The 52,017-nt window shown below is 65.2% G+C and carries 50 protein-coding genes and 1 tRNA gene (1 of these 51 running past the window's edge); 26 read left to right on the forward strand and 25 right to left on the reverse strand.

Annotated elements, in window-relative coordinates; genetic code table 11:
• Window positions 1-2,426, reverse strand: partial view of an aconitate hydratase AcnA gene (gene acnA / locus NJLHNGOC_RS10220; protein ID WP_113596261.1) — the 5' portion only. The gene continues 268 nt to the left of window position 1, outside the view; only the first 2,426 of its 2,694 coding nucleotides appear in the window; it begins with the start codon at window positions 2,424-2,426; its stop codon lies off the left edge, out of view.
• 272 nt (window positions 2,427-2,698) lie between these two features.
• On the opposite strand from acnA, the gene ccmA reads away from it, so the two are divergent.
• Both ccmA and ccmB read left to right on the forward strand, forming a co-directional pair.
• Window positions 2,699-3,343, forward strand: coding sequence for a heme ABC exporter ATP-binding protein CcmA (gene ccmA, locus NJLHNGOC_RS10225; protein WP_110528205.1), 645 nt, complete (start codon window positions 2,699-2,701; stop codon window positions 3,341-3,343).
• Window positions 3,340-4,020 carry a heme exporter protein CcmB gene (ccmB, locus tag NJLHNGOC_RS10230; protein ID WP_110528208.1) on the forward strand — a complete coding sequence of 227 codons (681 nt, stop codon included), beginning with the start codon at window positions 3,340-3,342 and terminating at the stop codon, window positions 4,018-4,020. The genes ccmA and ccmB overlap by 4 nt, the downstream gene beginning before the upstream one ends.
• Before the next feature lie 154 nt (window positions 4,021-4,174).
• Here ccmB and NJLHNGOC_RS10235 read toward each other — a convergent pair whose 3' ends face one another.
• Together NJLHNGOC_RS10235 and NJLHNGOC_RS10240 are read right to left on the reverse strand one after the other, a co-directional pair.
• Window positions 4,175-4,561, reverse strand: a complete 387-nt coding sequence (locus tag NJLHNGOC_RS10235; protein ID WP_113596262.1) for a copper resistance CopC family protein — start codon at window positions 4,559-4,561, stop codon at window positions 4,175-4,177.
• Between the two features lie 122 nt (window positions 4,562-4,683).
• On the reverse strand, window positions 4,684-5,814 hold the full coding sequence (locus NJLHNGOC_RS10240; RefSeq protein WP_113596263.1) for a type III PLP-dependent enzyme: 1,131 nt from the start codon (window positions 5,812-5,814) through the stop codon (window positions 4,684-4,686).
• A gap of 495 nt (window positions 5,815-6,309) precedes the next feature.
• On the opposite strand from NJLHNGOC_RS10240, the gene NJLHNGOC_RS10245 reads away from it, so the two are divergent.
• A complete protein-coding gene (locus NJLHNGOC_RS10245) occupies window positions 6,310-7,302 on the forward strand; it encodes a YihY/virulence factor BrkB family protein (RefSeq protein ID WP_113596264.1) in 993 nt (330 codons plus the stop codon).
• On the opposite strand, the gene NJLHNGOC_RS10250 is transcribed toward NJLHNGOC_RS10245, so the two are convergent.
• Window positions 7,259-7,762 carry a septal ring lytic transglycosylase RlpA family protein gene (locus tag NJLHNGOC_RS10250; protein WP_239021464.1) on the reverse strand — a complete coding sequence of 168 codons (504 nt, stop codon included), beginning with the start codon at window positions 7,760-7,762 and terminating at the stop codon, window positions 7,259-7,261. The two genes, NJLHNGOC_RS10245 and NJLHNGOC_RS10250, sit on opposite strands and share 44 nt — an antisense overlap.
• Window positions 7,763-8,085: 323 nt before the next feature.
• On the opposite strand from NJLHNGOC_RS10250, the gene aroQ reads away from it, so the two are divergent.
• The 3 genes from aroQ to accC are packed head-to-tail and all read left to right on the forward strand — an operon-like array spanning window position 8,086 to window position 10,348.
• A complete protein-coding gene (gene aroQ, locus NJLHNGOC_RS10255) occupies window positions 8,086-8,541 on the forward strand; it encodes a type II 3-dehydroquinate dehydratase (protein WP_110528217.1) in 456 nt (151 codons plus the stop codon).
• Window positions 8,538-8,999 (forward strand): acetyl-CoA carboxylase biotin carboxyl carrier protein, encoded by a 462-nt coding sequence (accB, locus tag NJLHNGOC_RS10260; protein ID WP_113596266.1) that lies wholly within the window; start codon window positions 8,538-8,540, stop codon window positions 8,997-8,999. Before aroQ ends, accB begins: the two co-directional genes overlap by 4 nt.
• A complete protein-coding gene (gene accC, locus NJLHNGOC_RS10265; RefSeq protein WP_113596267.1) occupies window positions 8,999-10,348 on the forward strand; it encodes an acetyl-CoA carboxylase biotin carboxylase subunit in 1,350 nt (449 codons plus the stop codon). Before accB ends, accC begins: the two co-directional genes overlap by 1 nt.
• A 186-nt stretch (window positions 10,349-10,534) precedes the next feature.
• Here accC and NJLHNGOC_RS10270 read toward each other — a convergent pair whose 3' ends face one another.
• From NJLHNGOC_RS10270 to NJLHNGOC_RS10280, 3 genes are all read right to left on the reverse strand, one after another.
• Window positions 10,535-12,769 carry an FUSC family protein gene (locus NJLHNGOC_RS10270; RefSeq protein WP_113596268.1) on the reverse strand — a complete coding sequence of 745 codons (2,235 nt, stop codon included), beginning with the start codon at window positions 12,767-12,769 and terminating at the stop codon, window positions 10,535-10,537.
• A 157-nt stretch (window positions 12,770-12,926) separates the two neighbouring features.
• Window positions 12,927-13,457 carry an adenine phosphoribosyltransferase gene (locus NJLHNGOC_RS10275; protein WP_113596269.1) on the reverse strand — a complete coding sequence of 177 codons (531 nt, stop codon included), beginning with the start codon at window positions 13,455-13,457 and terminating at the stop codon, window positions 12,927-12,929.
• A gap of 183 nt (window positions 13,458-13,640) precedes the next feature.
• On the reverse strand, window positions 13,641-14,951 hold the full coding sequence (locus NJLHNGOC_RS10280; protein ID WP_113596270.1) for a multidrug effflux MFS transporter: 1,311 nt from the start codon (window positions 14,949-14,951) through the stop codon (window positions 13,641-13,643).
• Between NJLHNGOC_RS10280 and NJLHNGOC_RS15980 the strand changes: the two genes are divergently transcribed.
• Window positions 14,950-15,123: a hypothetical protein gene (locus tag NJLHNGOC_RS15980; RefSeq protein ID WP_165837912.1), complete on the forward strand. Its 174-nt coding sequence runs from the start codon at window positions 14,950-14,952 to the stop codon at window positions 15,121-15,123. The genes NJLHNGOC_RS10280 and NJLHNGOC_RS15980 overlap by 2 nt on opposite strands.
• A 9-nt stretch (window positions 15,124-15,132) precedes the next feature.
• Here the strand turns inward: NJLHNGOC_RS15980 and NJLHNGOC_RS10285 are convergent, their stop codons facing one another.
• The gene (locus tag NJLHNGOC_RS10285) at window positions 15,133-15,861 is read right to left on the reverse strand and encodes a TVP38/TMEM64 family protein (protein ID WP_239021465.1); all 729 of its coding nucleotides are present in this window, start codon (window positions 15,859-15,861) and stop codon (window positions 15,133-15,135) included.
• A 127-nt stretch (window positions 15,862-15,988) separates the two neighbouring features.
• On the opposite strand from NJLHNGOC_RS10285, the gene NJLHNGOC_RS10290 reads away from it, so the two are divergent.
• Window positions 15,989-17,089, forward strand: a complete 1,101-nt coding sequence (locus NJLHNGOC_RS10290) for a COX15/CtaA family protein (RefSeq protein WP_113596272.1) — start codon at window positions 15,989-15,991, stop codon at window positions 17,087-17,089.
• Between the two features lie 103 nt (window positions 17,090-17,192).
• On the opposite strand, the gene treF is transcribed toward NJLHNGOC_RS10290, so the two are convergent.
• Window positions 17,193-19,760: an alpha,alpha-trehalase TreF gene (treF, locus tag NJLHNGOC_RS16615; protein WP_113596273.1), complete on the reverse strand. Its 2,568-nt coding sequence runs from the start codon at window positions 19,758-19,760 to the stop codon at window positions 17,193-17,195.
• An 868-nt stretch (window positions 19,761-20,628) separates the two neighbouring features.
• Here treF and tldD point away from each other — a divergent pair.
• The gene (gene tldD / locus NJLHNGOC_RS10300; RefSeq protein WP_110528246.1) at window positions 20,629-22,086 is read left to right on the forward strand and encodes a metalloprotease TldD; all 1,458 of its coding nucleotides are present in this window, start codon (window positions 20,629-20,631) and stop codon (window positions 22,084-22,086) included.
• 104 nt (window positions 22,087-22,190) lie between these two features.
• Here the strand turns inward: tldD and NJLHNGOC_RS10305 are convergent, their stop codons facing one another.
• From NJLHNGOC_RS10305 to NJLHNGOC_RS10315, 3 genes are all read right to left on the reverse strand, one after another.
• Window positions 22,191-22,982: a pyridoxine 5'-phosphate synthase gene (locus NJLHNGOC_RS10305; RefSeq protein WP_113596274.1), complete on the reverse strand. Its 792-nt coding sequence runs from the start codon at window positions 22,980-22,982 to the stop codon at window positions 22,191-22,193.
• The gene (pdxA, locus tag NJLHNGOC_RS10310) at window positions 22,979-23,950 is read right to left on the reverse strand and encodes a 4-hydroxythreonine-4-phosphate dehydrogenase PdxA (RefSeq protein ID WP_206059767.1); all 972 of its coding nucleotides are present in this window, start codon (window positions 23,948-23,950) and stop codon (window positions 22,979-22,981) included. Before pdxA ends, NJLHNGOC_RS10305 begins: the two co-directional genes overlap by 4 nt.
• A 162-nt stretch (window positions 23,951-24,112) precedes the next feature.
• On the reverse strand, window positions 24,113-25,534 hold the full coding sequence (locus tag NJLHNGOC_RS10315; protein WP_113596276.1) for a M20/M25/M40 family metallo-hydrolase: 1,422 nt from the start codon (window positions 25,532-25,534) through the stop codon (window positions 24,113-24,115).
• On the opposite strand from NJLHNGOC_RS10315, the gene NJLHNGOC_RS15700 reads away from it, so the two are divergent.
• Entirely contained in the window at window positions 25,533-25,781 is a 249-nt protein-coding gene (locus NJLHNGOC_RS15700; RefSeq protein ID WP_133258726.1) for a hypothetical protein, read from the forward strand. The two genes, NJLHNGOC_RS10315 and NJLHNGOC_RS15700, sit on opposite strands and share 2 nt — an antisense overlap.
• Before the next feature lie 32 nt (window positions 25,782-25,813).
• On the opposite strand, the gene NJLHNGOC_RS10320 is transcribed toward NJLHNGOC_RS15700, so the two are convergent.
• Window positions 25,814-26,104: a hypothetical protein gene (locus NJLHNGOC_RS10320; RefSeq protein ID WP_110528259.1), complete on the reverse strand. Its 291-nt coding sequence runs from the start codon at window positions 26,102-26,104 to the stop codon at window positions 25,814-25,816.
• A 170-nt stretch (window positions 26,105-26,274) separates the two neighbouring features.
• Here NJLHNGOC_RS10320 and NJLHNGOC_RS10325 point away from each other — a divergent pair, with 170 nt between their 5' ends.
• From NJLHNGOC_RS10325 to NJLHNGOC_RS10335, 3 genes are read left to right on the forward strand one after another with little or no spacing between them, the layout of a single operon-like run.
• Entirely contained in the window at window positions 26,275-26,673 is a 399-nt protein-coding gene (locus NJLHNGOC_RS10325; protein ID WP_113596277.1) for a LapA family protein, read from the forward strand.
• Window positions 26,674-26,681: 8 nt separating this feature from the next.
• Window positions 26,682-27,398 carry an orotidine-5'-phosphate decarboxylase gene (pyrF, locus tag NJLHNGOC_RS10330; RefSeq protein ID WP_113596278.1) on the forward strand — a complete coding sequence of 239 codons (717 nt, stop codon included), beginning with the start codon at window positions 26,682-26,684 and terminating at the stop codon, window positions 27,396-27,398.
• A 2-nt stretch (window positions 27,399-27,400) separates the two neighbouring features.
• On the forward strand, window positions 27,401-28,039 hold the full coding sequence (locus NJLHNGOC_RS10335; RefSeq protein ID WP_113596279.1) for a phosphoribosylanthranilate isomerase: 639 nt from the start codon (window positions 27,401-27,403) through the stop codon (window positions 28,037-28,039).
• On the opposite strand, the gene NJLHNGOC_RS10340 is transcribed toward NJLHNGOC_RS10335, so the two are convergent.
• Together NJLHNGOC_RS10340 and NJLHNGOC_RS10345 are read right to left on the reverse strand one after the other, a co-directional pair.
• A complete protein-coding gene (locus NJLHNGOC_RS10340; RefSeq protein ID WP_165837913.1) occupies window positions 28,030-28,359 on the reverse strand; it encodes a hypothetical protein in 330 nt (109 codons plus the stop codon). The genes NJLHNGOC_RS10335 and NJLHNGOC_RS10340 overlap by 10 nt on opposite strands.
• 257 nt (window positions 28,360-28,616) lie before the next feature.
• A complete protein-coding gene (locus tag NJLHNGOC_RS10345) occupies window positions 28,617-29,150 on the reverse strand; it encodes a DUF721 domain-containing protein (protein WP_113596280.1) in 534 nt (177 codons plus the stop codon).
• Window positions 29,151-29,160: 10 nt separating this feature from the next.
• Between NJLHNGOC_RS10345 and NJLHNGOC_RS10350 the strand changes: the two genes are divergently transcribed.
• From NJLHNGOC_RS10350 to hemH, 3 genes are all read left to right on the forward strand, one after another.
• Window positions 29,161-30,234, forward strand: a complete 1,074-nt coding sequence (locus NJLHNGOC_RS10350; protein WP_113596281.1) for an A/G-specific adenine glycosylase — start codon at window positions 29,161-29,163, stop codon at window positions 30,232-30,234.
• Between the two features lie 101 nt (window positions 30,235-30,335).
• A complete protein-coding gene (locus NJLHNGOC_RS15985) occupies window positions 30,336-30,488 on the forward strand; it encodes a hypothetical protein (RefSeq protein WP_165837914.1) in 153 nt (50 codons plus the stop codon).
• A gap of 76 nt (window positions 30,489-30,564) precedes the next feature.
• Window positions 30,565-31,608, forward strand: coding sequence for a ferrochelatase (gene hemH / locus NJLHNGOC_RS10355; protein ID WP_113596282.1), 1,044 nt, complete (start codon window positions 30,565-30,567; stop codon window positions 31,606-31,608).
• A gap of 242 nt (window positions 31,609-31,850) precedes the next feature.
• On the opposite strand, the gene NJLHNGOC_RS10360 is transcribed toward hemH, so the two are convergent.
• The 5 genes from NJLHNGOC_RS10360 to NJLHNGOC_RS10385 form a co-directional block, all read right to left on the reverse strand.
• On the reverse strand, window positions 31,851-32,216 hold the full coding sequence (locus NJLHNGOC_RS10360; protein WP_239019475.1) for a hypothetical protein: 366 nt from the start codon (window positions 32,214-32,216) through the stop codon (window positions 31,851-31,853).
• A gap of 119 nt (window positions 32,217-32,335) precedes the next feature.
• Complete coding sequence (locus NJLHNGOC_RS10365; protein WP_206059764.1) at window positions 32,336-32,992, reverse strand: hypothetical protein; 657 nt, start codon at window positions 32,990-32,992, stop codon at window positions 32,336-32,338.
• 246 nt (window positions 32,993-33,238) lie between these two features.
• Window positions 33,239-33,315, reverse strand: a tRNA-Pro gene (locus tag NJLHNGOC_RS10375).
• Window positions 33,316-33,370: 55 nt separating this feature from the next.
• Complete coding sequence (locus tag NJLHNGOC_RS10380; RefSeq protein ID WP_113596283.1) at window positions 33,371-33,952, reverse strand: LOG family protein; 582 nt, start codon at window positions 33,950-33,952, stop codon at window positions 33,371-33,373.
• 52 nt (window positions 33,953-34,004) lie between these two features.
• Window positions 34,005-35,201 carry an MFS transporter gene (locus NJLHNGOC_RS10385; protein WP_113596284.1) on the reverse strand — a complete coding sequence of 399 codons (1,197 nt, stop codon included), beginning with the start codon at window positions 35,199-35,201 and terminating at the stop codon, window positions 34,005-34,007.
• Window positions 35,202-35,442: 241 nt separating this feature from the next.
• Here NJLHNGOC_RS10385 and NJLHNGOC_RS10390 point away from each other — a divergent pair, with 241 nt between their 5' ends.
• Window positions 35,443-36,027: an NUDIX domain-containing protein gene (locus NJLHNGOC_RS10390; RefSeq protein WP_113596285.1), complete on the forward strand. Its 585-nt coding sequence runs from the start codon at window positions 35,443-35,445 to the stop codon at window positions 36,025-36,027.
• 16 nt (window positions 36,028-36,043) lie between these two features.
• Here NJLHNGOC_RS10390 and NJLHNGOC_RS10395 read toward each other — a convergent pair whose 3' ends face one another.
• From NJLHNGOC_RS10395 to NJLHNGOC_RS10410, 4 genes are all read right to left on the reverse strand, one after another.
• On the reverse strand, window positions 36,044-36,781 hold the full coding sequence (locus NJLHNGOC_RS10395; RefSeq protein WP_206059768.1) for a methylenetetrahydrofolate reductase: 738 nt from the start codon (window positions 36,779-36,781) through the stop codon (window positions 36,044-36,046).
• A complete protein-coding gene (folD, locus tag NJLHNGOC_RS10400; RefSeq protein ID WP_113596287.1) occupies window positions 36,781-37,719 on the reverse strand; it encodes a bifunctional methylenetetrahydrofolate dehydrogenase/methenyltetrahydrofolate cyclohydrolase FolD in 939 nt (312 codons plus the stop codon). The genes NJLHNGOC_RS10395 and folD overlap by 1 nt, the downstream gene beginning before the upstream one ends.
• Before the next feature lie 309 nt (window positions 37,720-38,028).
• Complete coding sequence (locus NJLHNGOC_RS10405; protein ID WP_206059765.1) at window positions 38,029-39,573, reverse strand: Do family serine endopeptidase; 1,545 nt, start codon at window positions 39,571-39,573, stop codon at window positions 38,029-38,031.
• Between the two features lie 198 nt (window positions 39,574-39,771).
• The gene (locus tag NJLHNGOC_RS10410) at window positions 39,772-40,209 is read right to left on the reverse strand and encodes a nucleoside deaminase (RefSeq protein WP_113596308.1); all 438 of its coding nucleotides are present in this window, start codon (window positions 40,207-40,209) and stop codon (window positions 39,772-39,774) included.
• A 342-nt stretch (window positions 40,210-40,551) separates the two neighbouring features.
• Here NJLHNGOC_RS10410 and NJLHNGOC_RS15990 point away from each other — a divergent pair, with 342 nt between their 5' ends.
• The 9 genes from NJLHNGOC_RS15990 (at window position 40,552) to NJLHNGOC_RS10450 (ending at window position 51,341) form a co-directional block, all read left to right on the forward strand.
• On the forward strand, window positions 40,552-40,698 hold the full coding sequence (locus tag NJLHNGOC_RS15990) for a hypothetical protein (RefSeq protein ID WP_165837915.1): 147 nt from the start codon (window positions 40,552-40,554) through the stop codon (window positions 40,696-40,698).
• Between the two features lie 73 nt (window positions 40,699-40,771).
• Window positions 40,772-41,509: a gamma-glutamyl-gamma-aminobutyrate hydrolase family protein gene (locus NJLHNGOC_RS10415; RefSeq protein WP_113596289.1), complete on the forward strand. Its 738-nt coding sequence runs from the start codon at window positions 40,772-40,774 to the stop codon at window positions 41,507-41,509.
• Window positions 41,506-42,282 (forward strand): pseudouridine synthase, encoded by a 777-nt coding sequence (locus NJLHNGOC_RS10420; protein WP_110560679.1) that lies wholly within the window; start codon window positions 41,506-41,508, stop codon window positions 42,280-42,282. Before NJLHNGOC_RS10415 ends, NJLHNGOC_RS10420 begins: the two co-directional genes overlap by 4 nt.
• 12 nt (window positions 42,283-42,294) lie before the next feature.
• On the forward strand, window positions 42,295-42,870 hold the full coding sequence (rsmD, locus tag NJLHNGOC_RS10425; RefSeq protein ID WP_113596290.1) for a 16S rRNA (guanine(966)-N(2))-methyltransferase RsmD: 576 nt from the start codon (window positions 42,295-42,297) through the stop codon (window positions 42,868-42,870).
• Between the two features lie 177 nt (window positions 42,871-43,047).
• A complete protein-coding gene (locus NJLHNGOC_RS10430; RefSeq protein ID WP_113596291.1) occupies window positions 43,048-45,984 on the forward strand; it encodes a DNA translocase FtsK in 2,937 nt (978 codons plus the stop codon).
• On the forward strand, window positions 45,981-46,799 hold the full coding sequence (locus NJLHNGOC_RS10435; RefSeq protein ID WP_113596292.1) for an RluA family pseudouridine synthase: 819 nt from the start codon (window positions 45,981-45,983) through the stop codon (window positions 46,797-46,799). The genes NJLHNGOC_RS10430 and NJLHNGOC_RS10435 overlap by 4 nt, the downstream gene beginning before the upstream one ends.
• 25 nt (window positions 46,800-46,824) lie before the next feature.
• Window positions 46,825-48,912, forward strand: a complete 2,088-nt coding sequence (locus tag NJLHNGOC_RS10440; protein WP_113596293.1) for a hypothetical protein — start codon at window positions 46,825-46,827, stop codon at window positions 48,910-48,912.
• 44 nt (window positions 48,913-48,956) lie between these two features.
• Window positions 48,957-49,622, forward strand: coding sequence for a histidine phosphatase family protein (locus NJLHNGOC_RS10445; protein ID WP_113596294.1), 666 nt, complete (start codon window positions 48,957-48,959; stop codon window positions 49,620-49,622).
• Between the two features lie 75 nt (window positions 49,623-49,697).
• The gene (locus tag NJLHNGOC_RS10450) at window positions 49,698-51,341 is read left to right on the forward strand and encodes an NAD-dependent malic enzyme (protein WP_113596295.1); all 1,644 of its coding nucleotides are present in this window, start codon (window positions 49,698-49,700) and stop codon (window positions 51,339-51,341) included.
• 137 nt (window positions 51,342-51,478) lie between these two features.
• On the opposite strand, the gene NJLHNGOC_RS10455 is transcribed toward NJLHNGOC_RS10450, so the two are convergent.
• Window positions 51,479-51,784: a YnfA family protein gene (locus NJLHNGOC_RS10455; RefSeq protein WP_110560696.1), complete on the reverse strand. Its 306-nt coding sequence runs from the start codon at window positions 51,782-51,784 to the stop codon at window positions 51,479-51,481.
• Between the last annotated feature and the right edge of the window lie 233 nt (window positions 51,785-52,017).

Below are 52,017 nucleotides of genomic sequence, written 5' to 3' on the forward strand. Positions count from 1 at the left end.
TTGGAACGGTGGATACGCTCGAAGCTTTCAGCGATCACCGCACGCACGCCAAGGAGCAGGGTGCCCTTCGCCGCCCAGTCGCGCGACGAACCCATGCCGTATTCCTTGCCGCCGAAGACAACCAGCGGGGTGCCTTCTTTCTTGTACTCCATCGCCACGTCGTAGATGGCGCCTTCCTTGCCGTCGGGATAGTGCTTGGAGAAACCACCCTCGGTGCCCGGAACCATCTCGTTCTTGATGCGGATGTTGGCGAACGTGCCACGCACCATCACGCGGTCATTGCCACGACGCGAACCGTAGGAGTTGAAGTCCTTCTTCGCGACGCCATGGGCTTCAAGATACTTGCCCGCGGGGGAGCTTTCCTTGATCGCGCCGGCGGGCGAGATGTGGTCGGTCGTGATGTTGTCACCCAGCAGCGCAAGGATGCGCGCGCCGATGATGTCGCCACGCGGCTTGGGCTCGGGCGTGATGTCCTGGAAGTACGGCGGATCCTGCACGTAGGTGGAGGACGGATCCCACGGATAGGTTTCCGAACCCGTCGCGACCTTCAGGTTCTGCCATTCCTTCGTGCCCTGGCTCACATGCTTGTAACGCTTGATGAACTCGTCACGGGTGATGGCCGATCCCATCAGGGCGGCGATTTCGTGGTTGGTCGGCCAGATATCCTTCAGATAGACCGGCTTACCATCCTTGGAGGTGCCCAGCGACGCCGTCGTCAGGTCCTCGCGGATGGTGCCCAGCAGGGAGTAGGCCACCACCAGCGGCGGGCTGGCGAGGTAGTTGGCGCGCACGTTCGGGGAGATGCGTCCCTCAAAGTTACGGTTGCCCGACAGGACGGACACGGCCACCAGCTTGTTGTTCTCGATGGCGTCGACAATGTGATCCTCAAGCGGACCGGAGTTGCCGATACAGGTGGTGCAGCCATACCCGACGGTGTTGAAACCCATCGCGTCCAGCTCTTCCTGAAGACCCGCACGCGTCAGGTAGTCGGTCACGACCTGCGAACCCGGCGCCAGCGACGTCTTGACCCACGGCTTGGGCTTCAGGCCCAGCGCACGCGCCTTTTTCGCCACCAGACCCGCCGCGATCAGCACTGCGGGGTTGGAGGTGTTAGTGCACGACGTGATCGCCGCGATCACGATGTCGCCGTGACCCAGTTCGTAGTTGGTGCCCGCGACGGGCGCCTTCTTGTTCTTGTCGGCTTCGGGGACGCCCAGGCTGCCGGTCAGTTCCGTCTCAAACGCCTTGTCGGCGCCCTTGAGGACCACGCGGTCCTGCGGACGCTTCGGTCCCGCGATCGACGGCACGATGGTCGCAAGGTCGAGTTCCAGCGTGTCGGTAAAGACGGGGTGTTCCGAATGCGCATGACGGAACATGCCCTGCGCCTTGAGGTATTCTTCCGTCAGCTTGATGCGGTGTTCCTCGCGGCCGGTCTGGCGCAGGTAATCCAGCGTCAGGTCATCGACCGGGAAGAAGCCGCAGGTCGCGCCGTATTCCGGGGCCATGTTCGCGATGGTCGCGCGGTCGGCCACCGGCAGGTGGTCAAGGGCGGGGCCGAAGAATTCGACGAACTTGCCGACAACGCCCTTCTTGCGCAGCATCTGCGTGACCGTCAGCACCAGGTCGGTCGCCGTCACGCCTTCGGGCAGCTTGCCGGTCATCTTGAACCCGATGACATCGGGAATCAGCATGGCGATCGGCTGGCCCAGCATCGCGGCCTCGGCCTCGATCCCGCCGACGCCCCAGCCCAGCACGCCCATGCCATTGACCATGGTCGTGTGGCTGTCGGTGCCGAACAGGGTATCGGGATAGGCGTATTCCTTGCCGTCGACCTTTGCCGTCCACACCGCCTGCGCGATGTATTCCAGGTTCACCTGGTGGCAGATGCCGGTGCCCGGCGGCACGACCGAGAAGTTCTCGAACGCTTCCTGGCCCCAGCGCAGGAAGGCGTAACGTTCGCCGTTACGTTCGAATTCGATCGTGACGTTGTCCTGCAGCGCTTCCGGCGAACCCGCGACATCCACCATGACCGAGTGATCGATCACGAGGTTGACGGGAACCAGCGGGTTGACCTTCTGCGGGTCGCCCTTGAGCTTGAGGATGCCATCGCGCATCGCGGCAAGGTCAACCACGGCGGGGACGCCGGTGAAGTCCTGCATCAGGATGCGCGCGGGCTTGAACGGCACTTCCTTGGTCGAGCTGCCCTTGGGCAGCCAGCCGGCGATCGCCTTGGCGTCGTCAGCCGTATAGGAATGTCCGTCCTCGAACCGCAGGACGTTTTCCAGCAGCACCTTCAGGCTGACCGGCAGTCGCGCGACATTGCCGATGGTCTTCTCGGCTTCGGGGATGGAAAAATAGTGGTAGGTCTTGCCGTCCACATTCAGTGTGCGGCCCGTTTTCAGTGAGTCGTGCCCAACCGTCTTCATTGGCTTTGTTTCCTCCGAGGCATCAGCAGCGATCCATCCACCGAAGCTCTCCCGCCACATGAACAGACAGCGGTGACGTGACCTTTCGGTGGATAACCGGCTTGATCTCCCAACGGTGGTAGAACATACCCGGACGCGGGGCCGACACAAGCTGGCCCCGGTAACAAGAACGCGGGATCGGGTTTCCGCCCGGCCCGTCACATCCCCCACGCGACCATGCGGAGGACCCGGCCATCACTGCCTTTGCCCCCAGGAATACCCCCCTGCTGAAAGTGGAAAATATCTCGGTTTTTCGCGGGGAACGCCTTGTTCTGGACCAGGTTGGCTTTGCGCTGGACGCGGGTGACGCGCTGCTGCTGACGGGTCCGAACGGGGCGGGCAAGTCCACGTTGCTGCGCGTGCTTGCCGGGCTGCGCAAACCGGAAGGCGGCCATGTGCTGTGGTCAGGCGTCGATGCGCTGGCGGACCGTTCGCGCCATGCCGAACGCGTGGCCTATCTGGGGCATCAGGACGCGCTGAAACCCGGCCTGACGCTGTTGGAAAACCTGACACTCGCCGCCAGGGCAAGCGGGGCGGATCCGTATTCCTGCATGTCCGCACTCAATATTTCCGGACTGGCGGACCTGCCGGCACGCATGCTTTCGGCGGGGCAGAAACGTCGCGCGGCACTTGCGCGGGTGCTGCTGGCGCGCGCGCCGCTATGGCTGCTTGACGAGCCGAGCCTCGGCCTCGACAGCAACACGATGGGACTGCTGGAAACGCTTTTCCGCGCCCATCGCGATGCTGGCGGAATCGTGATCGCAACCACCCACGTTCCCCTTCCCCTGCCTGATGCGAAATCGCTGGCGCTGCCGGGACTGAACGAATCCGATATCCCCCAGGCGATGGAGGATTTCCCCGAGGACGACCTGTTTTGAAGCTGCAGACCCCTACCCTGATCCTCGCTATCCTTGAACGCGATCTCCGCCTTGCCCTGCGGCATGGGGCGGATACGCTCGGGTCCGTCCTGTTCTTTATCCTGGCGGGCGCACTGTTTCCGCTGGCGCTCGGCCCCTCGCCCGAGCTGCTGCGCCACATGGCGCCGGGAATCGTCTGGGTCTGTGCGCTGCTGGCGGCCCTCCTGCCGCTTGACCGCCTGTTCGGGGCGGAGCTGGAGGACGGGTCGCTGGATCAGCTGATGATGACCGGGCTTCCGCCTTCGCTGATCGCGCTGGCCAAGATGATGGCCCACTGGCTGACCACCGGACTGCCGCTGCTGCTGGCGGCGCCACCGCTGGGCATCATGCTGGGCATGCCCACCGACAGCCTGTCCATCCTGCTGATCGGGCTGCTGCTGGGCACGCTGATCCTGTCGCTGATCGGGGGCATGGCGGCGTCCGTCGTCCTGGGCGCGCGCCGGGGCGGGGTGCTGCTGCCGCTTCTGGTGCTGCCACTGACCACGCCTGCGCTGATTTTCGGGGCGGCGGCGCTGGACGCGGCGCAGACGGGACTGTCATGGGGGCCGGATCTGGAACTGCTGGGCGCGTTCCTCGCGGCGGCGATTCCGCTCTGCCCGCTCGCGGCCGGGGCGGGCCTGCGCGCGGCGGTGGAGTGACGGGAAGACGCCCCCGCCCCGTCAGGACGCGGTGGCATATTTCATTAACCCACTGAAGTCATAAAAGTTTTTTGGTGAAGCTTTTTGCAAAAAGCTTCGAAAGACGTCGCCTTTTTAAAAAAAGGCAATGCCCGGAAACTTCCGTTTTTTATCATCAGTGTCCTGCGGTCGCCACGACATGAAATGGCACGCTGCCGTGGCTGACGCCGCTGGCCCTGCCCCCCGCGCGCCATTGCAGGACATAATCGCCCGGCGTGCCCAGCGGCACGTCCACCGCGATCTCCTGCTGCTCGTCATCCTTGGGCGACGCCAGCAGAAGCTGTGGCACGCCACTTGGCCCCAGCAGCACGAGTCGGGTGTGAAACGGATCAATGACCGCATTGAAATCCAGCCGGATCGACACCGTTCCGGCGTTCACGCTCTGCCCCGCCGTCGGGGTCGCATGCACCAGTCCCGGGCTGGCCGATGCCGGACGGGCCAGCCCCAGACATAACATCCCCCCGACAAGGAATGCGGGCAGGAACAGGAATGGATTACGCATGGAACGCCCCCGCACGGAAATGACAGACGGGTCCTGTTCTATAGCGCCACGAAAAATAAAAAAGGGACGGGCGCGAATCCCGCGCACCGTCCCCCACGATTCCGCCAGATGGAATGGCAGGATCAGATATAATGCTCGCTCAGCGGCGCAAGGCCGTTGAACCCGGTCGAGCAGTAGGTCGAGACATATGCCCCGGTCGAGAGCAGTTCGACACGATCCCCCGATTCGAGGCCCAGCGGCAGGTTATAGGGTGTCTTTTCATACATGATGTCCGCGCCGTCGCAGGTCGGTCCCGCAATGGCGACCGGCCCCGTCGCCATGCCGTCATGCGGCGTGCGGATGCCATAGCGAATCGCCTCGCCCTCCGTTTCCGCAAGGCCGCCAAAACGCCCGATATCAAGGTAAACCCAGCGCACGCCATCATCGATGCCGCGACGGCTGACCAGCACCACCTCGGACGAGACGACGCCCGCGTCGCCAACGATGAAGCGCCCTGGCTCCACGATCATTTCAGGCAGGTCATTGCCGAAATGCTCCGTCATCGCGTGGCTGATCGCCAGCGCGAAACGGTCGATGCCCGGCACGTCATCGCGATAGCGAATCGGGAACCCGCCCCCCAGATTGACCATGCGCAGTTCCAGTCCCGCGGCCTTCAGGTCCGTGAACAGCATGCCGACCCGCGCGATCGCGGCTTCATAGGCCCCGGTCTCGGTCTGCTGGCTGCCGACGTGAAAGGACAGGCCATAAGGATCAAGCCCCAGGTCGCGCGCCTGCAGCATCAGGTCGCGGGCATTGTCCAGCGTCGTGCCGAACTTGCGCGACAGCGGCCAGTCTGCGCCTTCGTTTTCCACGATCAGGCGGCAATAGACCCGCGATCCCGGCGCATGGCGGGCCAGCTTGTCCAGTTCTTCGGCACAGTCGAAGGCGAACATGTCGATGCCTGCCGCATGCGCGCGGGCGATGGCCGACGCCTTCTTGACCGTGTTGCCAAAGGAGATGTCCTGCGGCGCGGCACCGGCGCGCAGGCACATCTGGATTTCTTCCCACGAGGCGGCATCGAAGGCAGAGCCCAGCCCGACAAGCCGGTCGAGAATGGCCGGCGCGGGATTCGCCTTGACCGCGTAATAGATCCGCGCGAGCGGCAGCGCCGCATGAAGCGCGCTGTAACGTTCCTCGACGCGATCGACGTCGACGACAAGGCATGGCGTAGCAGGGGCCTGCTCAGCCAGATAACGAGCGATTTTGGGAGTCATCGCACCCAAATCCCTTCTGTACTGCCGTCCGGATGCGTATGGGAATACTGAACAAACGGACAGATGTTGCGAAACGGTCTAACGGACCAGCGACCAGTGAGGGGCCCAAGCAGCAGGCCCCGATTGCCAGAACGCTTGACGTCGTTGCGTAACCTCAGAGGGCCAGTGGCACGTGCGTTGTTGCGTAAGGAGCGCATATGAGGACAATACGCCCGTAACGCAATAGAAAAATTGGCCTCATCCACACCTTTTTCGTCTAAGGTGGGTGAAATCGACCCCAATAATGTCATGACCCGCCCGTGTCCCGACACCGGGCGCGATCGCAGAACAACAGGATACCGGCGCCCCGGCCCGCCCTGTCGAGACCACCGAATAAAGCAGAGCCTGGACAACGCATTGATCTCTTCTTCCCCAGACCAGATCGAGGTAACGGCGCCCGTTACCGTTACCCCGCCGCCACCGCCTGCCGGGCGCGCCACGAAGAATGCCACGGACATGAATGACGCCCTGCACCGTCACATCCTGCCCGTCATGAAGCAGGTGGCCACCAATATCGCGTCCGACCAGATCACGCTGGCGGCGGCCGGATGCGCCTTTTACGCCACCCTGTCGCTGTTCCCGGCCATGAGCACGCTGATCTCGCTTTACGGGCTTCTGTTCGATCCCCAGACGGTGGAGCCGCAGCTTGTCGTGCTGCGCAACCTGCTTCCCCCCGCGGCGTATGACCTGATCTGCGACCGCATCCATATCCTTGTCGCGCAATCGCATTCATCGCTGACATTCAACCTGATCGTGTCCACCACCATCGCCATGTGGTCGGCCTCCGCCGCGACGCGTTCGCTCCTGCTGGCGATGAACGTGGCCTACAACACCCCCGAAACCCGCAGTTTCCTGCGGTTTCAGGCGATGGGCATGATCATGACCCTGTCGGCCATCTGCGGCGGGATCCTGACGCTGGCCCTGATGGTGGCCCTGCCGATCATGCTGGACTACCTGCCGCAGAAGCTCGCCCTTGCGCCGCCGCCGGGTTCGGTCGAACTGCTGGTACGCATGGGCGGTCCCGCCCTGATGCTTCTGTTCGTGCTGTCGGGATGTTCGCTGCTTTACCGATTCGGGCCGAACCGGCAGAGTACGTCGTGGCGCTGCATCCTGCCCGGTTCCGTGGCGGCGACGCTGCTGTGGCTGCTGACGTCCGTCGGCTTTTCCTATTATGTCAGCCATATCGCGGGCTATGGCGCGACCTATGGGCCGCTGGGCGCCTTTGTCGCCACGATGATGTGGTTCTATGTCTCGGCCTATGTCGTGCTGCTGGGGGCGGAACTGAACGCGGGCCTTGAGATACAGATGTGCCTGCGTGACAACGGCCCCCAGATGGAAGGCTGGTCCATCGTCCGGAAATCAGCCACGAAACCGCAGGAAGCCCGGCCCGATACCGCCGCCGCCCCTAGCCATGAGGCCACGCAGCCTCCTCCGGGGGAAGCGCCATGATGTCCACCGCCGTCGTGCCCCGGTCCAGAAGACCGATTTCCCGCGCGGCGGCGGGGGAAAGGTCGATGATCCTGTTGCCGCGATAGGGGCCGCGGTCATTGATCGTGACAATGACCGAACGTCCCGTCGCAACCGCCCGGATTCTTACCCGCGTTCCCAGAGGAAGCTGCCGGTGCGCCGCCGTCATCGCGCCGGGATCAAAGATGTCCCCCGATGCGGTGCGGTGCCCGATTTCACGATGCGTGCCATACCAGCTGGCCAGCCCGTGCTGCGACCATGTGGACGAAACGTTCCGCATCGGTGCGACGGGGGGCAGCCGGCGCAGGTGATGATGGGCCGCCCTTGCATGGCGCACGGCGTGCCGCGTGGCGTGGCGTGCGTGGGCACAGGACATGCCGCCCGTCATGCCGCAGGCGAGCGTTAGCAGACATGACAGCCCCCAGACCAGAAGATCCGGCATTTTCCGCCGCATACGCGGTTGAACATGAAGGGGTCGGGCAATCATGGAATGGACCATTACATAATATACATAAAGGCGACCACCCCGGTTCAGGCACTTTTCCAGCGGGATATTATGACTTGGAAAGTCACCTTTATATTTACTGAGGAATTATTTCATATTTCTGATGCCGTTAGCAGGACGGAACTGTATCCCCGCATGGCTGCGGTGCATGACAGATGCCACCGGGCGGGTCGGGACGGGCGGGTAAAACACACTCGATTCCCCGCCGGATGCAGAACAGGCTTGGATCGTGGCGAAGGGCATGCTACGGCGCCTGCATTATGGAGCGTCCCCTGATTGCCGTTCTCAACGGCCCCAACCTCAACATGCTTGGACTGCGGCAGCCCGAAGTGTACGGCGTCGCAACCCTTGATGATGTCGAACAGGTCTGCGTCCAGGCTGCGGAGCAGCTCGACGTGGCAATCGATTTCCGCCAGACCAACGGCGAAGGGGAACTTGTTTCGTGGATCCAGGAATGCCGGGGCCGCGCACGCGGCATCATCATCAACCCGGCGGCCTATTCCCATACTTCCATCGCCGTGCTCGATGCGCTGCTGGCGGTCGACCTGCCGGTGATCGAAGTACATATTTCCAACATTCATCGCCGTGAGGCGTTTCGCCAGAATTCCTACGTCTCCCGCGCCGCCATCGGCGTCATCTGCGGGCTGGGCGTGCGGGGCTATGCGCTGGCGCTTCAGGCCATGACAGACATGATTCTGGACGAGGACGATCAATGAGCCGACTGCTCGTGGATGCGGATGCCATTCGGGCATTGGCCGAAATTCTGACCGAAACCGGCCTGACCGAAATCGAGATCGCGGAAAAGGACAGCCGGGTGCGCGTGGTGCGCGCGGCCCCCGCCGCAACCCATGCCGTCGCGGCGCCGGCACCTGTGGCGCCGGTGGCCCCCGTCGTCGCGGCCCCGGCCGTCCCGGCAGCGCCGGCCGACCTGTCCAAGCATCCGGGCGCGGTCACCAGCCCGATGGTTGGCGTGGCCTACCTGACGCCCGACCCGTCCTCGCCCCCGTTCGTCACGGAAGGCCAGCAGGTCACCGCGGGCCAGACCCTGATGCTGATCGAGGCGATGAAGACCTTCAACCAGATCAAGGCCCCGCGCGCCGGCACCCTGACCAAGATCCTTGTCCCGTCGGGCGAGCCTGTTGAATACGGCGAAGTTCTGGCCATCATAGAGTAATGTTTTCCAAGATCCTGATCGCCAATCGCGGCGAGATCGCCCTGCGCATCCTGCGGGCCTGCCGCGAACTGGGCATCCCCACCGTTGCGGTGCATTCCACCGCCGATTCGGACGCGATGCATGTCCGCCTTGCCGACGAAGCCGTGTGCATCGGCCCGCCAGCCAGCCGCGACTCCTACCTCAACGTGGCGGCCATCCTGTCGGCGGCGACCATCACCGGCGCGGACGCCATCCATCCCGGCTATGGCTTCCTTTCGGAAAATGCGGATTTCGCCGAAACGGTGGAAGCCCACGGCCTGACATTCATCGGTCCGACCGCCAGCCATATCCGCATGATGGGCGACAAGATCACCGCCAAGACCACGATGAAGGCGCTGGGCGTGCCGCTGGTGCCGGGTTCGGACGGGGCGCTGGAAAACCTGGAACAGGCACGCGCCGTCGCGGAAGAAGTCGGCTATCCCGTGCTGATCAAGGCGGCGGCGGGCGGCGGCGGACGCGGCATGAAGGTCGCGGCCAGCGCCGACGAGATCGAGGAAGCGTGGAGCGTGGCCCGGACGGAAGCCCGCGCCGCGTTCGGCAATGACGAGGTCTATCTCGAAAAATACCTCGACCGGCCGCGCCATATCGAACTGCAGATCATGGCCGACACGCATGGCGAGGTCGTGCATTTCGGCGAACGCGACTGCTCCCTGCAGCGCCGCCACCAGAAGCTGCTGGAAGAGGCGGGATCCCCCGCGCTTGAACCGCATCAGCGTGACCAGATCGGTGAAATCGCGACGTCGGCCCTGAAAAAGCTGGGATACCGCAACGCCGGTACGCTGGAATTCCTGTATCAGGATGGGCAGTTCTGCTTTATCGAGATGAACACCCGCCTGCAGGTTGAACATCCGGTCACGGAAATGGTCTGTGACGTGGACCTGGTGCGTGAGCAGATCCGCATCGCGGCGGGTGAGCCACTGGGTTACAGCCAGAAGGACATCCATTTCTCCGGCCATGCGATCGAATGCCGCATCAATGCCGAAGACCCCCTGACCTTCATGCCGACCCCCGGCACCATCAGCGTGTTTCATCCCCCCGGCGGCCTTGGCGTGCGCGTGGACAGCGCGCTGTATGCCGGCTATCGCGTGCCGCCCTATTACGACAGCATGATCGCCAAGCTGATCGTGCGCGGTCCGACGCGGCTGGATGCCATCCAGCGCATGCGTCGCGCGCTGGACGAGTTCGTGATCGAAGGGGTCAAGACCGTCATTCCCCTGCACCTCAAAATCCTTGACGATCCGGAATTCAGGTCGGGCAACTATACCATCCACTGGCTGGAAAAGTTCGTCGCGGCGCATCAGGACGACTGATCCCCGCAAACAGCCGGTTGATAGATAAAAGAAGTTTTTGGGTGTCGCCTTTTTCCAAAAAGGCGACATTCTTTTTGAAGCTTTTTGCAAAAAGCTTCACCAAAAACTTTTATGATTTCAGGTGATTATCTTCAAAAAAAGCCAGCATGACGCAAGTCCGCCGGCTTTTTTCATGTCCATTATCTGTCAGGTCAGGACGGGATCGAGATAGGGGCTCGATGCGTCAAAGAATTTCTGGTTGTTATCCAGCTCGTACGAAATCACGTACAGGCAGACCAGCGCGCCATTCATCTCCAGCCGCACGCCAAGGTTGCCTTCCTGCTGCGTCATGTTCTGGATCCGGTCGATCGCAAATTTGGTGGCCCGCGCCGTGCGTCCGTAATGGCCGCCATAACGTCCGCTGAACTGCGCCATGCGGGCCATCATCTCGGTCACGACCTCCTGCGCGGCGGGGGGCAGCAGATGACGCTCCAGAATGCCACGCAGGCGGATGATGTTCAGGCCGATCGTCATGGCCGACAGGATGCCCTGCAGATACGCGTCGATGATGGCGTCAGGGGTGTTTTCCGCATCCGTCAGCAGCCGCACGAAACGGTCCACGTTGCGTTCGACCACATACAGCGTCGTCGGCAGCGTGCGCGAACGCGCGACATGGCGCAGTCCGCGCAGGATGCGGGTACGCATCTGCCAGCGCATGTCGTTGGTATCGAACGGCAGCACGATCCTGAAGACCCACATCGAATACCACAGCCCGAGGATCAGCGGCATCGCGGTATTGAAGAACGAGACCTCGTCCAGTCGCGACTGGTTTCCCGGTCCCAGCAGGATGGGAAGGAAAAGGTTGTACGACACCGCCCCGAGAATCAGCACCGGATAGGCAAACGCCAGCCCCCCCATCAGCATCGGCACCATCAGGCACATCGCCATCACTTCATAGGTCGAAGGCGTCGGCAGCACCCACAGCACCAGCACGGCCGCCATGACGCTGGCCCAGATCGCGCCGCCCAGGAACGCCTTGGTCGCCAGGGCGGGTTTTTCCAGCGTGGAGAACAGGCTGCACACGATGGAGACGAACATCATGAAGGTCAGGCCCGACGACCATGCCGTGGTGACCCAGATCAGGCCGGAGCCGAAAATCGTGACCGAGGCACGCAGGCTGTTGGTAAAGGCCTGCTGCCAGTCGCGGAATGTCTTGATACGGTAATGGAAATGATCGTGACGCAGCGGATGGCGGCTGGCGTCGAACTGGATGATGGCCTGTTCCAGTTCATCGAGCATCTTCCCCAGCCCGTAATGCAGCATGCGCTGCTGCGACAGGATGTGGGCAACGGCAGGCGGCGCGGGATCGCTGGTGGCGCTACCCATTTCATCTTCGAGGGAATCCGCGACACTCTGCCGGCATTCCGCCTGCAGGGCGGACAGCGTGGCGAGGACGGGATGGATGTCGTCCGTCATCTCCAGTTGCCCGGCCATGTCGCGCAGGAACGCCTGCACCTTGGCCGACGTCGCGTTGAAGGCCGCGCCGGGCACGTTGCCGGGAATATGGATCAGCGCGGCAAGGTCCAGGCCGCGCGACAGCAGCATCGCCACCCGCGCAAGGGCCGCGCGGGCATGATCGCCCTCGTGCCCGCGCTGCGCGCCCATCTCGACCTCCGCGAACTCGATCTGGTCGCTCAGGGTCGTGATGTTGGTGAAAACCTGCCGCGCCTTCTTCAGCACGTCGCTGTCGCCCGCCAGCAGGGAGGCCAGCGTCTGCCCCGCGCCGTCGATGGCCGTCAGGAAATTGTGGGTCAGCCGGTCCTGCGCGCGCGCGCCCAGCCGGTACTGGAACAGGGAGGAAACCGTGCTTTCCAGCACGATGCCCAGCACGATATAGGTCGCGCGCGACATCGCGATCATGAAGATATGCTGCGGGTCGGCAATCCCGTCGAGCGAGATGATGGCGTAGGTAAATCCGCTGGCCCGCATGCCATGGATGCGGTAGTTCGTCATCGTCGCGGGGCCGGGCAGCAGCGTCCCGATGAAACAGAACGTGCCGATCCCCACCGCCAGCATCAGGATGAACATCAGCGGCGCCTGCGGGAACGCCGCCACCAGCAGCACGGCGCAAATCGTGCCCACCACCATGCCGAACAGGTGCCATCGCGCCTTAGCCACGCTCTTGCCGCGTGTCCCCTGCGCCACCATCCAGACCGTCAGCGCGGCCCACTGGGGGCTGCCCAGTTCCCACCACAACGCGATACCCAGCGCAATCAGCGAGGTAATGGTCGTGCGAAGGGCATAGCCAAAGGTGAACAGGCCCGGCGCGAACAGCCAGCGCATGTGGTCCTGGCGCACCGGCACGCCGGGCGGCCACAGACGCCGCAGGAAGGCAACAATCCGGGTCTGGAACTGTAGCAGGGAGAGCTCAAGACTATTCATCCCGGCATACGCGCTCCCTGCGATATGAAATACGGCTATACAGTTTCCGGTACACTTTACATGTCAGGCCAGCAGACCGACACGTGATGTCCGGTATATCAGCGTTCATGAAACTGTATATTGCAAGACGGTTCCGCCAGCAAAGCAGCGATACCAATCAGTCGTCGTAGGTCACCAGTGTCTTGACCGGCACATCCAGACGGTCACGCCCCCCGAGCGAGCGGATCTCGATCAGGGTGGCGGCGCCCACGACCTCCGCCCCGACCTTGCGCAGCAGCGCGATGGAGGCCGCCAGCGTGCCACCCGTCGCCAGCAGGTCATCCATCACCACGACCCGCTGCCCCGGCATGATCGCATCGGCCTGGATGTGCAGCGAATCCTGACCGTATTCGAGGTCGTAATCATAGGAAACCGTCTGTCCCGGCAGCTTGCCCGGCTTGCGCAGCATCACCAGTCCGCAGCCAAGGCGGCTTGCCAGCGGGGCGGCCGTCAGGAACCCGCGCGATTCAATGGCCGCCAGCATGTCGACCGACCACGGTGCTACCGCCGCCGTCAGCCGCCCCATCGCGATCTGCCATGCATCCGCATTCCGCATCAGGGTCGAAATATCGTAGAACAGGATGCCCGGCTTGGGGAAATCGGGAATGCCCCGGATGTACTGCTTCAGATCGATGGTGGAAGTGGTCATGGCCTGTATGTATTCCCGAGAAACCTGTTCCGACGCGTGGCATCGTAATGGACACCGCGCCCACGCAAATTACATCCGTCCGAACGACAGGGATGCACGTCGCCTGTAGCCGCCGGGCCGCCGGACGGCAACCCCGCCACCGCCGCTTTTGTCACAAAGCGCCCCCGCGCGCGGGCGCACCCGTCAGGACGCCGGGGAATGCGTCCGGGCGTCCGCGCCGGTCCCGTCCGGCGCGCGGCGTGGACGCAGCACCACCATCAGCAGCATGACCACCGCGCCAGCGAACATGACCGCCGCCATCGACACGGGCGTGTCCGACGGCAGCATCCCGACGATGGCCCCCGCCAGCGCGCCCAGCACATACTGCAGCGTGCCGACAAAGGCGGACGCGCTGCCGGCAAGGCGCGGATGATCGGCCAGCGCGCCGACGGTGGCGTTCGGCCCGATGATCCCGGTGGTGCCAAGCGAGAACATCATCGTGCCGATCAGCGCCAGCATGAGCCCGATGGACGGATGCCCCCCGCCCCTGGTGGTTTCCGCGATCAGGCTGGCGACCAGCGTCATGCCAATGGTGCCCACAAGGGCGATGAAGACGGAAACGCCCAGGATGCGCGCCGCGTCAATCCGCCCCACCAGCATGCCGTTAAGCTGCGACGCCCCGATCATGCACACGGCGAACACGCCGAACATCATGCCGAAATGCGCCGGCGACAGGCCGAACTGGTGAATGAACACCGAAGGCGCCGCCGAGAGGTAGGTAAAGGACATGAAGCACGAAAAGCCGGCGATCATCGCATTGGTGAAAAATCCCCTGTCGCGTACCAGCAGCAGATAGCGGCTGCACAGCGTGACGGGGGAGAGTTCGCTGCGGTTTTCAGGCTTCAGCGTTTCGGGCAGCACCCGCCAGATCAGCAGCATGCATACCACACCATAGACCGCCGCCGCCCAGAAGATCGAACGCCACGTCGTAAAGGACAGCACCAGCCCGCCCAGCGTCGGGGCAAGGATGGGCACGACCCCCATCACCAGCACCAGCCGCGACATCAGCCGCGCGGATTCATTGCCGTGCGACATGTCACGCACGCAGGCGCTGGGGATGATCAGGCTGGCCGACGCGCCAAGCGACGCCACCAGCCGGAATGCCGAAAAGGTATAGATGTCGGTCGCCATCGCGCACCCGACCGACGCCAGGGTATAGACGAACGTGCCCAGCAGCATCGGCAGCCGCCGTCCGAAGCGGTCGGAAACCGGCCCCATGGTGATCTGCCCGATCGCCAGTCCCACGAACCAGATCGCCAGCGTCATCTGGGCGGAACCCGCCTTCGCATGCAGCGTCTTTTCCAGTTCAGGGAAAGCCGGCAGGTAGATGTCGGTGGAAACGGGCCCGACCGCCGTCAGGACCCCAAGCAGGATGGCGATCCATCCCATCGACTGGCTGGCGATCTTGCCAACCGGCGCGTCGGACGACTGCGCCGCGAGTGCGGAAGAGCCCATGACGGCACTCCAGAAATCAAGAGAAGCAGGAATTGGAAAAGTAGTAGCCGACGCCGCCGGAATTTTTCATCATCTATTCCGACATTACAGCCTTACGCTGACCGAAGGTATCGCGCGTGCATGCGCGTCGCGTCAACTGCCCATGGGGCCAGAAAAACGCAACGATACCTGAAACAATTTTTTAGACCGTGCGTGTGGCGCGATCGGCACGCGCGATCCGGCTGGCGCGCAGCAGCCACAGCCCGCCAAGCCCGGATGCCACGAACAGCATGACCGCCAACGCGATACGGCCCTGACGGTTCATCTGCATTCCACCACCCATCAGTACGAACACCGCCGTCTGCGGCAGACTGCCCAGCGCGGTTGCCGCCACAAAGGCCATCACCCGCGCCCCCGCAAGGCCGGCGGCGATGCTCAGCATCATGGCGGAACCCACCGGCAGCAGGCGCAGCACCAGCACGCTGACGAAGGTCCGTTCACGCAGGGGCCGGCCGAGGCGCGCGCCCATCCCGCGCAGCCGCGCGGGCATCCGCCCGCCGCCCAGCACCCGCGCCACGAAAAAATCCGCCACGGCGCCGCCCACGGTCGCGCAGGTGGCCATGGCCATGCCCTCAGCCGTGCCATAGGCCATGCCCGCCGCAAGGCATACCGCCTGCCGTGGCAGGCCCAGCGCGCAGAACGCCACCCCGGCCAGAACGAACCACGCCCGTCCCCGCCCCCCGTCACGCAGCACCGCGACATCGGATAGCGCCGCATGCAGCCCCGGCGCCACGCGCGCGGCCATGACAAGGGCCGCCGCCATCGCCACCATCAACGCGGGACGCAGCAGGACCCGTAATCCTGCGGGCGGTGGCGGCGATACGGGCACGGGCGGGGGGGCATCGGGGGATGGGCCGCATGGTCGCGTCACGCAGGCGCCTCCTTTGTTGCGATGTCATGCATGCAGGTCATGCCCGGGACGTGGGACAGGCAGAAAACCTGTTCCGCGCCCTAGCATTGCCTTGCGGCGGCGTGCAAGGGCGGTCTAAATCCGCCATATGTCCGCACATCCTTCCGGTGGCCTCGCCAAAGGCCGCGACTCCGTCTTTCCGGCCAACGCGCACGACCGTCGCCGGGTCTCGAACTGGCTGCTTGCCATCTGCTTCATGCTGATCGGCATGATCGCGCTGGGCGGTTATACCCGCCTGACGGGGTCTGGCCTGTCCATCATGGACTGGCGGCCGATCACCGGCATGATCCCGCCACTGTCGCATGCGGAATGGGAACGGCAGTTCGCGCTGTACAAAACCATTCCCCAGTACAAGATCCTGCATGACGGATTCGGCCTGGCCGGGTTCCAGCAGATTTTCTGGGCGGAATGGATCCATCGCTTCTGGGGACGGCTGATGGGATTTGTCCTGCTGCTGCCCCTGATCTGGTTCGCCGTCACGGGCGTCCTGTCGCGCCGGCTGACGGCGCGGCTGGTCCTGTTCTTCGTGCTGGGCGGGCTTCAGGGGGCCATCGGATGGTTCATGGTGGCCTCCGGCTTCAATCCCGACAGCACGGCGGTGGCACCGGTCCGCCTTGTCCTGCACCTGTGCTGTGCCTTTGCCCTTTATATCGCGATCCTGTGGACCGCGCTTTCGGCGCGTAATCCCGAACCCGAATTCATTCCCGCCACCCCGGCCGTGGTCCGGATCCACCGGCTGGCGTGGCTGGTATGCTGTATTGTCGCCACGACCATCATCGCCGGGGGCTTCACCGCCGGGACGCATGCCGGGTTTTCCTACAACACCTTTCCGCTGATGGATGGTCACCTGATCCCGTCTGGATACGCGCGGCTGCATCCGTTCTGGCTCAACTGGTTCCAGAACATCGCCGCCGTACAGTTCGACCACCGCCTGCTGGCGACATGCACCGCGGCATTGATCGGGGTGACCATCTTCCTCGGCCTGCGCACCCCGCAGCTGGGGCGGCCGGCGCAGGACGCGCTGATGCTGATGGGATGGATGGTGCTTCTGCAGTACGCGCTGGGCGTGACCACGCTTCTGCTGGTGGTGCCGGTATGGGCGGGAACCGTCCACCAGACCTGTGCCGCGCTGCTGCTGACGACCGCCATCATCGTGCTTCATCGTCTGCGCGGGGTGGGCCGGGTCTGACCCCGGCCCCTGTCACGACGGGCTGACCTTTTCGCCCGTCGGGACGCTTTTTCCTCTTCAGTTCCCTACAGAGGCGGACCTGCCGTCCTGGCCCCGCCGCGCCTTAATGCGCGGTGGGCTGGGACGCGGTGGAATTGCCCTGCGGCACATCCGTCACGTGCGGTGGCAGCGTCGGCACGGGGGCAGGTGTGGACGACGTGCTGCCTGATGTCGCCGGGGTGGATGCGGCGGACCCTGCCGGTGGCGTGGCCGATGCCCCCGCAGGCGGCTGCGCCGGAGCCGGAGCCGGAGCCGGAGCCGGAGCCGGAGCCGGAGCCGGAGCCGAGGGGGTGGACGGGGACGCTGCGGGCGCAACCGTTTTTTCCGGCACGGATTTTTCCGGCGCGGGTTCAGGCGCGGACGGACTGGCCGGCGCGGCGGTGGTGGCCGGGGCGGTAAGCGCCGGCGCACCCGATGTCGCGGCATCCGATGCCGTCGATGGCTGCTGCGCCTGCGTGCCACCGGACGGCGCGGGCGAGGATGCGGGCGTCGCGGGCGACGGCGTTTCCTGCGGAGTCGCGGCGGCTTTTGCCTCCGGCGCCGGTGGCGTGGCGGGAGGTGCCGGCGGCGCGCTCAGCGGCGGGGTCGGCGCGCTTGCCCCCACCGAGGATATCTGCGGCAGCGTCGGGGTCGGGGCCACGGGACGCGGCGTCAGCGTTACGGTGGGCAGGTTGTACTGGTTGATCGTGTCCTTGTCGCTCTGCACGCCATAGGCATTCATCGGCGGCAGCGCGTGCGGGGTCGGGCGGTCCGGCTGGTCCGCGGCAGGGTTACGATCCAGAACCACGCGCGTATTCTGCGGATAGCGATCCATCAGGCCCAGCAGCGTGCCATTGGTCCAGCCAAAGCCGATCTGCATCGGATATTCGCCGCCGCCCTTGCCGCCCCGGGGGCTGATATAGGGGTTGGAGACGTCATATTTCTCCAGCAGCACGCCTGATTTTTCATACGTGCCGATCACGCGGCCCATCCAGCGCGCGGCAATGTCGCTGGCCAGTTCGTCATAGCCGTACTGGTTCAGGCCCTTGACCGCCATCCATTGCAATGGCGCCCATCCGTTGGGGGCATCCCACTGCTGTCCGCTGTTGCTGCGTTCGGTGGCGATCAGTCCCCCCACCTTCAGCAAATTCTTGCGGATCGTCTCCGCCACGGCCTTGGCCTGTTCGGGACTCGCCATCTGCAGGAAAAGCGGCATGGCCGTGGCGCCCGACAGGATGGAGGTCGATTCGCCCTTCTTCCAGTCATAATCGATATAGGCCGCGCGGCGTTCATCCCACAGGACGCGCTGGACCGCCGCCACCCGTTCGGCCGCGATCTTCGCGTACCGGGCGGATGCTTCCTTGTCGCCCTTGAGCGCATAGGCATGGGCCAGCGTCTGCGCCAGATGCGGGATCAGACAGTTCAGTTCCACCGTCAGCAGTTCAGTGGTGTGGATGGTCGACAGCGTGTGCCCGTCCGCCAGCCAGCGCGAAGAGAAGTCCCAGCCCGTTTCGGACCCGGCGCGCAGGTCGCGGTAAACCTCCTCGGGCTTGCGGGCGGTCTGCGACGCCGCCGTCGCCAGATCCTGGGGATAGCTTTCATCGCGTGGCGAATCGCGGTCGTCCCAGTGACGGTTCATTACTGTTCCGTCCGGCAGGCGTACCACATGACGGTAGGCCCCGCCCGGCGCCACCGAATCCGCGCCATCCATCCAGTAATCGTATTCCGCCTGCATTTCAGGCAGGAAGGTGGTGTACGCGATCTGCCCGTCATGCATCGCCAGAAGATCGACCATCAGCGAGAAGAACGGCGCCTGCGAACGGCTGAGGTAATAGGTGCGGCTGCCGTTGGGGATATGGCCATAGCGGTCGATCATGGACGCCATGTCGCGTATCATGTCGCGCATCATGTCGATCTTGCCGTCCTCATACAGCCCGATCATGGTGAAATAGCTGTCCCAGTAATATAGCTCGCTGAAACGGCCACCCGGCACGACATAGGCATAAGGCAGCGGCAGCAGGGACGAATACTGCACCTGGGTGTCGGGCGGACGCTTCAGCACGTCCCACATGCCCATGATGTAATCGCGCACGTTTTCATTGGGGCTGCGCTGATAGGTAACGGTCTTGCGTTCCGGCAGGGTGAAATGCTGGCTGACGAAATCCTTCAGCACGAAATCGGGCCGCGCCTTGGCCGCCTTGTACTGCGCCAGCAGGTCGGCCGGATCTTCGTCCGGGACGGCGTCCACCGCCGTCTTGGCATCGGCATAGATGTGCGACTTCGCGATATCCACGAACAGGCCGTCCAGCACCACGGACGGGGGCCGCAGGTCCTGCGTGATGACCACGGGGGCCGCCGCCTCCGTCATCAGGGCGGTGGCGGGGGGAACCATGCTTGATCCCGCGGGTTCAGTCTTCTTCACGCCCTGCGGGGTGGAGGCAAGGATACCGACCGGCGTATCGACATGCGCCGGCGCCGGAGTGGAGGCTGCCTGTGACTGTGCCCCCGACTGTGACCCCGATGCGTCTGCCGCCGAGGACTGTGGCTGTGCCGGTGCGGGCGTGGATGCGGGCGCGGACGCTTCACCCTGCGGCGCAGGAGCCGTGGCGGCCGGAGCCTGCGGAGACGGAGCAGCCTGCGCCGGGACCTGCATACCATCCGCTGTTGCGGCGGGAACAGATGTGGCGGTGGCAGATGCGGCCGGGGCAGGCGTACCCTGCGATGACGCCGGAGAGGCCGGAGCCTGCGATGAGGCGGATGACGACGCGGCCGGGGATGCGGGTGGGGCCATTCCCTCCCCATCAAGTCCGTGTGGCGTGGGCGCGGCATAGCCATCATCGCCGGCGGATGCGGACGGAGTCGTGGCGGCAGCCTGTGGCGCAGCGGGCGACGGCGCGGGCTGTGGCGTCGCAGGCGCTGTTGCCGGGGCCGGAGTCGCGGACTGGGTGGATGCGGCGGACGGGGTCGGGGGGACGGCAGGCGCGGGAAGCGGCTTCTGCGCCTCCGCTGCTGTTGTCCCTTCCGTGTGGACCTGCGGGGATGTCGCAGGGCCGGACACGGCAGGGAGAGCAGCAGTGGGGGCCGTCGTCGTACTGGTCGTCGTCGTACTGGTCTGTGTATCCTGTGGGCGTACTTCCTGCGACAGGACGGGAGTCACTGATGACACGAGCGCGACCAACGCAGCGCCAGCGCAAACCGCCACCGGACGCGACAGGGCCGAACCGGCCATGAGAGAAACTTTCACGAGACGTCTGAACTCCACGCTATTGGACCGCATATGTCGCACAGCATGCCCTGCCTGCGGCATCAACGAAAAGAAAAACCACCCACATGGAGGGAAGTTCATTTTTTATTGTGTCCAGTTTATGTCCAGTTCACGTTTCATCCCCCTTCCCGCCTGCCCCACCTGCGTGGTTCCACCATGATGGCAATCGGACTATGCTTGCAGGTCCTGGCCATGCGCCGCTGTCCCGCCGCATTCCCCGGACATGGCTGCGTTCCCGTTACCCGGAGTATTTCCGATGTCGCCTGATCCCAACCTGTCCCCCCTTGCCGCCACGGACAGCCTGTTTTTCGAACGCGCTGACGCCCGGCTTGGCCGGGTGGAGGCCGAACGCCTGGTGCAGCAGGCGCTGGGCGGCATGGATGACGGCGAACTGTTTCTGGAATACCGCGAAAGCGAGATGATTTCCCTTGATGAAGGGGTGATCCGCTCGGCCACGTTCGATACGTCTTCCGGCTTCGGCCTGCGCGCCGTGCTTGATCAGGAAACCGGCTTCGCCCATTCCGACGACATCAGCGAAAGCGCCATCCGCCGCGCCAGCGAAACGGTGACGCAGATCCGCGCCGGCCGCAACGGCACGCTGGCGGCAGGCCCACAGCCGACGAACCAGCGCCTCTACCCCACGCTCAACCCGCTGGGGGAGACGGATTTCGCCAGCCGCGCCGCCCTTCTGTCGGAACTCGATGCCTATGCACGCGCGCGTGACCCGCGCGTGGTGCAGGTCATGGCGTCCCTGTCGGCACAGTGGCAGGCGGTGCAGATCATGCGTCCCGACGGACAGCGGATGGCCGATATCCGCCCGCTGGTGCGCATGAACGTTTCGGTCGTGGTGGAAAAGGACGGACGCCGCGAAAGCGGGGGGCACGGCTTGGGCGGCCGGTATTCCTATACCCGCCTGCTGGATGCCGGGGTGTGGAAACCGGCGGTGGACGAGGCGCTGCGCATGGCGCTGGTCAACCTTGACGCGGCGCCGGCCCCGGCGGGGGAGATGGAGGTCGTGCTGGGCGCGGGCTGGCCGGGCATCCTGCTGCACGAAGCGGTGGGACACGGGCTGGAGGGGGATTTCAACCGCAAGGGAACCTCCGCCTTTGCCGGGCTGATGGGACAGCGCGTGGCCGCCCCCGGCGTGACCGTCATCGATGACGGCACCCTGCCCGAACGGCGCGGCAGCCTGACGATCGATGACGAAGGCACGCCCACGGGCCGCACCGTGATGATCGAGGACGGCATCCTGACCGGCTATCTGCAGGACCGGCTCAACGCGCGCCTGATGGGTGTGCGCCCCACCGGCAACGGACGGCGCGAATCCTATGCCCATGCGCCGCTGCCGCGCATGACCAACACGATCATGCTGGGTGGTGACGCGACGACAGAGGACATGATCCGCACGACGAAACGCGGTCTTTACGCTGTCAACTTTGGCGGGGGACAGGTGGACATCACATCGGGCAAGTTCGTCTTCGCCGCCTCCGAAGCCTATCTGATCGAGGACGGGAAGGTCACGACCCCGGTGCGTGGCGCGACCCTGATCGGCAATGGCGCGGACGCCATGACCAAGGTCACAATGATCGGACAGGAACCGGCACTGGATCCCGGAATCGGCACATGCGGCAAATCCGGTCAGGGCGTGCCGGTGGGCGTGGGACAGCCGACGCTGAAGATGACCGGCCTGACCATCGGCGGGACGGGCGGATAATCCCCCGTCCCTAGCGGAAAACCCGTCATCAAAAGTTTTTGGTGAAGCTTTTTTCAAATAAGGCGGCACCCAAAAACTTTTACTGCTTCCAGATCTTCCCTGCCCTATTCCTCATCGTCATCAGACTGCGGATCGGCATTTTCCTGCGGCCTGACGCGGGCATGGGCCATCAGGCCCTTCATGTGGCGGATGACCGCGGGCAGGCCATCGAAAATCGCCTGCCCGATCAGGAAATGGCCGATATTGAGTTCGACGATTTCCGGACGCGCCGCGACCGGGGTGACATTGTCATAGGTCAGGCCGTGGCCCGCATGTACCTCCAGCCCCATGGACGCCGCCAGCGTCGCCCCGCGCGCCAGACGGGCCAGTTCGCGGAACTGCCCTTCTTCATCCCCGGCTTCGGCATAGGCCCCGGTATGCAGTTCCACCACTGCGGCGCCAATCCGGGTGGCGGCCGCGATCTGTTCCGCGTCGGGATCGATGAACAGCGAGACACGGATGCCCGCATCGCGCAGGCGCGCCACCCGCGATGACAGCACCGTTTCCTGCGCCGCCACGTCAAGGCCGCCTTCGGTCGTCACTTCCTCCCGCCGTTCGGGAACAAGGCAGCAGGCATGCGGACGCAGGCTGGTGGCGATGGCGACCATTTCCTCGGTCGCGGCCATTTCCATGTTCAGCGGGATCGACAGTTCGGCACGCAGGCGCGACAGGTCGCGGTCGCGGATGTGCCGCCTGTCCTCGCGCAGGTGGGCGGTAATGCCATCGGCCCCGGCCGCCTGCGCCAGCAGGGCGGCGCGCACGGGGTCCGGGTCGCTGCCGCCGCGCGCGTTACGCACGGTGGCGACATGGTCGATATTCACACCCAGACGCTGCGGGCGAAGCGGGAAAGATGTCATGACCTGTTCCTGTGTACTGCCATTTCGGCCGCCATGCGCAACGCCGCCACCAGGCTGGACGGATCGGCGGTGCCATGACCGGCAATGTCAAAGGCCGTGCCATGATCGGGGGAGGTCCGGATGATCGGCAGGCCCAGCGTGACGTTCACCCCCTGCGCCATGTCCAGCGTCTTGAGCGGGATCAGCCCCTGATCGTGATACATGCACATCGCCACGTCATAGCGCGCGCGTGCCGCAGGCGTGAACATGGTGTCCGGCGGCCATGGCCCGGTGATGTCCATTCCCTCCGCCCGCAGCACTTCCATGGCGGGAATGATGATGTCGCGTTCCTCCGTGCCCATCGTGCCGCCTTCGCCCGCATGGGGATTGAGGCCCGCCACGGCGATGCGGGGCACGACAAGCCCGAAATCCTGCCGCAGCGCGGCATGCGTGGTGCGGGTGGCGCGGATGATGGCCGCCGCATCCAGTTCGTCCAGGGCACGGCGCAGCGCCACATGCACCGTCACCGGCACCACCCGCAGGTGCGGACAGGCCAGCATCATGACCTCCCGCCCCGGCATGTCGCACAGTTCGCCAAGGTATTCGGTATGGCCCGGATGGGGAAAGCCCGCGCGACGCAGCACGACCTTGCTGATGGGATTGGTCACGATGCCCGCGACCTCGTCCGCCTGCGCCAGACGCACGGCGCGCGCGATGCTCGCGGTAATGGCGCCGGCATTCGCGCTGTCGGGGTGGCCGGGCGTCACCGGGGCCGCCAGCGCCTGCGACAGGACCGGGATGGCGTCGGCAAACACCCCGCGCGCCGCCGCCACGTCACCGATCACCCGCACCGTTCCCCCCGCGCGCGTCAGGATGCCCGGATCGCCGATCACGACAAAGGACGGTCCGCCATGCTGCAGTGCCCGCCATGCCCCGACGGTGATTTCGGGGCCGATCCCCGCCGGGTCACCCATCGTCAGGGCCAGCATGTCGGACATGGGGTGTCCTTTCCTTGGAGACTGTTGATATCCGTTAATAAAAGTTTTTTGGGTGTCGCCTTTTTCCAAAAAGGCAACGTCTTTCGAAGCTTTTGCAAAAAGCTTCACCAAAAACTTTTATGATTTTCAGGCTATTTTACCGGATCCACCTTTTCAACCGGCCTCTTGACCACGCGCTTCGTCACCGATGGCATGCAGGATACGCACCCATGAGCGGATACCCTTGTGGAAGGAGACGAGGTCATATTTCTCGTCCGGGGAATGGGCGCGATCGTCATCCTGCGCAAAACCGATCAGCAACGCCGACATGCCCAGGATATTGCGCATGTCGGCTGCGACCGGGATGGAGCCGCCACAGCCGATGGTCACGGCGGGCACGTCCCATTCCGCCCCCAGCGCCACCAGCGCGGGACGCAGGCCCGTGGCGTCATCGGCCACCACACAGGCGCCCGACCCGCCATGGGGCGCGAACTCCACCGTGCAATCGGCAGGCAGCGCCGCGCGCACGTGATGGCAGAAGCTTTCGCGCACCCGGACCGGGTCCTGCCCGGCCACCAGACGGAACGACACCTTGGCCGACGCGATGGCGGGCAGGACCGTCTTGAACCCCTCGCCCGTATAGCCGCCAGTAATGCCGTTGATCTCGAAACTCGGGCGGCACCATGTCTGCTCGATGGCGGTGTATCCCTTCTCCCCCGCCGGTTGCGACAGGCCGACCGCGCCCAGGAAGGTCGCATCATCGGGCGCGATCTCGCGCCAGCGCTGGCGCAGTTCGGGCGAAGGCTCGCTCACCCCGTCATAGAAACCGGGCAGCGTGACACGCCCGGTTTCATGGTCGCGCACGGAGGACAGGATGGAGCACAGCAGTTCGATGGGATTGCGCGCCGCGTTGCCATAGATGCCGGAATGCAGGTCGCGCGTGGCGCATTTCAGGGTCACCTCCTCCCCCACCATGCCACGCAGGGCGGTGGTGACGGCAGGTGTCGCGCCCAGCATGCCGGTATCGCAGATCAGGCCGATATCGGCGGCCAGTTCGTCGCGATGTTCCATCAGGAAGGGCACGAGGTTGGGACCACCGCTTTCCTCCTCCCCCTCGATGACGAGGGAGATGCGCACCGGCATCGTCCCTTGGGTCTGCCGGATGGCGCGCAGGGCCTCGATGAAGGTCATGACCTGCCCCTTGTCGTCAGAGGCCCCGCGCGCGACGATCTGGCGCGCGCCGTCATCGCGCGTCACCATCACGGGTTCGAACGGGTCGCTGTGCCACAGGTTCAGCGGATCGACCGGCTGCACGTCGTAATGGCCATAGAACAGGACGTGCGGGCCTTCGGGCGGGGTACGGTCATGGGCGACGACCACCGGATGACCCGGCGTTTCGCATACCCGTGCGGAAAATCCGATATCCTCCAGCTCCCGGCACAGCCACTGCGCCGCCGCGCGGCAGTCGCCGGCATGTTCGGGCCGGGTGGAAATGCTGGGAATCCGCAACAGGCCGAACAGCCGCGACAGGCTTTCGTCAAGGGCGCGATCCACATGATCGAGCACAGGCGTCAGGTCACAGGACAGTTCGGTCATGGGTCTCTTGATCCTTAAAGCTTGCAGGCATGCTGGCATCCAGCGCAACGCGGGCGACTGTGCGAACGATGCCGCGAAAATGCAATCCCGTGTCCGTCATGCCTCCCTGTCGCGAATGCGCGGCAGGCTGCCTGACAACAACCTGCCGATAAAAACAAAAGTTTTTGGGTGTCGCCTTTTTTTAAAAAGGCGACGTCTTTCGAAGCTTTTGCAAAAAGCTTCACCAAAAACCTTTATGATTTCATAGGATTATCCGGCCCGCCTTTCCAGACAGCCCTTTTAGAAAAACTGCCCCCGCAGGAAACCCAGCGCCGGCAGCGGGCGCCATGCGCGCGGCAGGTCGGCGCGACGGACCGGACGGATGTCATAGATGGGCACGGGCTGTCCCGACTGCCGCAGGAAGGCGCGATAGGCCGCCACCTGCTGCATGCGCCACTCACAATCGGCCAGCGCGGCCTGACGGGTGGCGTAAATGCTGGCGATGCGGGTCCGCCGCCCCATCGTCGCGACCACGCCCCACATGCCGTCATCCCGACGGGCGGTGGCGCCAAAGGCAATGACTTTTCCCATCCCGCCCCCATGTTCCGTGGCTGGCGCGCCTGCATGGCGGTTGCGGTTCCCACGACATCATGTTGCATCGGCGCGATCAAGCTTTCATGCTGTCACAAACATTGTGACAGGACAGCCACGACAGGGATCTCCTTGCAGGGGAATGTCCTTGACGCTAGGGAAAGCGCATCATGATCCGTCTGTTCATCACGCTGCCGTTCGTGCTCGGGCTTATTATCTTGGCTGCCTGCAATCAGGACCCGGTTGCCATGCAATGGCTGACCCTGAAATGGCAGTCCTCGCCCGGTGTTCTGGCGCTGGTGACGGGGGCGCTGTTCTATGCGCTGGGATATGTCTGCGCATGGATCGGAACCCTTGGCCAGATCCGCCGCGCCCGCAAGGCCGAACAGCAGGTCCGCACGCTGGAGGCGGAGATGGCGGACCAGCGCGCCCGCGCCTCCGTCACCGCCATGAACATGGCCGCGCCAGTTGCCCCCGCGCCGCAGGAGCCTGAGCTGGTGGCGAAGGTGCCGCCCGCCGCGCCCGATGCGCATGCCCCCGGCCTTCCCCCCGCAGAAAATAGGACCTGAGAGTGCCGATGTCCGCCGCGCGCCCCCGTTCGACCCGCCTGATCGTCGCACTTGATACCAAGGATCCCGCGCAGGCCGTGGCGTGGCGCGAAGCAACCGCCGCCAGCGCCGGGGCCGTCAAGCTGGGGCTGGAGTTCACCTATGCGCAGGGTCTGGACGCCGTGCGCGATGTCGCGGGCACGCGGCCGCTGTTCCTCGACCTGAAGCTGCATGACATCCCCAATACCGTTGCCTCCGCCATCGGCAGCCTCGCGCGGCTGCGTCCGGCCATGCTGACGATCCACGCCGCGGGGGGACGCGCCATGATCGCCGCCGCGCGCCGGGCGATTGACGAGTCGTTTCCCAGCGGCGAACGGCCGCTCCTGCTGGCGGTGACGGTCCTGACCAGCCTTGACGCCACGGCGCTGCATGAAACGGGCGTGGAGTCGGACGTGGCCGATCAGGTCGTGCGCCTGGGGCGTCTTGCGATGTCGGCGGGGGCGGACGGGCTTGTATGCTCGTCACATGAAATCCGCCTCCTGCGTGACGCGCTGGGCGATGATCCGGTGCTGGTCGTCCCCGGCATCCGCCCGGCGGGAAGTGCGGCCGGCGACCAGAAACGCATCATGACCCCGGCGCAGGCCCGCGACGCGGGGGCGGACTGGATCGTGGTGGGACGTCCGATCACGCGTGCGGCCGACCCGGCGGCGCAGGCTGCGGCCATCGCGGCGGAACTGTCGGCCTGACCATGCCCGTGGGGGTCAAGATCTGCGGCATTACCGACGCAACCGGGTTCGATACGGCGGCGCAGGCCGGCGCGCGATGGATCGGGTTCGTGTTTTTTGAACGCTCCCCCCGCAATATCGCACCACGCGCGGCAGCCGCGCTGTCCGCGCGCATGACAGGCGGGCCGGAACGTATCGGCCTGTTCGTGAAACCCGACGACATCGCAATCGAAAGGGTGCTCGATACCGTTCCACTGGACGGGCTGCAGGTTTATGCCCCGCAACAGCGGGCCATGGAAATCCGGCAACGTTTCGGCCTGCCGGTCTGGCGCGCGGTCGGAATCGAAAGCCGCGCCGACCTTCCCGTTCACGCGGCCCCTGACAGGCTGGTCATCGAATCGCGCCCCCCCGCAGGCAGCACGCGGCCCGGCGGCAATGCGCGGCAGTTCGACTGGAGCCTGACCCAAGGGTGGAAAAGCCCGGTCCCCTGGATGCTGGCCGGTGGGCTGACCCCGGAGAACGTGGGCCGGGCCATCGCCCTCAGCGGGGCGGAGGCGGTCGATGTCTCCTCTGGCGTGGAAAGTGCGCCGGGTGTGAAATCGGCCGCGCTGATCCGGGCTTTCATCGCCGCCGCGTCAGGCGTCCCTACGCCTCAGGGATAGGGGTAGGGATAGACCGGCGGGGGTGGCGGCGGAGGCGGCGGATAGGCATAGTACGGATAGGGCGCGGGATAACGGTAGGCGGGATAGGGATATCCGTATCCATACCCGTAATAGCGATAGGGCGCGATGGCCGTCCCGACCACGGCACCCGCAAGCATGCCGGCGCCGAATCCGCCCCAGCCCCAACCCCAGCCACCGCCGTGCCAGCCCCAGCCGCCGCCACGCCATCCACCGCCCCCATGCCATGCATAGGCGTTGGAGGCAGGCATCATGCTGGCCAGTCCAAGCGACACCGCCAGCATCATCGCAACCCTGCGCATCGACCCAGATCCTTTTCCAATCATCGCTGTCCCGTCCGTGGGGCGGGAACATGCAAGCCCTTCAGATCAAACCTGCGACATTATGCCGGAAACCGGCATCCCGGCCCCGTCACGTGTCCATGAACCGGAAAAACGTCCATTCCGCGACCATTTCATGGCCACGCGCCATCATTATGTAATACGCCCCCGCCTTTTCACAATGCCATGCCAACCCGGGGCCATGCCAACCCGGGGCCATGATCAATTCTGGGCCGTGCCTACCGCCGCCGGGTGCCCGTTCCGCGCTGGCCCACCCATCCCCCCAGACGCGACAGCGCATCGCGCAGCGGACCTTCGGGCATGTCCTCGATCGCAACCGGCGCGGGCACGGGACGCGGCGAGGGCGGCGGGGGCGTGGGACGCAGGGTCATGTCCTGCTGCATCCTGAGTCTTTTGACCACGCCGGGGCCGCACACGCCGTTGATGCGCGCGATCAGCGCGGGCGCCAGATGCTGGAGCTCCATCGCGACAGGCCCGTTGCATGCCACCGTCAGGGTCCCGGCCGAAAGCCGGCGCGGCACCGTGGAGCGGGCAAGGTCCGGCCCCACGATGTCGGGCCAGTCCACCATGACCTGCACGGCGGCGGGCGACTGCTTGCGAAAGGCCGGGCGGGTCACGCCGGGCATCAGCGCGCCAAGGCTGCGCAACGCCCGCGCGCGGTACTGCTGCCGCTCGGCAGGTTGCGCGTCAGGCGCGGAAGGGGCGGAGGCAGGGGCGCTCTTTCGCTTGCCCCGTGTCGGTTCCTTCGTCATAAGCAGGCCTGTGTCACTTTCTGCTGCCAAACTGTTGCGCTGGTATGACCGGCATCGCCGCACCCTGCCATGGCGCGCCCTGCCGGGGCAAACGGCAAATCCGTATCATGTCTGGCTCAGCGAAATCATGCTGCAGCAGACGACCGTGACCGCCGTCATTCCCTATTTCGAACGGTTCACCCGACAGTTCCCCACGGTCACCGACCTTGCGAACGCGGATCAGGATACCGTCATGGCGGCGTGGGCCGGACTTGGCTATTACGCGCGGGCGCGCAATCTGCATGCCTGTGCCCGCCGGGTGGCGGACATGGGCGGCCGGTTTCCCGACACGGTGGAGGGCCTGCGCGCCCTGCCGGGCATCGGTCCCTATACGGCGGCGGCCATCGCGGCGATCGCGTTCGGGCGGCCCGTCGTTCCCGTCGATGGCAATGTCGAACGGGTCACGACGCGGCTTTTCGCCATGACCGATCCCCTGCCCCGCGCCCGGCCCGCCATCGCGGCGCAGGCGGCGCGGCTGAATGATGATCCCGTGGCGCATGGCCGCCCATCGGATTTCGCACAGGCCCTGTTCGACCTTGGCGCGGGGATATGCACCCCCCGCGCGCCTGCCTGCGCCCTGTGCCCGTGGCGCACGGACTGCGCGGGCCAGCGCGAGGGGATCGCCCCCACCCTGCCGCGCAAGGCGCCCAGGGCCGCGCGCCCCACGCGCTATGGCGTGCATTTCCATGTGACCGACGCCACCGGCGGCCTGCTGCTGCACCGGCGCGAGGAAACGGGACTTCTGGGCGGAACGCTGGGCCTGCCCGGCCCGCAATGGCGGGCGGAGCGCTGGTCTATGGAAGAAGGGCTGTCCCATGCGCCGCTGGCACAACCCGCGGCGCAATGGCGCCATGTGGGCGAAGTCCGGCATGTCTTTACCCATTTCACGCTGATCGTGGATGTCTATGCCACGCGGGTCGAACGCTTCCCCAACGCAATCGCCCGTGATGGCGGACTGGTATATCCACGCGAGCGGGCGCAACAGATGGGCATCGCATCGCTGATGCGCAAGTGTATTGCGCTGGTGCCCGATCCCGTGGAATGAAATGAATGGATGGACGCGCAATGAATGTCGCTTTTTTCATTGACGCGGCATCACCGCGCGCGGTTCACTGACCATACCGTGATGTGGAAGGGGAACGTGTCATGACTCTTGTCCAGCTGTTTTCACCATTTATGCTCGCCCTCGCCGTCGGGGCGGCTGCCGCAGTCCATCTCGTGCGCAACGCAACATTGACGCCACAGGCCCGGCCGGTGCGCGTGCGTGCCAACGATCGACGCCAGGTGCGTCCTTCCTGACCGATGGGTCGGGATCGCTGTGAACCGGAACAGGACTTTTGCATAAACACGTCTCCTCCTGTAGCACAGTGATCCCATGACCTTCATAACCATTCGTCGGGACGCACCGATCCAGACATCCCGGGTGGGCGTCCTGCTGAGCAATCTGGGAACGCCCGACGGAACGGGATATTCGGCGATCCGCCGTTACCTGGGCGAATTCCTGTCGGATCGCCGCATCATCGAAGCCAACCCGCTGGTGTGGAAGCCGATCCTCAACGGGGTCGTGCTGACCTTCCGCCCCCGCAAGACCGGGGCCGCGTACCAGCGCATCTGGCGCACCGACCGCGATGAAAGCCCACTGCGCACCTATACCCGCGAACAGGCGGACGGACTGGCCGCGCGCCTTGCGCCCGAAGGCGTCGCCGTGGCGTGGGGCATGCGCTATGGCACCCCCAGCGTGGCGGACGCCCTTCATGACCTGATCCGGCAGGGATGCGATCGCATTCTTCTCGCGCCGCTTTACCCACAGTACAGCGCCACGACCACCGCCACCGCCAACGATCAGGTCTTTCGCGCGCTGATGCGACTGCGCAACCAGCCCGCGACCCGGACTCTGCCGCCCTTTCCCGACCATCCGGCCTATATCGCGGCACTGGCTGCGTGCATGCGCGAACATCTTGCGACGCTTGGGACGCCACCCCAGAAAATCGTCGCCTCCTTCCACGGGCTGCCGCGCGAATACGTGGAAAAAGGGGATCATTATCCCCTCGACTGCGAACGCACCATCGCGGCGCTGCGCAGGGCGACGGGACATGACGCGGACACGATGCCCCTGACATACCAGTCACGCTTCGGTCCGGCGAAATGGCTGGAACCCTATACCGCGCCCTATATCGAGGCCCTGCCGGCGCAGGGAATCACGCGCATCGCGGTCATCATGCCGGGCTTTGTCTCGGACTGCATCGAGACGCTGGACGAAATCGGCAACGAAGTCCGTGATGGTTTTCTCAAGGCCGGTGGCGAGGAACTCACGCTGATCCCCTGCCTCAATGACGCGCCTGTCGCGATCGACATGCTGGAGACACTGGTCCGCAACGAACTGCGTGGCTGGATCGATACCCCTTCCCCCGCCGCGTGATGTCGCGGACCTGACAGACCAACCCACTGAAATTGTAGAAAATTTTTGGTGAAGCTTTTTATAAAAAGCTTCGGAAGATGTCGCCACCCTGAAAAAAAGGCGACACCCAAAAGCTTCTGCTGTTTCCAAGCGGTCCCTTAAAAACAGCCATAAAAAAAGGAAGGGGCCCGCCTGACGGTGGGTTTCCTTCCTTTTTCATTCCATGCCCGGTCTTTTTGCAAAGACCCGCCGGACATCAGGCCTCAGTGGGCAGCGGCAGGGGTCGGCGCAGGGGGATGTTCCGCGTCGTACAGGGTGGCCTTCTGCTCGTCCGTCTTGCGGGTGCGATAACGTTCCCACAGGCTTTCATGCGGGTCGGCAGGATGCTCCTTGTCATAAAGGGCGGCCTTTTCACGAATGCCCTTGCGGTATTCATGGCGCTTGTACATGCCAACCGCGCATCCGCCCATGGCGCCCGCCACCGTGTGATGGTTGGCGACATGGCCCCCCACCGCACCGACCGCGCCATATTTCAGGCATCCGCCCGGTTCCGCATGCGCCGCCACGACCGAAGTTCCCACTAGCGTGGTTGCCAGCAGGAATACCCTGGAAATTTTCTGTACCGTCATTGTCTGCATCATACCTGGCCCGATACTGATCCTGCCGGAAACGGGATGGCCTGCCCCGCCACGGCGCTTCTTGTTCAGGGATAGTAGTAACACAATCTTTCGGACATGCATCATCCCCGTCAGGGACGGTCACAGCTTTCCGTCAGATCATTATATACTTGGCCTTTCGGGCAGACATGCGATTTCTGCATGGGAGCGGAAGGAACAAGCCCCCCCTGCGCCCCTGCCGGCTGTCCGCCCGTGCCATTCGGCGGGACAGGCGCGCCCTGCTGCTGCGGCGGCGCATCGGACAGGAGGCTGTTCAGTTCGGCATCATAGACGGAGTCATCTTCCGGGCCGGAACCACTGTTGCCGTTATAGATACCCGGCGCGGCCTGATAGCTCGACGCGGCGGCCGCAGCCCCCATCGCGGCCCCCATGCCCAGACCGAGGCCAAGGCCATAACCACCCCAGCCCCAGCCCCAGCCGTACGGATACCCCCATCCGCCCCAGCCCCATATGGGATAGCCGCCACCCCAGCCCCAGCCCCAGCCGCGACCGCCCCAGCCGCCACCACGCCAGCCATCGACATTGCGCCACCGGCCACCGCCGCCATGCCAGCCACCACCACGGAAACCGCCGCCGCCGCCACGAAAGCCGCCACCGCCGCCTCCCCCATGGAAGCCACCGCCGCCAAAGCCACCGCCGCCGCCATGCGCGTAAGCCTGCACCGGCTCACCGCCGATCATGCTTCCGGCGACGATCAGTGCGATGCCCCCAAGAAGAAAGCGTTTCATTTCCTGTCCCTCCTTCACCAGCGACAGTATGCCCTACAAATATGACCCGACATGCCATCGGATCATATCAATATGTTGCCCCCCGCTTTACGGGCCGGCGGAACGCATATCATGCGTATCGGCATGAATATGGGAAATCACGCCCCCCTGTGCGAGGGCATGCATCCAAGTATTTTGCGGTATGGGAAATGGCGCCCGAAGGCAATGCCCCGTGGGCATGAAGGACCAGACCATTACAGGAAGGTCTGGTCGGAGTGAGAGGATTCGAACCTCCGGCCCCTGCGTCCCGAACACAGTGCTCTACCAGGCTGAGCTACACTCCGTCTGGAGGCGGCTATACAGGGGTCCGGCACATTCCGCAAGGGGGTTCGCGTCTTTTCAGAAATGATCGACGTTGACGTTGTCGCTGCCAGTGGTGGTGTCATGCAGCGCGCGCATCACGGCGGGCACATCCTCCACCACGCGGAAAAGCTCCCGCACGTCGGGGGCGGCGAATCCGCTTTCGATCGTCGCCTCGATCATGGCGATCAGCGGCGCGGCCCAGTTGGCGACGTTGACGATGAAAATCGGCTTGTCATGCTGCCTGAGCTGACGCCACGTCATGATCTCTATCGTCTCGTCAAAGGTGCCCAGCCCGCCGGGCATCACCACGAAGGCATCGGCACGGGAAAACATCATCGCCTTGCGGTCGTGCATGGAGGTCGTCACCGTCAGGTCCGTCACCCCCTCATGCATGATTTCACGATCATGCAGAAAGGCGGGAATGATGCCCGTCACCTTCCCCCCGGCCTTCAGCGCCGCGTCGGCCACCGCCCCCATCAGGCCGACATGCCCGCCGCCATAGACAAGGCGCAGCCCCGCCTGCCCCAGCCGCGTTCCCAGTTCCGTCGCGGCGGCATGGAATTCGGGCCGGACGCCAAAACGCGATCCACAGAATACGGCGACCGAGGAAATGGACATGGCAGGGCAGTCTCCAGAAAATTGGTGATGACGCATCATTTCACATCGCGCGTCAGCGATGGGCCTGACGTTGCAGCACGAGGGTCGTCGCGACCCCGGCCAGCGTAAACAGTGCGGATACCATAAACAACGCGCCATAACCCATCGTCTGGATGACAAGGCCAAGCAGCGGGCCGGACAGCCCCACCGCGATATCCAGGAACACCGAGAACGCCCCCAGCGCGGCACCCCGGTTTTCCGGTCCGACGCGCGCCACCGCCAGCACGCCAAGGGCCGGGAAGACAAGGGAGAATCCCGCCCCCGTCAGGGCCGCGCCGATATCGGCCATGAAAACCCCCGAACAGCGCCACAGCACCAGCAGTCCGATCGTCTCCACCACAAGGGAGACCAGCGCGACGACCAGCCCCCCGCGACGGTCGATCTGGCGCGCGAACACAAGGCGGATCAGCACGAACACGATGCCGAACGCCGCCAGCGCGATTGCAGCGCCGTTCCAGTTCTGGTGCGCGAAAAACAGCGCAAGGCACGAGGAAATGGTCCCGAACCCGACCGACCCGCACGCCAGCACCAGCCCATGCGGCAGCACGCGCCAGAACACCGTGCGAAACGGCGTGGGCGGCCCCTTGTGCGCGACGGGGGCCACCGGCTCGTACTGCACCGCCAGCAGGAAGCCCACGAAGGGAAGCACCGCCGACAGCGCCCCCACCAGCACCAACCCGCCATAAGGCATCGGCAGCCCGGAAAGCATCTGCCCCACCGGCGCGCCCAGCGCGATCCCGCCGTACGAGGTCACGCCGTTCCATGAAATCACCTGCGCCGTCCGGGTCGCGCCAACGCGCCCGATATTCCACATGATCGCGCCCGTCGCGGTCCAGCTTTCGCCCACGCCCAGCAGGATGCGGCTGCCGATCAGCATCAGCGCCGAAAGTGCCGCGTAATGAAGCAGCAGGCCCGATGTCATCAGCATGATCCCCGAAAGGGTGCAGACCACCAGCCCGATGACCACGGCGGGTTTCGCCCCGCGGCGGTCCGCCGCCTGTCCCGCCGACGCGCGGGAGACAAAGGTGGCAAGATACTGCAGCGACACCGCAAAACCCGCGATGACCGTATTGTATCCCAGCACCTGATGGACAAAGACGGGAATGACCGCCATTGGCAACCCGATATCGATGTAACACAGCAGATTGAACAGGACGACGGCCAGAATCCGCCGTGTTGGGGACGTCATGGACGTCTGCGCCATGGTCATGATGCGCTCGAAACTCCGGAGGGAACAGAAATACGTGTATCCAGCCCGCACGGATAACGAGACGGACGGCAATGATAACGGGATATCAGTAAAAGGGGTTCATGCATTAATACAAGGGTATGACCCGTGCGCATGGCGCGTGCCGCGATACCGGGCATCTCATACTTGAGGCCGGACATGGAAACAGGACAGGGCTATACTGTCCCCTGATTTTCCAACCAGCGGAGCACGGACACCCGCCATGACAGACAGTTCTTCCGGCCCCACCCCCGACGCAGGCGGTTTCGTGACGGTTTCCAGCCGCCTTGCCTACGAAAACCCGTGGACGCGCGTGCGTGAGGACATCATCATCCGCCCCAACGGCCGCAAGGGGCTGTACGGCGTGGTCGAACGCGGGGACTTCGTGGTCATCCTGCCGGTATGGGAAGAGGCGCAGGGACGTTCCGTCACGCTGATCCGTCAGTACCGCTATCCCATCGGGCAGCGGATGTGGGAACTGCCGATGGGCATGTGGGAAAACCGCCCCGACGCACCGGCCGAGGACGTGGCGCGCGGCGAACTTCGCGAGGAAACCGGCCTTCGCGCCGAAACCATGCGCGATGCCGGGCTGATGTACCAGGGCGCGGGCTACACCACGCAGAAGGGACGCGCCTATCTGGCCACCGGCCTGACGCAGGGCCCCACCGAACGCGAGGACACGGAAGAGGACATCACCTGCCACAAGGTCCCGCTGGAGGAGATGGAGGCCATGATCCGCGATGGCCGCATCACTTGCATGGTCACCATCGCGGCCTTTGGCCTGATCCGCGCGCGGGGATGGATCTGATATGCCCGGACCGCTGCTATCCCGGATCGCACAGCGGCGTAAGGTAGCGTTCCAGGTTCACCCGCAGGGGCATCAGATAGACATTCCCCCCCTGCGCCCGGACCGCGCGCATCATCTGGCGGGCGAAACTGATGTTCGCGTCCAGCGTGGGTTCGAAATCATGGGGGAAAATGACGTGGTTGGTCGTTTCCCAGTACGAGCGCGAACGCGGCCCGACCACCGGTGAAATGCCCCAGAACACATTTTCCCCATGCAGCCAGTTCATGCACAGTTCCAGCATGCGCATGTCGAAAATCGGCTGGGTAAAGAAACCCGCCGCCCCGGCATCCTTCTTGCGGGCGACGGCCTCCATTTCCGCATAGGGCGCGCGCCGGTACGGGTCAAAGGCGGCATAGACCGACAGGTGCGGCGCCTCCGCCCGGTAACGGCGGATGATGCTTTCGGTCGTGTTGGGATAGGTCAGGTGCCGCAGGTCGGACGGCGGGTCGCCCTGCACCACCAGAACGGCCCCCAGCCCCGGCTGGTCCGCGCCGGGAAGCGGCGCGCCCGGCGCGATGTCGATCGCGCGGATATGCGGAATGACCTTGGGGAAATGTGGCCGCACCAGTTCGGCGGCATCCCAGCTGCGCAGCGGGAAACGCAGCAGGTCGGGAATATTGATCATGTCGGCGGGGGGGAAACAGGCCCGGACCTCCGCCACGTCGCGCAGCAGCGTTTCACGGTCGCGCGGGATCAGTTCGACAGAGATGTCCATCACGGCGTCTCCACACCTTCGACAAGCTCACGCGCCGCCTGCATCGTGTTGCGCAGCAGGCAGGCGATCGTCATCGGCCCCACGCCGCCCGGCACGGGGGTAATCTGGCCCGCGACATGCCGTGCCTCGTCAAACACCACGTCACCGACCAGCCGCGTCTTGCCATTGTCCAGGCGGATGCGCGAAATCCCGACATCGATCACCGTGGCGCCGGGCTTGATCCAGTCGGCGCCGACCAGACCGCGGCATCCCGTCGCCACGACAAGGATATCGGCCTGCCGCGCCAGCGCCTGCGGATCGCGGGTGTCGATATGCGCGACAGTCACGGTGCAGCCTTCCCTGAGCAGGAGCTGCGCCATCGGACGCCCCACAAGGTTGGAGGCCCCGATCACCACGGCATTGAGCCCGCGCAGTTCCCCGACATAGGCCTTCAGCAACAGCAGGCAGCCCAGCGGCGTGCACGGCACGATGCCCGACAGGCCCAGCGCAAGGCGGCCCGCATTGACCACGCCCAGCCCGTCCACGTCCTTGCGCGGGTCGATCGCGTTGGTCACCGCCACCGGGTCCAGATCACCGGGCAACGGAAGCTGCACAAGGATGCCATGGATTTCGGGATCGGCATTCAGCCGCGCGATCAGCGCCAGCAGTTCCTCCTGCGACGTGGTTTCGGGCAGCATGTGCATGAAGGAACGCATGCCCGCGCGATGGGTCTGCAGCGCCTTGTTGCGGACATAGACCTCGCTGGCGGGATCATTGCCGACCAGCACGACCGCAAGGCCGGGCGTGACCTGATGGCGGGCATAGAACGCGCGCACGTCCTCGGCGATATCCTGCGTCAGGCGGTTGGCGAACCCCTTGCCATCAATCAGGAGGGCGTCGCCCCGCACATGCGGCTGAGGGCCGGACACATGAGGATCGGATGATACTGGACCGGTCATAACCCCTCCGCAAATCTCACAGGACGCACAGCAAATACGCAAGAAGCATCGCCGCGACAATCATCTTGTGCGGAATGCGGCGACCCGCGCGGGGGAAACGGGCATGAAAAAACCGGGGGACATGCCCCCGGTCCGTTCAGTGTGAAATGCCGCCGCCCTTTCTGGCTGACGTCATTTCCTGACTGAAACCATGAAAGTTCCCGATGAAGCTGTTTTCCAAAAGCTTCGGAAAAGCATCGCCTTTTCAAAAAGGCGATGCCGGAAGACTTTCATCGTCTTTCATCAGGCAGGCTGTTTTCAGGCAGCCCCTTACTGGTCGTCGTCATCGTCGTTGCTGCTGTCGCCATCATCGGTGCCGGGCGTCACCGCGACAAAGATGCTCTGTCCGTTGCGCACGACACGCAGCAGGACGGAATGGTTGGTTTCCAGCGCCTGACGGATGGCCGACACGGTGGCGCGGGGATTTTCCACCGGCTTGTTGCCCACCGCCTGGATCACGTCGCCCGCATGGATGCCCGCCTGCTCGGCCGAGGAACCGGGCTGCACGTCGCTGACGACGACGCCATGGACATTTTCATCGAGTCCCAGCTGCTGGCGCGCGTCAGGCGTCAGCGGCGCGAGGGAGACGCCAAGGCGCGGCCCCTTGTCTTCGCTGCGGTCGTCGCCGACCGTCCCGTCCGCGGTCCCGCCCTTGCCAAGGCTTGCGATCGTCACGGAAGAGGTCTGGGCCTTGTTGCTGCGCAGATAGCCGACCGTGACCTTCGTCCCCGGCACGATGGAGGCCACCTTGACCGCCAGCGTATGGGGGGTGTCGATCTTCTGCCCGTTCAGGTCGGTGATGACGTCACCCGCCTTGATCCCGGCCTTTTCCGCCGGGCTGCCGGTGCTGACGCTGGCGACCAGCGCGCCGGCCGCCGGGGCGCCGTTCACGGATTTCAGCCCCAGCGCGGTGGCCATCGAGGGCGTGATCGGCTGCGCCGTCACCCCGAGATAGCCGCGCGTCACGTGGCCGGTCTTCTCCAGCTGTTCGACGACGTTCTTGACCGTGTCGGAGGGGATGGCGAACCCGATGCCGATCGACCCGCCCGACGGCGACAGGATGGCGGTGTTCACGCCCACGACCTTGCCGTCCTGCGTGAAGAGGGGACCGCCGGAATTGCCACGATTGATCGGGGCATCGACCTGGATGAAGGAATCATACGGGCCATCGCCGATGTCGCGCCCCCGGGCGGAGACGATGCCGGCCGTAACAGTGCCCCCCAGGCCATAGGGATTGCCCACGGCGACAACCCATTCACCGGGCTCCACCTTGTCGGAGTCGCCAAGTTCGATGAAGCGCAGCTTGCCAGATGGCGTGACCTTCAGCAGCGCGATATCGGTCTTGGAATCGCGCCCCACGATCTTCGCCGGCAGGCTGGTGCCGTCATCCAGCGTCACCGTGACCTTTGTCGCGCCCTTCACGACGTGATTGTTGGTCACGACATACCCGTCGGGGGAAATGACGAAGCCCGAGCCGCGCGCTTCCACGTCATGATGCTGCTGCGGCATCATCTGGAACGGGAAGGGAAACGGAAAGCCGCCGGGCATGCCGCCGCCCATTTCCTCGCCCGTGTCGGCATTGTGGATCCTGGCCGTGATCGAGACGACGGCAGGCTTCACCTGCTTGACCAGATTGACGAAGTTCGGAAGCTGCTGAACCTGCGTATCGGGCCGGATGACGCCGCTGTCGTCCGCCATGGCGCCCGGTGCGCCGGCCGCCATTCCGCCCAGCAGGCTGCCGGCAAGCAATGTGGCAAGGAGTGCCCCGCGCACCGGGCGAGGAAAAACGGTTTTCGGCTGTAATGCGTCTGACATGGCATCCCTGAAGATCTTGGTCTGATATCACTTGCGTCGGGCTGGGCCGTCCCGACCGGGTTACAGTCCCATTGCCCGCACTGTGGCGCAAGGGAACCAACCTCTCTTATACCACCGCATGAAAGATACGTTAGATTACATGCCCGAAGGGACCCCGCCCCACGCGCGGGCAGCGCGGGCATCCCAAGCGCGGGCACCCTACCCATCGCGGCGGTCACGGAAGAACCCGCGCAGCATCGTCGCCGCCTCCCGCTCCCGCAGGCCGCCGATCGTCTCGGGGCGGTGAAGGCAGTCGCGGCGGGCGAACAGGCGGGGCCCATGTTCCACCCCGCCGCCCTTGGGGTCATAGGCACCGAACAGGATGCGCCCCACGCGAAAATGCACCGCCGCGGCCGCACACATCGGGCAAGGCTCCAGCGTCACGTACAGGGCGCAGTCCGACAGACGCGCGCCGTCACGCGCCTGCACGGCCGCGCGCATCACCAGCATTTCGGCATGGGCGGAGGGATCGCGCAGTTCTTCGGTCCGGTTGCCCGCACGGGCAAGGATCGTGCCATCCGGCCCCAGCAGGACCGCGCCCACCGGAACCTCGCCCCGCGCGGCGGCGGCCCGGGCCTCCGCAAAGGCCACGGACATCGGGTCCGATGCAAAATCCGGATCGGGCGTGGGATCCGATGCCGGATCGGGCGCAACGCCATGTGCGGGGGCAGGATTCATTCCGTTACGATATCCCCCCGCTGCAACCATTCAAGCCACGCATGCGTTTGCAGTGTCCGGCAACAGGCATGTTACCGTGCATAAACACAACACCTACGCAAAAATATGTCAGGAAACCGCCATTTTCATGGACATTTGATGTCTGTCGCTGGCATCCTGCCCCTGTTTTGTGTCATATTTCGAAACACTCTGTAACCAGGAACAGGACAATGGCTTCGCGCCGCGGTTTCGCGGCCTGTTTCAGACGACGGGAGAAGGGACATGCATACGCTTACGCTGGTTCTGACCACTGCCGCGATCGTCGCGGGAATGGCAATTGCCGATGCCCCGCGTAGTGTCCGCCGGTCGGTGGTCTATTCCCTTACGTGCGATCTGTCCCCCGGCCCGCTGCAGGTCGCACAGCAGTAAAAACACGCACGAAGCGACGCTGACCGGACGTGGGCGCATTTCCTTTCCTGCGGGATTATTCTAGGGAAACGGAATGGATACGTCTCCTCCCCTGATCGGCGTGACACTGGATCGCGAACCGCCCTGTCCGCCGGAACAGGGCGGGTATTCCAGCTTTCCGTGGTATGCGATGCGCTGCAATTACATGGATGCCGTCACGGCGGCGGGCGGCCTGCCGGTCGGGCTGGCGCATGACGCGGCGCAGGCGGCGGCGGTCATGGCGCGACTCGACGGCCTGATCGTGACGGGCGGCGCATTCGACATTTCCCCCGACCTCTATGACGGCGGCGCGCCCCATCCCACCGTCACCACAAAGGCCACGCGCACCGATGCCGAACTGGCGCTGGTGCGCGCGGCGCTGGATCTGGGGCGGCCCATCCTGGGGATCTGCGGCGGGGAACAGCTGCTGGCCGTGGCGCTGGGCGGCACGCTGATACAGCATATCCCCGATACCATCGCCTCCCCCCTGCCCCATGAACAGCCCAACCCGCGTGACGAGGCCGGGCATGAAATCACCATCGTCCCCGGCACGCGGCTGGCCCACATCACGCGCGCCAGCCGCATGGCGGTCAATTCCGCCCACCATCAGGCCGTCGCCACCCCCGGCCGCGCCATCGTCAGCGCCGTCGCCGCCGATGGCGTGATCGAGGCGGTGGAACTGCCGGGCCATCCGTTCTGCATCGGGGTGCAATGGCATCCTGAATTCGGCATCTCGACAGGCGACCGCCTCCTGTTCCGTGCCCTGACTGACGCTTCGAGACATAGAGAATGACAAAAGACGCCTCCCCCGCCCCCGCCGCGCAGCATGGCGACCGCATCGCCAAATGGCTTGGACGTTCCGGCGTGGCCAGCCGACGCGACGCCGAACGGATGATCGAGGAAGGACGGGTGCGCCTGAACGGCGAACTGGTGCGCCATCCCGCCACCTTCGTCACCGATGGCGACATCGTGCAGGTGGACGATCAGGTCGTCGCCGCGCCGGACCGCACCCGCCTGTGGCGGTATCACAAGCCCGACGGGCTGGTGACCACCCACCGCGACCCCGACGGCCGTCCCACCGTCTTCGCGTCCCTGCCCGAAGGAATGCCGCGCGTCATCAGCGTCGGGCGGCTTGACCTCAACAGCGAGGGGCTGCTGCTGCTGACCAATGACGGCGAACTGGCGCGGCGGCTGGAACTGCCCAGCAACGGCTGGATCAGGCGGTACCGCGTGCGTGTCTTTGGCGTCGTGAACGAAGACCGGCTGGCCGACCTTGCGCAGGGCAGCGTGTTCGAGGGCGTGCATTACGGCCCCATCGAGGCCGCGCTGGATTCCAGCCGGGGCGACAATGCGTGGCTGACCGTTTCCCTGCGCGAGGGCAAGAACCGCGAGATCCGTAAGGTCATGCGCGGGCTGAACCTGCATGTCAGCCGCCTGATCCGCACGTCATACGGCCCGTTCCAGCTCGGCACGCTGGAGCGCGAGGAGCTTGAGGAAGTGACCGGCAAGGTCCTGCGCGAACAGGTGCCCGGCCTTGCCAACCCGCGCCGCGCCGCCCGGTCGTAACGGTCCCTGACCATGAGGATCGTCGCGGGACGCTTTCGCGGGCGCACGCTGCGCGCGCCATCGGGACGGGTGACGCGCCCCACCGCCGACCGGGTGCGACAGGCGCTGTTCGACATGCTGATGCATGCCCCGTGGGCCGGGCGCGACCGGATCGAGGGCGCGCAGGTGATCGACGGATTCGCGGGCACCGGCGGACTGGGGCTGGAGGCCCTGTCGCGCGGCGCGGCGGCGGCCCTGTTCATCGAAAGCGACCGCAACGCGCTGGCAGCCCTGCGTGACAACATCGCCGCATGCGGGGCGCAGCCCATGGCGCAGGTCCGCGCGTGGAACATGTCGCGCCTGCCCCCGCGCGGCGCGGCAAGGCCCGCGGATCTCATCTTCCTCGACCCGCCCTATGGCCGCGACCTGCCGGCGATGGCCCTGTCCTCGCTCGGGCGGGGGGGATGGATCGCGCCGGACGCGCTGGTGATCGTCGAAACCGCCGCGGACGAAGCCCCCCCCGTTGCCCCCGACCGCCTGCTGGCCCAGCGCGCGCATGGCGCGGCGCGGCTGTCGATCTGGCGGCACGAAGACGGGGCGGGACAATAATTTCGTCCCGAAAAGATACCAGCGCCCTTCTTTCGTCCCCCATCGCCGCGTTATAGTCGCCCTGCGGGAGAAGCGTGGCATCGTGCCTGCCCCCTCCTGGCCGGAGTTTTCATGACGGCCTGACCATGGCGGCCCGCCTGCCGCGATGTCACGGCCATGCAACCAGGATACGGATTTTTGGCGATCCCCAGCCGTTTCATCCCCGAGTCCCTGACCACTGGCCCCACCCGGACGCGGCTGCTGCGGCGTCTTGCCGAAGCGGGCGGGGTGGCGCTGTGGATGCTGGCGCTGGGGCTGGTGGCGGCGTTATGGAGCTATGACCCCCGCGATTCCTCGGCCAATACCTCCAGCACGCAGGCACCCACGAACCTGCTGGGCACGGTCGGGGCCTATGTCTCGGACTTCCTGCTGCAGAACATGGGGGTCACCAGCGCGCTGGTCATCCTTGCCCTGATCGCGTGGGGATGGCGCATCATCCGCCATAATGGCGTGGGATCGGGCCTGATCCGCGTGACGGCCCTGCTGGCGGCGATGCCGGTGCTTTCCGCCCTGCTGTCGGCCCTGCCGATCATGATGCCATCCTTTCCCAACCCGCACTGGCCCGCCGATTCCGGGCCGGGCGGGGCGGTCGGGCTGTCGCTGGCGCACATGGCGCTGCAGGCGGGGTCCAGCATGATCGGGCCATGGGGCGGTATCGTGATGTGGCTGCTGGGCCTGATCCTTGCGGTCCTTCTGGTTCCGCTGGCCATGGCGCTGTCGCTGTCCGAATGGCGGGCGATCGGGCGCGTGCTGCGGATGGCCGGACGCCAGCCCGTGCGCCTTGCCCGCGCCACGCATGCCCTGACCCATCAGGCAAGGGCACGCATCCAGCAGACCCGCGCCAGCGCCGACAGCGCGCCCGTCAGCCCCCGTGGGGACAGCCTGCGTGAAGAAAGCGTCCCTGGCGAAGGGAGCATCCGCACGCTTGCCGACACGCTGTCCGCCGATGACGCGATGACGCACCTTCGCGAACCCGCATCACACGCGGCCTATGCGCCCCCGTCCGCAGCCCCTCCGGCCGCGCCCGATCCGGCCTATCCCGTTCATGCGGCCGAACAGCCCGCGTCCACCGCGCTCAACATCACGCCGAAAGCCAAGACCCCGCCGCCGCCCGTCCCGCCGCCCGCGACCGCGCGTTCGCTCAGCGTGCGCGAAGCAGCGCCGGCACCGCTGCCCCCCGCGCGCGAGGCCACGGCAAAATCCGATCCCACACCCAGCCTGCCGCCCTCCATGCCCGAACGGGTCTCCATCGGCACGAACTGGGTGCATCCGCCGGGGATGGAAGAAGACATTTCCACGCCGCTGATGATGAACCCCACCGACGGGCAGTCCCTTGCGCCGTGGCATGAGGAGGAAAGCCCGACCCGTCCGACAGTCTTTGCCCCGCCACCCGCGCAGGAGAACGAACCCGCGCGTCCCACCCTGCTGACGCGCCTGTTCAGTGGCGGCGCCCAGCGCGGCACGCCCGCCCCCGCCGCGCGCGAGGACGCGACGGTGGCGCCGCAGTCGCCCGCGCCACCGCCGCCACCGCCGCCCCGCGAACATTATGACGCGCCGCAGACGCATGCGTGGCAGCTGCCGCCGCTGTCGCTGCTGCATCCCCCGCCCTCCCACGCCGCGACAGGCCCGACCGAGGAACTGCTGAAGGCGAACGCGGCGCACCTTGTCACCATCCTGTCGGAATACGGGGTGCAGGGCGAAATCGACACGTACCATGCCGGACCGGTCGTCACCCTGTTCGAGCTCAAGCCCGCGCCGGGCATCCGGTCGGCCCGCGTCATCGGGCTGGCCGATGACGTGGCGCGTTCGCTTTCGGTGCTGAGCGTGCGCATCGCCACGGTGCCGGGGCGCAACGTCATCGGGATCGAGGTCCCCAACACCCGGCGCGAGACGGTCTATTTTTCCGAACTGCTGCGTGATGACGCATGGATGCACGGGCGCGGGCGGCTGAACCTTGCGCTGGGCAAGGATATCGCGGGGGAGCCGGTCTATAGCGACCTCGGCTCCATGCCGCACCTGATGATCGCGGGCACCACCGGATCGGGCAAGTCGGTGGGCGTGAACGCCATGATCCTGTCGCTGCTGTACCGGCTGTCGCCGGACCAGTGCCGCCTGATCCTGATCGACCCCAAGATCCTTGAACTCTCGATCTATGAGGGCATCCCCCACCTGATGACGCCGGTGGTCACCGAACCGGCCAAGGCGGTGGCGGCGCTGAAATGGACCGTGCGCGAAATGGACCGGCGTTACCGCGCCATGGCGCACCTTCAGGTCCGCAACATCGCCAGCTATAACGAACGCGTGGCCGAAGCGCGGGCGCGCGGCGAAATCGTGACCCGGCGCGTGCAGACCGGATACGACCCCGAAACGGGCAAGCCGACCTTCGAGGAGCAGCAGCTCGCCCTCGACGCGCTGCCCTATATCGTCGTGGTCGTGGACGAGATGGCGGACCTGATGATCGTGGCCGGCAAGGAGATCGAGGCCCTGCTGCAGCGCCTGGCGCAGAAGGCGCGCGCGGCGGGCATCCACCTCATCATCGCGACGCAGCGTCCGTCGGTCGATGTCATCACCGGCACCATCAAGGCGAACTTTCCCACGCGCATCTCGTTCCAGGTCATCAGCAAGTTCGACAGCCGCACCATCCTGGGCGAACAGGGCGCGGAGCAGCTGCTCGGGCGTGGCGACATGCTGTTCATGCAGGCGGGCGGCCGCATCACGCGCGTTCATGGCCCCTTTGTCGATGATAGTGAGGTGGAAGCCGTGGTGTCCTTCCTGCGCGCACAGGGCGAGCCGATCTATGACGACGACGTCATCTCCGCACAGGATGAGGATGGCGGAGGCAGCCGCGCGTTTGGCGGCGGCGGGGGCGAGGAAGACAGCCTGTTCGGACAGGCGGTGGAGCTTGTCGCGCGTGAGGGCAAGGCCTCGACCTCCTTCATCCAGCGCCACCTGTCGATCGGCTATAACCGCGCGGCCAAGATCATCGAACAGATGGAAAAGGAAGGCCTTGTCAGCGAGGCCAACCATGTCGGCCGCCGCGAGGTCCTGATGCGCAAGACGGCCGAGGACGAATGACGCGCAGGCCCCGCCCTTTCCCTGCATCATCGCCTTCAGGCCCGCGCGCCGGTCATGCCCCCCTGCCCTTTCCCGTCCTGTTCTATGACCGGCATTTCATCGTGATCGACAAGCCCGCCGGCCTGCCCGCGCATCCGGGCCGAGACGGCGGCCCCAGCGTGGAGGATGCGTTCGCGCTGATGTCGCGCCACCGCAACGGGCCGTGGCTGGCCCACCGGCTGGATCGCGACACGTCGGGCTGCCTGCTGGTCGCACTGCGCAAGCAGGCGCTGGTCGCGGCACAGTCCTGTTTCGCGAACGGCCGGGCCACCAAGGTTTACTGGGCCATCACGCATGGTCATCCCCCCGGCGCGCATGGCGTGATCGACGCCCCCCTGCTGCGCCGGGCGGGACGCGAGGGATGGCGCATCGAAACCGACCCGCAGGGGCAGGCCGCGCGGACCGCGTGGCGTTGCCTGGCGCGCGGCCACATGCCCGACGGTTCCCCCGCAAGCTGGCTGGAGCTGCGGCTGGAAACAGGACGCACCCATCAGGCACGGGTGCATTGCGCGACGCTGGGTTGCCCCGTCATGGGGGATGGTCAATATGGTCCGGCCGATGGAAAATCCCTCCACCTCATGAGTCGTGAACTGCACCTGCCGCTTGAACCTTCCATCCATGCCACCGCGGCTCCGCCGCCGCACATGCGCCACAGCGCGGCGCAGGCAGGATGGGATCTGGACCAGCCTTTCCTACCGCATGACGTACTGCCCGGGCCGGGGTCCGCCCCCGCGCGCATGGTGCCTGCGTGCGGCATAACCGCCGGGACGCGATGACGCGCCCCCCTTTACGGAGAACCCCGTGTTTGCCCACCAGCTTACCGAAGGTCTGATCCGCGTCCTTGAACGTCCCGACCTGCGTGTCATCGCGGGGGCGCGGCGCGTCCGACTGGCGCCGGACCTGCTTGATCCCTTCCGTGTCACGGACAGGGGCGATGTCCTGCTGGGGGCGCCATGCCTGCAGGACGGGGAACTGCTGGCCGCCTTTTACCTGCGGCACGCGCTGGAACTGGCGCACCTGCTGGACATCGCACCCCGTCAGCCGGTCATGGCGGCACTGTGCGCGGCCCGGACGGCGGCCCTGTTCCTGAGGCTGGATACCACGCGCGACACGACGGCCATCACCCCGCAATGGGTGACGACCATGGCCGCGCCGCAGGTCGCAACGCCCGCCGCGCTGCAGGCCGCGTGGCAGGCGCTGTCCCCGTTCCAGCCCGCCCCGCCCCACGCGCCGGACATCACGGCCGTGCATGCGCGCATGCAACGCCTGTGGCACTGGACCGGCCCGACCGAAACGCTCATGGCGCTGGGGGGCGATGCACGGCTGAGCATCAATCCCGCGACTGGCCTGAACCATTACGGATGTTCCCACCGGCCCCGCCCGTGGGCCGTGACCTTTGCGTCCTCCACCGCGTCATCCCTGTCCGAACGCGGCTTTGCCGGGGCGGAGGCCGCGCGCCTGCGCCTGATCGCCGCCACCTTGTCGGCCACCGACAATGACATGGCCGCGACGCTGAGCAATGAAATCCGCCAGCAGATCAGCCGGTATTTCGGGCTGCGCGGGGATGAAGGGGTCATCCTTGCCCCATCCGGCACGGACTGCGAACTCTATACCCTTGCGCTGGCGGCGCTGGCGGCGCTGGCGCCGGGTCGCCGCCCGGTCAGCAACATCCTGATCGCGCCGGAGGAAACCGGCAGTGGCGTGCCGCTTGCAGCGCGGGGTTGTCATTTCGCCAATGACACCGCGCTGGGCCATACCGTGCCCAAGGGGCAGCTGATCGAAGGTTTTCCCGACACCACGCAGGTCATCAACCTGCCGATGCGCGATGCCGATGGACAGCAGATCCCCCCCGAACAGGTGGATGCGGACTGCCTGCGTGTCACGCGCGCGGAACTGGCGCGCGGGCGGCATGTGCTGCTGCATCGCCTCGACCTGTCGAAAACGGGACTGCTGGCCCCCCGGATGGACACGCTGGATGCGCTGGCCGCCACCGCGCCTGCCGGGCAGGTCGATGTCGTGGTCGATGCCTGCCAGACGCGGCTCGACCCCGCGCGGGTGCGCGACTACCTCGACCGGGGGTGGATGGTGATGATCACCGGCTCCAAATTCTTTACCGGCCCTCCGTTCTGCGGGGCGGTGCTGGTGCCCGCGCCGGTCATGGCCCGCCTGTCGGCCGACGGGCTGCCGTCCGGCCTTGCACAGTATACGCACCGCCAGGCCTGGCCGGAGAACACGGCGACGGATGTCCTGCCGTCCGGCCATAACATCGGCCTGGTACTGCGCTGGCACGCCGCCCTTGCGGAAATGACGGCACTGGGAGAGGTTGACCGCGCCACCGTGACGCAGCGGCTTCGGGAATTCCTGTCGGCGGCGCGCGATGCCATTACCGGCAACCCCGACCTGTCCCTGCTGCCCCCCGTGGCACTCAGCCGGCCCGCGCTGCCTGACGCATGGGACGATCAGGCGACGATCCTTTCCTTTTTCGTCCGCGCGCCGGGGGATGACGCGACCTTCCGCCCGCTGCCCCTGCCACAGGCGCGACAGCTTTACGCGTGGCTCAACGCCGACCTTTCGGAAATCCTGCCTGCCGCCGACCCGGGGGAACGTGCCCTGGCGGCCCTGCTGTGTCATGTGGGACAGCCCGTGCCACTTGCACATCCGGCCCTGGATGATGCGCTTGCCGGGGCGTTGCGCATTTCCGCCGGTGCGCGCCTTGTCTCGGGCGAGCCATCGCATGACGGGCTGGACAGCCGCTGCCGGATGGAGCGTGAAATCCGCGATGTCCGCCGCGTCGTCGCCAAGATCAGCCTGATCCTGCGCCACTGGTCCGTCATCGCCGCCCATGACCCGCAGCCGACCTACATGCCGCGCCGGGGCATGGCGGACTGACGTGCCTTCCTTTTTTTCCACCGAATACGGACATCCCTGCCGACATGCCGCAAAATCACGGTAATTTCCTCGACATGCCCCAGTTGCAGAAAGGGGTCACGCGTTTCTGGCTGATCCGTCATGCCGTTGTTGAACAGAACGCCCGCAGGCACCTCTATGGCGCGATGGACGTGCCGCTATGTCCCGACAGCCTTGTGGCGCAACGGCCCATGTACGAGGCACTGGCCCGGCGCCTGCCGCATCCGGCCCTGTGGTTCACGTCCCCCCTTGGCCGCGCGCAGCAGACGGCGCAGGCCATCCAGCAGGCCGGTTACGGCACGCAGGCCAGCCGCATCGAACCTGCCTTTACCGAACAGTCCATGGGTGAATGGCACGGCACCACGCATGACCAGCTGCCCCAGAAACTGGCGGTGCCGGCCCATCCCTTCTGGTCCGTGGGGGCGACGGAACAGCCGCCGGGCGGGGAAAGCATGGTGCAGGTCTGCGCCCGCGTGGGCGCAGCACTGGACCGCATGTCACGCGAACATGCCGGAGAGGACATGGTGATCGTCAGCCACGGCGGTGCGATCCGTGGCGCGCTGGCGCATGCGCTGCATGTCCATGCCCATACGGCGCTGCATTTTTCCATCCAGAACCTGTCGCTCAGCGTGATCGAGCACCTGCGCGAAGGCTGGCGGATCGTCAATGTGAACGAACTGCCACTGGTCTGATTCATTGCATGAGCGCATGCTCCGGCGTTCCATGATGCCGGTCGCCTTTGTCCTGTCCGCAGAAAGTCGCACGCCATGACCCATCCCACGTCACGTTCCATTCCCCGCGGGGCAGCGCTTCTGAACGATCCCGCCGCCAACAAGGGAACCGCCTTCAGCGCGGAGGAACGACGGGTGCTGGATCTCGAGGGGCTGCTGCCGCCGCAGATCGAGACGCTGGAACGTCAGGCGGAACGCGTGTTCAGGCATCTGGATGCCAAGCCGAACGACCTTGAACGCTATATCTACCTCTCCGGCCTTGGCGACCGGAACGAGACCCTGTTCTACAAGGTCGTCATGTCCGACCCCGCGCGGTTCGTGCCCATCATCTACGCCCCCACCCTTGGCGCGGTCTGCAAGGCGTTCAGCCACCTGTACCGCCGCCCGCGCGGCATGTATATCAGCCTGGAGCACAAGGGACGCATCGCCAGCGTGCTGCGCAACTGGCCCGAGCGCAATGTCCGCTTCATCTGCGTCACGACGGGGGGCCGTATCCTTGGCCTTGGCGATATCGGGGCCAACGGCATGGGCATCCCGATCGGCAAGCTCCAGCTTTATACCGCGTGCGGGGCGGTGCCGCCGCATACCACCCTGCCGATCCAGCTGGATATCGGGACGACGAACGCAGCACTCAGGGCGGATCCGCTCTATCTCGGGCTGCGGCGCGAACCGCCGGAGCAGGCGGAGCTGGATGCCTTTGTCGAGGAATTCGTCGCGGCGGTACAGGAAGTCTTTCCCGCATGCTGCATCCATTTCGAGGACTGGAAGGGTACTGACGCGATCCGTTACCTCGGCCGCTATCGCGAACGGGTGCTGTGCTACAATGACGATATCCAGGGGACGGCGGCGGTCACGCTGGCGGGGCTGACCACGGCGCTGCAGATCATTGACGGGCGGCTGTCGGAACAGAACATCCTGTTCTTTGGCGCCGGTTCATCCGGTCTGGGGATCGCGGACCTTCTGGTACACGCCATGCAGCGCAAGGGCCTGTCGGAAGAGGCGGCACGTGCGCGCATCACGATGATGGACAGGGAAGGACTACTGGTCACATCGCGTACCGACCTGTCGGAACAGCAGAGGCCCTATGCCCTTGACGGGGCTGCCTCGACAGACCTGCTCGACGTGATCGAACGGGTGCGTCCTTCCGTCCTGATCGGTGTCTCGACCGTGGGCGAGGCCTTCACGCAGGAGGTTGTCGAGCGCATGAGCGACATCAACAGCCGTCCCATCATTTTCGCCCTGTCGATTCCCAATGCCGAATGTTCCGCCGAACAAGCCTATACCTGGTCAAAGGGACAGGCCCTGTACGCGGCGGGCATCCAGTACCCGGTGGTACAGATCGGGGATCGGTCCTTTCACCCGGGACAGGCCAACAATTTTTATATCTTCCCCGGCCTCGGGCTGGCCACCTATGCCACGTGCCCGCGCCACATTACCGACGACATCATCATCGAGGCGGCGCATGCGCTGTCGGATCAGGTCGATACGGCCACCCGGGCGCGCGGACGGCTGTTCCCACCACAGGACCAGATTGTCGAGGTCGAAATCACGTCCGCCTGCCGTCTGGCGGAATATATCTTTGACCACGACATGGCCCATGTCGAACGGCCCGACGACATCCGCAAATGGATAGAGGGGATCATCTATACTCCCGTCTATAAACCCATCATGCTGGACTGATTTCAGGGACTGTCTGAAAATGACAGGAAGTTTCTGGGTGCCGCCTTTCATCTAAAAAGGCGGCATTCTTCGAAGCTTTTTGAAAAAAGCTTCACCAAAAACTTCTGTAATTTTACGATCTTTATCGGCATACGTCCTTATACGCTGCGGGGCTGGAACAGGATCAGGGCGGCCCCGGCCAGACAGATGAGCGCCCCGAGGATTTCCCAGCGCGTCGGGGTATAGCCCTCCACCACGCGCATCCATGTCAGGGAAGCAAGGATGTAAATCCCGCCATAGGCGGCATAGGCCTGTCCCGCCGTATCGGTATCAATGCGCGTCAGCAGATAGGCAAAGGCCACCAGCGATGCCATTCCGGGAAGCAGGCAGGCCACCGAACGTCCCAGCCGCAGCCATGCCCAGAAGGCAAAACAGCCGCCAATTTCACAAAAGGCCGCAACCATATAGATGCCAAACGGCAGGAGATACTGCTTCACGGTTGATGCGTCCCTTCACGGCTGCCGCGCATATACAGACGCATTATCACCTGTCAGCCAACGGAACAAACCCGGCAGGCGTATGACCAGAGACCATCTGGAAAGACATTACCCAGAAGTCATAAAAGTTTTTGGTGAAGCTTTTTGGGGCCTGTTGGGAATTATCGTGAATTGATGACTGCGGCGACAAGATGGATCAT

The organism is Novacetimonas cocois, assembly GCF_003311635.1.
GTDB lineage: Bacteria > Pseudomonadota > Alphaproteobacteria > Acetobacterales > Acetobacteraceae > Novacetimonas > Novacetimonas cocois.

Excerpts from the sequence above, each read along its gene's own strand:
- NJLHNGOC_RS15985 (WP_165837914.1), top strand. The coding sequence starts at position 30,336 with ATGACTCTTGTCCAGCTGTTTTCACCATTTATGCTCGCCCTCGCCGTC.
- accB (WP_113596266.1), top strand. The coding sequence starts at position 8,538 with ATGAGCCGACTGCTCGTGGATGCGGATGCCATTCGGGCATTGGCCGAA.
- NJLHNGOC_RS10270 (WP_113596268.1), bottom strand. The coding sequence starts at position 12,769 with ATGAATAGTCTTGAGCTCTCCCTGCTACAGTTCCAGACCCGGATTGTT.
- treF (WP_113596273.1), bottom strand. The coding sequence starts at position 19,760 with ATGCAGGTCCCGGCGCAGGCTGCTCCGTCTCCGCAGGCTCCGGCCGCC.
- hemH (WP_113596282.1), top strand. The coding sequence starts at position 30,565 with ATGACCTTCATAACCATTCGTCGGGACGCACCGATCCAGACATCCCGG.
- NJLHNGOC_RS10405 (WP_206059765.1), bottom strand. The coding sequence starts at position 39,573 with ATGTCAGACGCATTACAGCCGAAAACCGTTTTTCCTCGCCCGGTGCGC.
- NJLHNGOC_RS10455 (WP_110560696.1), bottom strand. The coding sequence starts at position 51,784 with ATGGTTGCGGCCTTTTGTGAAATTGGCGGCTGTTTTGCCTTCTGGGCA.
- NJLHNGOC_RS10435 (WP_113596292.1), top strand. The coding sequence starts at position 45,981 with ATGACGCGCAGGCCCCGCCCTTTCCCTGCATCATCGCCTTCAGGCCCG.
- NJLHNGOC_RS10385 (WP_113596284.1), bottom strand. The coding sequence starts at position 35,201 with ATGACCATGGCGCAGACGTCCATGACGTCCCCAACACGGCGGATTCTG.
- NJLHNGOC_RS10305 (WP_113596274.1), bottom strand. The coding sequence starts at position 22,982 with ATGACATCTTTCCCGCTTCGCCCGCAGCGTCTGGGTGTGAATATCGAC.
- pdxA (WP_206059767.1), bottom strand. The coding sequence starts at position 23,950 with ATGCTGGCCCTGACGATGGGTGACCCGGCGGGGATCGGCCCCGAAATC.
- NJLHNGOC_RS10365 (WP_206059764.1), bottom strand. The coding sequence starts at position 32,992 with ATGAAACGCTTTCTTCTTGGGGGCATCGCACTGATCGTCGCCGGAAGC.
- NJLHNGOC_RS10395 (WP_206059768.1), bottom strand. The coding sequence starts at position 36,781 with ATGGACATCTCTGTCGAACTGATCCCGCGCGACCGTGAAACGCTGCTG.
- NJLHNGOC_RS10315 (WP_113596276.1), bottom strand. The coding sequence starts at position 25,534 with ATGACCGAACTGTCCTGTGACCTGACGCCTGTGCTCGATCATGTGGAT.
- NJLHNGOC_RS10340 (WP_165837913.1), bottom strand. The coding sequence starts at position 28,359 with ATGCGCAGGGTTGCGATGATGCTGGCGGTGTCGCTTGGACTGGCCAGC.
- NJLHNGOC_RS10275 (WP_113596269.1), bottom strand. The coding sequence starts at position 13,457 with ATGACCACTTCCACCATCGATCTGAAGCAGTACATCCGGGGCATTCCC.
- pyrF (WP_113596278.1), top strand. The coding sequence starts at position 26,682 with ATGTCCGCCGCGCGCCCCCGTTCGACCCGCCTGATCGTCGCACTTGAT.
- NJLHNGOC_RS10360 (WP_239019475.1), bottom strand. The coding sequence starts at position 32,216 with ATGACGGTACAGAAAATTTCCAGGGTATTCCTGCTGGCAACCACGCTA.
- NJLHNGOC_RS10235 (WP_113596262.1), bottom strand. The coding sequence starts at position 4,561 with ATGCGTAATCCATTCCTGTTCCTGCCCGCATTCCTTGTCGGGGGGATG.
- NJLHNGOC_RS10250 (WP_239021464.1), bottom strand. The coding sequence starts at position 7,762 with ATGCCGGATCTTCTGGTCTGGGGGCTGTCATGTCTGCTAACGCTCGCC.
- NJLHNGOC_RS10415 (WP_113596289.1), top strand. The coding sequence starts at position 40,772 with ATGGATACGTCTCCTCCCCTGATCGGCGTGACACTGGATCGCGAACCG.
- NJLHNGOC_RS10320 (WP_110528259.1), bottom strand. The coding sequence starts at position 26,104 with ATGGGAAAAGTCATTGCCTTTGGCGCCACCGCCCGTCGGGATGACGGC.
- NJLHNGOC_RS10245 (WP_113596264.1), top strand. The coding sequence starts at position 6,310 with ATGAATGACGCCCTGCACCGTCACATCCTGCCCGTCATGAAGCAGGTG.
- folD (WP_113596287.1), bottom strand. The coding sequence starts at position 37,719 with ATGACCGGTCCAGTATCATCCGATCCTCATGTGTCCGGCCCTCAGCCG.
- NJLHNGOC_RS15980 (WP_165837912.1), top strand. The coding sequence starts at position 14,950 with ATGACGGCACTCCAGAAATCAAGAGAAGCAGGAATTGGAAAAGTAGTA.
- NJLHNGOC_RS10390 (WP_113596285.1), top strand. The coding sequence starts at position 35,443 with ATGACAGACAGTTCTTCCGGCCCCACCCCCGACGCAGGCGGTTTCGTG.
- NJLHNGOC_RS10445 (WP_113596294.1), top strand. The coding sequence starts at position 48,957 with ATGCCGCAAAATCACGGTAATTTCCTCGACATGCCCCAGTTGCAGAAA.
- NJLHNGOC_RS10240 (WP_113596263.1), bottom strand. The coding sequence starts at position 5,814 with ATGACTCCCAAAATCGCTCGTTATCTGGCTGAGCAGGCCCCTGCTACG.
- NJLHNGOC_RS10280 (WP_113596270.1), bottom strand. The coding sequence starts at position 14,951 with ATGGGCTCTTCCGCACTCGCGGCGCAGTCGTCCGACGCGCCGGTTGGC.
- NJLHNGOC_RS10450 (WP_113596295.1), top strand. The coding sequence starts at position 49,698 with ATGACCCATCCCACGTCACGTTCCATTCCCCGCGGGGCAGCGCTTCTG.
- NJLHNGOC_RS10345 (WP_113596280.1), bottom strand. The coding sequence starts at position 29,150 with ATGACGAAGGAACCGACACGGGGCAAGCGAAAGAGCGCCCCTGCCTCC.
- NJLHNGOC_RS10420 (WP_110560679.1), top strand. The coding sequence starts at position 41,506 with ATGACAAAAGACGCCTCCCCCGCCCCCGCCGCGCAGCATGGCGACCGC.
- NJLHNGOC_RS10335 (WP_113596279.1), top strand. The coding sequence starts at position 27,401 with ATGCCCGTGGGGGTCAAGATCTGCGGCATTACCGACGCAACCGGGTTC.
- NJLHNGOC_RS10380 (WP_113596283.1), bottom strand. The coding sequence starts at position 33,952 with ATGTCCATTTCCTCGGTCGCCGTATTCTGTGGATCGCGTTTTGGCGTC.
- NJLHNGOC_RS10290 (WP_113596272.1), top strand. The coding sequence starts at position 15,989 with ATGTCCGCACATCCTTCCGGTGGCCTCGCCAAAGGCCGCGACTCCGTC.
- NJLHNGOC_RS10325 (WP_113596277.1), top strand. The coding sequence starts at position 26,275 with ATGATCCGTCTGTTCATCACGCTGCCGTTCGTGCTCGGGCTTATTATC.
- rsmD (WP_113596290.1), top strand. The coding sequence starts at position 42,295 with ATGAGGATCGTCGCGGGACGCTTTCGCGGGCGCACGCTGCGCGCGCCA.
- NJLHNGOC_RS15990 (WP_165837915.1), top strand. The coding sequence starts at position 40,552 with ATGCATACGCTTACGCTGGTTCTGACCACTGCCGCGATCGTCGCGGGA.
- accC (WP_113596267.1), top strand. The coding sequence starts at position 8,999 with ATGTTTTCCAAGATCCTGATCGCCAATCGCGGCGAGATCGCCCTGCGC.
- tldD (WP_110528246.1), top strand. The coding sequence starts at position 20,629 with ATGTCGCCTGATCCCAACCTGTCCCCCCTTGCCGCCACGGACAGCCTG.
- aroQ (WP_110528217.1), top strand. The coding sequence starts at position 8,086 with ATGGAGCGTCCCCTGATTGCCGTTCTCAACGGCCCCAACCTCAACATG.
- NJLHNGOC_RS10410 (WP_113596308.1), bottom strand. The coding sequence starts at position 40,209 with ATGTCCGTGGCCTTTGCGGAGGCCCGGGCCGCCGCCGCGCGGGGCGAG.
- NJLHNGOC_RS15700 (WP_133258726.1), top strand. The coding sequence starts at position 25,533 with ATGGGTCTCTTGATCCTTAAAGCTTGCAGGCATGCTGGCATCCAGCGC.